General features: G+C 68.6%; 41 protein-coding genes and 19 pseudogenes (1 of these 60 running past the window's edge). 40 read left to right on the top strand and 20 right to left on the bottom strand.

All coding sequences use genetic code 11. The annotated features are described in order from the left end of the window. Positions 1–1,187 carry the 3' portion of a ThuA domain-containing protein gene (locus ACWZEH_RS00300; protein ID WP_456194936.1) on the top strand. The gene continues 595 nt to the left of window position 1, outside the view, so the window shows 1,187 of its 1,782 coding nt (coding positions 596–1,782); the start codon falls outside the window, past its left edge; the stop codon is at positions 1,185–1,187. Positions 1,188–1,366: 179 nt separating this feature from the next. On the opposite strand, the pseudogene ACWZEH_RS00295 reads toward ACWZEH_RS00300, so the two are convergent. Next, positions 1,367–1,588, bottom strand: a pseudogene (locus tag ACWZEH_RS00295) (IS110 family transposase); the annotation flags it as partial. Here ACWZEH_RS00295 and ACWZEH_RS00290 point away from each other — a divergent pair. Further along, a pseudogene (locus ACWZEH_RS00290) lies at positions 1,581–1,800 on the top strand (hypothetical protein); the annotation flags it as partial. The pseudogenes ACWZEH_RS00295 and ACWZEH_RS00290 overlap by 8 nt on opposite strands. Here ACWZEH_RS00290 and ACWZEH_RS00285 read toward each other — a convergent pair. After that, positions 1,782–2,162 (bottom strand): annotated as a pseudogene (locus ACWZEH_RS00285) (ester cyclase); the annotation flags it as partial. The pseudogenes ACWZEH_RS00290 and ACWZEH_RS00285 sit on opposite strands and share 19 nt — an antisense overlap. 282 nt (positions 2,163–2,444) lie before the next feature. Between ACWZEH_RS00285 and ACWZEH_RS00280 the strand changes: the two are divergent. Further along, positions 2,445–3,545 carry a LacI family DNA-binding transcriptional regulator gene (locus tag ACWZEH_RS00280; protein ID WP_456194935.1) on the top strand — a complete coding sequence of 367 codons (1,101 nt, stop codon included), beginning with the start codon at positions 2,445–2,447 and terminating at the stop codon, positions 3,543–3,545. 929 nt (positions 3,546–4,474) lie between these two features. Here the strand turns inward: ACWZEH_RS00280 and ACWZEH_RS00275 are convergent. Beyond that, on the bottom strand, positions 4,475–5,056 hold the full coding sequence (locus ACWZEH_RS00275; RefSeq protein ID WP_456194934.1) for a sigma-70 family RNA polymerase sigma factor: 582 nt from the start codon (positions 5,054–5,056) through the stop codon (positions 4,475–4,477). A gap of 1,029 nt (positions 5,057–6,085) precedes the next feature. On the opposite strand from ACWZEH_RS00275, the gene ACWZEH_RS00270 reads away from it, so the two are divergent. From ACWZEH_RS00270 to ACWZEH_RS00250, 5 genes and pseudogenes are all read left to right on the top strand, one after another. Continuing rightward, a complete protein-coding gene (locus ACWZEH_RS00270; RefSeq protein WP_266075960.1) occupies positions 6,086–6,415 on the top strand; it encodes a beta/gamma crystallin domain-containing protein in 330 nt (109 codons plus the stop codon). Positions 6,416–6,879: 464 nt separating this feature from the next. After that, positions 6,880–7,236 carry a peptidase inhibitor family I36 protein gene (locus ACWZEH_RS00265; RefSeq protein WP_456194933.1) on the top strand — a complete coding sequence of 119 codons (357 nt, stop codon included), beginning with the start codon at positions 6,880–6,882 and terminating at the stop codon, positions 7,234–7,236. A gap of 51 nt (positions 7,237–7,287) precedes the next feature. Next, a pseudogene (locus tag ACWZEH_RS00260) lies at positions 7,288–7,528 on the top strand (TetR/AcrR family transcriptional regulator); the annotation flags it as partial. A 322-nt stretch (positions 7,529–7,850) separates the two neighbouring features. Continuing rightward, positions 7,851–8,690: an alpha/beta fold hydrolase gene (locus tag ACWZEH_RS00255; protein ID WP_456194932.1), complete on the top strand. Its 840-nt coding sequence runs from the start codon at positions 7,851–7,853 to the stop codon at positions 8,688–8,690. Positions 8,691–8,813: 123 nt separating this feature from the next. Further along, positions 8,814–9,647, top strand: a complete 834-nt coding sequence (locus tag ACWZEH_RS00250) for an alpha/beta fold hydrolase (protein WP_456194931.1) — start codon at positions 8,814–8,816, stop codon at positions 9,645–9,647. A gap of 132 nt (positions 9,648–9,779) precedes the next feature. Here ACWZEH_RS00250 and ACWZEH_RS00245 read toward each other — a convergent pair whose 3' ends face one another. Together ACWZEH_RS00245 and ACWZEH_RS00240 are read right to left on the bottom strand one after the other, a co-directional pair. Then, positions 9,780–12,998 carry an AfsR/SARP family transcriptional regulator gene (locus tag ACWZEH_RS00245; protein WP_456194930.1) on the bottom strand — a complete coding sequence of 1,073 codons (3,219 nt, stop codon included), beginning with the start codon at positions 12,996–12,998 and terminating at the stop codon, positions 9,780–9,782. A gap of 1,007 nt (positions 12,999–14,005) precedes the next feature. Continuing rightward, positions 14,006–14,455: a DUF5707 domain-containing protein gene (locus ACWZEH_RS00240; protein ID WP_456194929.1), complete on the bottom strand. Its 450-nt coding sequence runs from the start codon at positions 14,453–14,455 to the stop codon at positions 14,006–14,008. Between the two features lie 498 nt (positions 14,456–14,953). On the opposite strand from ACWZEH_RS00240, the gene ACWZEH_RS00235 reads away from it, so the two are divergent. From ACWZEH_RS00235 to ACWZEH_RS00205, 7 genes and pseudogenes are all read left to right on the top strand, one after another. After that, positions 14,954–15,274 carry an SCO4225 family membrane protein gene (locus ACWZEH_RS00235; protein ID WP_456194928.1) on the top strand — a complete coding sequence of 107 codons (321 nt, stop codon included), beginning with the start codon at positions 14,954–14,956 and terminating at the stop codon, positions 15,272–15,274. 265 nt (positions 15,275–15,539) lie between these two features. Next, positions 15,540–16,688, top strand: a complete 1,149-nt coding sequence (locus ACWZEH_RS00230; protein WP_456194927.1) for a serine hydrolase domain-containing protein — start codon at positions 15,540–15,542, stop codon at positions 16,686–16,688. Positions 16,689–17,116: 428 nt separating this feature from the next. Continuing rightward, positions 17,117–17,314 carry a hypothetical protein gene (locus ACWZEH_RS00225; protein ID WP_456194926.1) on the top strand — a complete coding sequence of 66 codons (198 nt, stop codon included), beginning with the start codon at positions 17,117–17,119 and terminating at the stop codon, positions 17,312–17,314. Positions 17,315–17,414: 100 nt separating this feature from the next. After that, positions 17,415–17,506, top strand: a pseudogene (locus tag ACWZEH_RS00220) (response regulator transcription factor); the annotation flags it as partial. 215 nt (positions 17,507–17,721) lie between these two features. Continuing rightward, positions 17,722–18,161: pseudogene (locus ACWZEH_RS00215) on the top strand (SDR family oxidoreductase); the annotation flags it as partial. 46 nt (positions 18,162–18,207) lie between these two features. Beyond that, positions 18,208–18,498, top strand: coding sequence for a nuclear transport factor 2 family protein (locus tag ACWZEH_RS00210; protein ID WP_456194925.1), 291 nt, complete (start codon positions 18,208–18,210; stop codon positions 18,496–18,498). 174 nt (positions 18,499–18,672) lie between these two features. After that, entirely contained in the window at positions 18,673–18,915 is a 243-nt protein-coding gene (locus ACWZEH_RS00205) for a DUF5302 domain-containing protein (RefSeq protein ID WP_456194924.1), read from the top strand. A gap of 310 nt (positions 18,916–19,225) precedes the next feature. Here the strand turns inward: ACWZEH_RS00205 and ACWZEH_RS00200 are convergent. Beyond that, positions 19,226–19,980, bottom strand: a pseudogene (locus tag ACWZEH_RS00200) (IS6 family transposase). Between the two features lie 44 nt (positions 19,981–20,024). Continuing rightward, the gene (locus ACWZEH_RS00195) at positions 20,025–20,525 is read right to left on the bottom strand and encodes a GNAT family N-acetyltransferase (protein WP_456194923.1); all 501 of its coding nucleotides are present in this window, start codon (positions 20,523–20,525) and stop codon (positions 20,025–20,027) included. A 646-nt stretch (positions 20,526–21,171) separates the two neighbouring features. Here ACWZEH_RS00195 and ACWZEH_RS00190 point away from each other — a divergent pair. The 8 genes and pseudogenes from ACWZEH_RS00190 to ACWZEH_RS00155 form a co-directional block, all read left to right on the top strand. Further along, positions 21,172–21,390 carry a DUF6417 family protein gene (locus tag ACWZEH_RS00190; RefSeq protein ID WP_456194922.1) on the top strand — a complete coding sequence of 73 codons (219 nt, stop codon included), beginning with the start codon at positions 21,172–21,174 and terminating at the stop codon, positions 21,388–21,390. Positions 21,391–22,005: 615 nt separating this feature from the next. Further along, positions 22,006–22,686, top strand: a pseudogene (locus ACWZEH_RS00185) (glycosyltransferase family 2 protein); the annotation flags it as partial. A gap of 67 nt (positions 22,687–22,753) precedes the next feature. Further along, positions 22,754–24,221, top strand: a pseudogene (locus ACWZEH_RS00180) (DUF6056 family protein). Positions 24,222–24,501: 280 nt separating this feature from the next. Further along, positions 24,502–24,846 (top strand): hypothetical protein, encoded by a 345-nt coding sequence (locus ACWZEH_RS00175; RefSeq protein ID WP_456194921.1) that lies wholly within the window; start codon positions 24,502–24,504, stop codon positions 24,844–24,846. Then, positions 24,843–25,217, top strand: a complete 375-nt coding sequence (locus tag ACWZEH_RS00170; RefSeq protein WP_456194920.1) for a hypothetical protein — start codon at positions 24,843–24,845, stop codon at positions 25,215–25,217. Before ACWZEH_RS00175 ends, ACWZEH_RS00170 begins: the two co-directional genes overlap by 4 nt. Before the next feature lie 12 nt (positions 25,218–25,229). Further along, positions 25,230–25,433 (top strand): annotated as a pseudogene (locus tag ACWZEH_RS00165) (IS3-like element ISMyma3 family transposase); the annotation flags it as partial. Further along, a pseudogene (locus tag ACWZEH_RS00160) lies at positions 25,416–25,776 on the top strand (IS30 family transposase). The pseudogenes ACWZEH_RS00165 and ACWZEH_RS00160, both read left to right, overlap by 18 nt. Continuing rightward, positions 25,772–26,581: pseudogene (locus ACWZEH_RS00155) on the top strand (IS701 family transposase); the annotation flags it as partial. The pseudogenes ACWZEH_RS00160 and ACWZEH_RS00155, both read left to right, overlap by 5 nt. 281 nt (positions 26,582–26,862) lie before the next feature. Here the strand turns inward: ACWZEH_RS00155 and ACWZEH_RS00150 are convergent. After that, positions 26,863–28,332 carry an oxygenase MpaB family protein gene (locus ACWZEH_RS00150; RefSeq protein ID WP_456194919.1) on the bottom strand — a complete coding sequence of 490 codons (1,470 nt, stop codon included), beginning with the start codon at positions 28,330–28,332 and terminating at the stop codon, positions 26,863–26,865. After that, positions 28,329–29,039, bottom strand: coding sequence for a polyprenyl diphosphate synthase (uppS, locus tag ACWZEH_RS00145; protein WP_456199978.1), 711 nt, complete (start codon positions 29,037–29,039; stop codon positions 28,329–28,331). Before uppS ends, ACWZEH_RS00150 begins: the two co-directional genes overlap by 4 nt. Positions 29,040–29,621: 582 nt before the next feature. On the opposite strand from uppS, the pseudogene ACWZEH_RS00140 reads away from it, so the two are divergent. Further along, a pseudogene (locus ACWZEH_RS00140) lies at positions 29,622–30,798 on the top strand (IS256 family transposase). A gap of 51 nt (positions 30,799–30,849) precedes the next feature. Here the strand turns inward: ACWZEH_RS00140 and ACWZEH_RS00135 are convergent. Further along, positions 30,850–31,755, bottom strand: coding sequence for an alpha/beta hydrolase (locus ACWZEH_RS00135; RefSeq protein WP_456194918.1), 906 nt, complete (start codon positions 31,753–31,755; stop codon positions 30,850–30,852). A gap of 106 nt (positions 31,756–31,861) precedes the next feature. Here ACWZEH_RS00135 and ACWZEH_RS00130 point away from each other — a divergent pair, with 106 nt between their 5' ends. Continuing rightward, entirely contained in the window at positions 31,862–32,296 is a 435-nt protein-coding gene (locus ACWZEH_RS00130; RefSeq protein WP_456194917.1) for a MarR family winged helix-turn-helix transcriptional regulator, read from the top strand. A 75-nt stretch (positions 32,297–32,371) separates the two neighbouring features. Here the strand turns inward: ACWZEH_RS00130 and ACWZEH_RS00125 are convergent. The 3 genes and pseudogenes from ACWZEH_RS00125 to ACWZEH_RS00115 form a co-directional block, all read right to left on the bottom strand. Then, positions 32,372–33,478: pseudogene (locus ACWZEH_RS00125) on the bottom strand (IS630 family transposase); the annotation flags it as partial. An 82-nt stretch (positions 33,479–33,560) separates the two neighbouring features. Next, complete coding sequence (gene nhaA, locus ACWZEH_RS00120; RefSeq protein WP_456194916.1) at positions 33,561–34,799, bottom strand: Na+/H+ antiporter NhaA; 1,239 nt, start codon at positions 34,797–34,799, stop codon at positions 33,561–33,563. Between the two features lie 90 nt (positions 34,800–34,889). Next, positions 34,890–35,039, bottom strand: a complete 150-nt coding sequence (locus ACWZEH_RS00115) for a hypothetical protein (RefSeq protein WP_456194915.1) — start codon at positions 35,037–35,039, stop codon at positions 34,890–34,892. Between the two features lie 411 nt (positions 35,040–35,450). Between ACWZEH_RS00115 and ACWZEH_RS00110 the strand changes: the two are divergent. Then, positions 35,451–35,954: pseudogene (locus ACWZEH_RS00110) on the top strand (Tn3 family transposase); the annotation flags it as partial. Between the two features lie 197 nt (positions 35,955–36,151). On the opposite strand, the gene ACWZEH_RS00105 reads toward ACWZEH_RS00110, so the two are convergent. Then, on the bottom strand, positions 36,152–36,643 hold the full coding sequence (locus tag ACWZEH_RS00105) for an Lrp/AsnC family transcriptional regulator (RefSeq protein WP_456194914.1): 492 nt from the start codon (positions 36,641–36,643) through the stop codon (positions 36,152–36,154). A 93-nt stretch (positions 36,644–36,736) separates the two neighbouring features. On the opposite strand from ACWZEH_RS00105, the gene ACWZEH_RS00100 reads away from it, so the two are divergent. Together ACWZEH_RS00100 and ACWZEH_RS00095 are read left to right on the top strand one after the other, a co-directional pair. After that, the gene (locus tag ACWZEH_RS00100; protein WP_456194913.1) at positions 36,737–37,210 is read left to right on the top strand and encodes a rhodanese-like domain-containing protein; all 474 of its coding nucleotides are present in this window, start codon (positions 36,737–36,739) and stop codon (positions 37,208–37,210) included. Positions 37,211–37,533: 323 nt separating this feature from the next. Beyond that, positions 37,534–38,910, top strand: coding sequence for an IS1380 family transposase (locus ACWZEH_RS00095; protein WP_456194912.1), 1,377 nt, complete (start codon positions 37,534–37,536; stop codon positions 38,908–38,910). A gap of 431 nt (positions 38,911–39,341) precedes the next feature. On the opposite strand, the gene ACWZEH_RS00090 is transcribed toward ACWZEH_RS00095, so the two are convergent. Beyond that, positions 39,342–39,965, bottom strand: coding sequence for a hypothetical protein (locus ACWZEH_RS00090; protein ID WP_456194911.1), 624 nt, complete (start codon positions 39,963–39,965; stop codon positions 39,342–39,344). Between the two features lie 298 nt (positions 39,966–40,263). Between ACWZEH_RS00090 and ACWZEH_RS00085 the strand changes: the two are divergent. Next, positions 40,264–40,362, top strand: a pseudogene (locus ACWZEH_RS00085) (GNAT family N-acetyltransferase); the annotation flags it as partial. 69 nt (positions 40,363–40,431) lie between these two features. Here ACWZEH_RS00085 and ACWZEH_RS00080 read toward each other — a convergent pair. Further along, positions 40,432–41,760: a hypothetical protein gene (locus ACWZEH_RS00080; protein ID WP_456194910.1), complete on the bottom strand. Its 1,329-nt coding sequence runs from the start codon at positions 41,758–41,760 to the stop codon at positions 40,432–40,434. 115 nt (positions 41,761–41,875) lie between these two features. Between ACWZEH_RS00080 and ACWZEH_RS00075 the strand changes: the two genes are divergently transcribed. The 3 genes from ACWZEH_RS00075 (at position 41,876) to ACWZEH_RS00065 (ending at position 44,154) form a co-directional block, all read left to right on the top strand. Continuing rightward, the gene (locus ACWZEH_RS00075; RefSeq protein WP_456194909.1) at positions 41,876–42,358 is read left to right on the top strand and encodes a hypothetical protein; all 483 of its coding nucleotides are present in this window, start codon (positions 41,876–41,878) and stop codon (positions 42,356–42,358) included. A gap of 55 nt (positions 42,359–42,413) precedes the next feature. Continuing rightward, positions 42,414–42,791 (top strand): VOC family protein, encoded by a 378-nt coding sequence (locus ACWZEH_RS00070; RefSeq protein ID WP_456194908.1) that lies wholly within the window; start codon positions 42,414–42,416, stop codon positions 42,789–42,791. Between the two features lie 124 nt (positions 42,792–42,915). After that, positions 42,916–44,154, top strand: coding sequence for an IS701 family transposase (locus ACWZEH_RS00065; RefSeq protein ID WP_456194907.1), 1,239 nt, complete (start codon positions 42,916–42,918; stop codon positions 44,152–44,154). Positions 44,155–45,271: 1,117 nt separating this feature from the next. Here the strand turns inward: ACWZEH_RS00065 and ACWZEH_RS00060 are convergent. Then, a complete protein-coding gene (locus ACWZEH_RS00060) occupies positions 45,272–46,144 on the bottom strand; it encodes a helicase associated domain-containing protein (protein ID WP_456199976.1) in 873 nt (290 codons plus the stop codon). Between the two features lie 450 nt (positions 46,145–46,594). Between ACWZEH_RS00060 and ACWZEH_RS00055 the strand changes: the two are divergent. The 3 genes and pseudogenes from ACWZEH_RS00055 to ACWZEH_RS00045 form a co-directional block, all read left to right on the top strand. Then, a pseudogene (locus ACWZEH_RS00055) lies at positions 46,595–46,726 on the top strand (hypothetical protein); the annotation flags it as partial. A gap of 319 nt (positions 46,727–47,045) precedes the next feature. Beyond that, positions 47,046–48,290, top strand: coding sequence for a tyrosine-type recombinase/integrase (locus ACWZEH_RS00050; protein ID WP_456194906.1), 1,245 nt, complete (start codon positions 47,046–47,048; stop codon positions 48,288–48,290). Next, positions 48,287–50,770, top strand: coding sequence for a tyrosine-type recombinase/integrase (locus ACWZEH_RS00045; RefSeq protein WP_456194905.1), 2,484 nt, complete (start codon positions 48,287–48,289; stop codon positions 50,768–50,770). Before ACWZEH_RS00050 ends, ACWZEH_RS00045 begins: the two co-directional genes overlap by 4 nt. A 10-nt stretch (positions 50,771–50,780) precedes the next feature. Here the strand turns inward: ACWZEH_RS00045 and ACWZEH_RS00040 are convergent, their stop codons facing one another. Continuing rightward, a complete protein-coding gene (locus ACWZEH_RS00040; protein WP_456194904.1) occupies positions 50,781–51,380 on the bottom strand; it encodes a DUF3885 domain-containing protein in 600 nt (199 codons plus the stop codon). 115 nt (positions 51,381–51,495) lie between these two features. Between ACWZEH_RS00040 and ACWZEH_RS00035 the strand changes: the two genes are divergently transcribed. The 3 genes and pseudogenes from ACWZEH_RS00035 to ACWZEH_RS00025 all read left to right on the top strand — a co-directional run bounded on the left by ACWZEH_RS00035 (position 51,496) and on the right by ACWZEH_RS00025 (position 52,892). Beyond that, positions 51,496–51,705, top strand: coding sequence for a recombinase (locus tag ACWZEH_RS00035; protein WP_456194903.1), 210 nt, complete (start codon positions 51,496–51,498; stop codon positions 51,703–51,705). Positions 51,706–51,715: 10 nt separating this feature from the next. Beyond that, positions 51,716–52,555, top strand: a pseudogene (locus ACWZEH_RS00030) (IS30 family transposase); the annotation flags it as partial. Between the two features lie 115 nt (positions 52,556–52,670). Next, on the top strand, positions 52,671–52,892 hold the full coding sequence (locus tag ACWZEH_RS00025; protein ID WP_456199975.1) for an IS3 family transposase: 222 nt from the start codon (positions 52,671–52,673) through the stop codon (positions 52,890–52,892). 28 nt (positions 52,893–52,920) lie between these two features. Here ACWZEH_RS00025 and ACWZEH_RS00020 read toward each other — a convergent pair whose 3' ends face one another. Beyond that, positions 52,921–53,736 carry a helicase associated domain-containing protein gene (locus ACWZEH_RS00020; RefSeq protein ID WP_456194902.1) on the bottom strand — a complete coding sequence of 272 codons (816 nt, stop codon included), beginning with the start codon at positions 53,734–53,736 and terminating at the stop codon, positions 52,921–52,923. Between the two features lie 81 nt (positions 53,737–53,817). Then, positions 53,818–54,123: a hypothetical protein gene (locus ACWZEH_RS00015; RefSeq protein ID WP_456194901.1), complete on the bottom strand. Its 306-nt coding sequence runs from the start codon at positions 54,121–54,123 to the stop codon at positions 53,818–53,820. A gap of 32 nt (positions 54,124–54,155) precedes the next feature. On the opposite strand from ACWZEH_RS00015, the pseudogene ACWZEH_RS00010 reads away from it, so the two are divergent. Then, positions 54,156–56,045, top strand: a pseudogene (locus ACWZEH_RS00010) (helicase associated domain-containing protein); the annotation flags it as partial. A gap of 181 nt (positions 56,046–56,226) precedes the next feature. Further along, the gene (locus tag ACWZEH_RS00005) at positions 56,227–56,550 is read left to right on the top strand and encodes a hypothetical protein (protein ID WP_456194900.1); all 324 of its coding nucleotides are present in this window, start codon (positions 56,227–56,229) and stop codon (positions 56,548–56,550) included. The last annotated feature ends 482 nt before the right edge of the window (positions 56,551–57,032 follow it).

Here is a 57,032-nt window from a genome sequence, read left to right as displayed (position 1 = left end):
ACCGCACCAACCCCCGCACCACCGCCCATGTGCTGGCCTCCCTCGACGAGTCCAGTTACTCGGGCGGGAACATGTCCGGCGACCACCCGATCGCCTGGTGCAAGGACTACCAGGGCGGCCGGGCCTTCTACACCGGCGGCGGCCACACCGACGAGTCCTACGCCGACCCCGCGTTCCGCCGGCATCTCCTCGGCGGCATCCGCTGGGCGGCCGGCATGACCGAGGCGGACTGCCGCCCCGAGACCGGCTACACGCCCCTGTTCGACGGCTCCGCCACGACCGGCTGGAAACAGGCCGGTCCCGGCGGGTTCACCCTCGCCGACAGCACCCTCACCTCGCACGGCGGGCTCGGAATGCTCTGGTACTCCGCCAAGGAGTTCACCGGCGACTACTCCCTCAAGCTCGACTGGAAAGCCGCCGGCGATGACAACTCGGGCGTCTTCATCGGCTTTCCCGCCTCCGACGATCCCTGGTCTGCGGTGGACAACGGCTACGAGATTCAGATCGACGCGACCGATGCGGCCGACCGCACCACGGGTGCCGTGTACGGGTTCAAGTCCGCCGACATCACCGCACGTGACGCCGCACTGAACCCGCCCGGCGAGTGGAACACCTACGAGCTCCGCGTCACCGGTGAGCGACTGGAGATCTTCCTCAACGGACGCAAGATCAACGATTTCACCAGTACCGAGCCCGCGCGCAGCCTCCAGCAGGGCCACATCGGTATCCAGAACCACGGCGACGGAGACGACGTCGCGTTCCGCAACATCCGGATCAGGGCGTCGGGCGACACGCAGCCGGGCCCCCGGTCGGGCTCGGTCAAGGGAGTCAACGGCAAGTGCCTGGACGTGGACGGTGGCGGCAGCGCGGACGGTACCAAGGTCCAGCTGTGGACCTGTAACGGAACCGCCGCCCAGACGTGGACCCTGGCCGGCGACGGTACGTTCCGGGCCCTGGGTAAGTGCCTCGACGTCTCCGGTGGCGCGAGCGCCGATGGCACCAAGGTCCAGCTGTGGACCTGCAACGGAACCGGCGCGCAGAGATGGGCGCCCCAGCCCGACGGCACTGTCCGCAACCTCCAGTCCGCCAGATGCCTCGACGCATCCGGCGGCACCTGGAACGACGGAACCCCCGTACACCTGTGGACCTGCCACACCGGACCCAACCAGAGATGGACCCTGCCGTGACGGTCTGAGCGACCCATAGACCGTTGTGGCACGCACATGCTGGTGAGGGTCGGCGTGCATGCCGACCCTCACCCATAGTCACCGACACGGGCGCTGTCACGTTTGTTGACCGGGTGGGATGATCTTCTGGTTGATCGTGCTGGAGGGCTCCTCTATGCCCTTCGTCAAGTCCGGGCTGGTCATGCGGCGGCTGCTTCGGGAGCGCGTGATTCGTGGAAGGTGCCGTCGCGGAGCATGGCGAACGGGACGCTGATGCGGTGGCGGGCGAGGCGGAGGAGCGCCCGGGTGTGGGTCTTGCCGCGGTCCCGGCACCGGTCGTAGTAGCTGCGGGAGGCGGGGTCGTGGAGGGCTGCGAACGCGGAGAGGAACATCGCGCGTTCGAGCTGTCGGTTCCCGCTCCTGGAGCGCGAACGAGCGATGAAAGGCTTCCCGCTCCGTGGGCGGAGCACAACGGTTTCTGTCCGCGTTCAGCGGCGTCTCGCCCCACTTCCGCCCCAGCTGCCATCTGACCCCCTCGTCCGGCTGTCGAGCCGGGAGGACCGTCCGCTTCGCGACCTCGGGGCCGTCCCCGCGCCCCGCGTTGATCTGCGCGCGCAGCGAGATCTCGTCGTAGACGCGGACCTCCTTCACGATGCGGCCCTCCTGGATCAGGAACTGCGAGACGCCGAGCACCGTGACCGGCCGCCCGGTGAGAGGGCCGAAGGCCGGGATGCCGCGGTAGGTGCCGTGCATGGTCCACAGGACGGCCACGCGCAGGCCCGCGTACCGCGGGGAGTGGTTCGCCTGGATGTCGCGGACGGCGAACCGCGCGTCGGGGAAGGGCCCGACCATGGTGAGGAGGTCACTCTGATAGCGCTCGGGGCGGATGACGGTGTGGTCGCCGATCGTGTGCAGGAACAGGTCGCGATCCATGAAGTCCTTGACCTTGTTCAGTTGGCGCTGTGTCCACACCTCCTCGATGAACTCGAGCACCATCTCGCACCCGGGGCGGAACTGGTCCGGACGTGTACCGCTGACCCCGGCCTGCAGCACGTCGTTCGGCGGCTCCTCGAGCATGGAGCCGCTGTACCCCTGGAAGGTCAACTCGCGGGCCGCCTCGGCCGGGTCCAGGCCGCTTTGCAGGCAGCCGGCCAGATCATCGCGCACCACCCACTCCTCGACCATCCGGCCGCGTCGGTACAGACAGTTGGCCACGGTGCGCTTGCGGATGCGGACGAGGCGACCGTCCACGAGGTGCTCGTCGGCGGAGAAGACCAGGTGGGAGCTGAGGAAGGCGTCATCGCCGCGCTCCTCCCACACCACGTCCTCGGCCTGGCCGATGTCGCCCAGCGGGCCGGAGTGTCTCCCTCGACCGTCTCGCGCACCCTGCGCGGTCTGTCAACGGTGTCCCCCGCGACCCGGGCGCGCGTGGAAGAGGCGGCGCACGAGTTGTCGTTCGCGATCTCGCGCAGCGCGTCCAGCCTGGTCACGGGGCGCACGGGCCGGGTCGCCGTGCTCGTACCCAACCTCGACTCCTGGTTCCTGGGCGCGGCGCTCGCCGGTATGGCTCCCGCGCTCAACGCGGTCGGCCTGGACATGCTGGTCTACAGCGTCACCACCGCCGAGCAACGCGCCCAGTTCTTCGACCGTCTGCCGGCCCGCCGCAACGCCGACGCCCTGCTCGTCGTCAGCTTCGCGCTCTCTCCCGAGGAACGAGCGCGCCTGGACGACCTGGGCATGCCCCTGATCTTCGTCAGCCAGCACGAACAGGGCAGGGCCGGCGTCTACGTGGACGACGTGGAGGCCGCTCAGCGCGGCACCCGTTACCTGCTCAACCTCGGTCACCGGCGCATCGCCTACCTGGAGCCCGCGGACGCCTCGGGTTTCCGCTGGAGCAGCAGAGCCCGCCTCGACGGGTACCGCACGGCCCTGGCCGAGGCGGGCATCGACCGGGACGACGACCTCGTCTGCCAGGTCGCCCACTGGCAGGGGCCGAGCCTGGAAGTGGCGATGGGGCGGCTGCTCAGTCTCGCGGAGCCCCCCACGGCGATCTTCGCCGAGACGGACGACATCGCCTTCGGGCTTCTCACGATGCTGCGCGGCGTCAACGTCCCGGTCCCGCACCGGATGTCGATCCTCGGCTTCGACGGCCACGCGATGGCTGAGCCGTGGGACCTGTCCACGATGGCCCAGCCGGCCCGCCGACTGGGCGAGGCGGCAGCGGAGCTGGCCCACCGCGTGATCCAGGACCCCGAGGCGCACCGGGAGCGACACGTGGTCCTGCCGGTGGAACTCGTCCCGCGGGGCAGCACGGGCCCGGCGCCAGCCCCGCGCCCGCGCCCGCGACCCGGGGACGGGGCTGAGAGCATCTGGCCGTGAAGCGGCGCTCGGCGCGGTGGGACGGCATTCGTCACTGGTCGCGTCGAGGCCGCATCGTCGTTCCCGAGGTCACGGACAATCACCTGAGGTCGCCCAGCCCGTGTGCGCCGGGTACCGCGCCACCGACGCCGTGCTCGCTCCCGATCGCCGAGACTTCCGCGCCGTGCGGCCGCCGGGGCGTTCCGGGTGCTGCACCGGACGCAGAACCTAACGAAGCACTACCAGCGGCAGTCCGGGGCCCCCGGCGGGCCGTGCTGTGCCGGGTGTGTCACGTCCGCGGGCACGTACAGTCCCGGGCATCGAGGGCCGCCTCGGGGGGCTCCGGTGTTCTTCGTGGCGCGGTCCGGGCGTCGGCTGGCCGAAGCCCTTCGAACGCGAGTAGACCGACGTTCGAGAGCACTCGGGTCACATCGGTGAGCCGCCGCCGTTCGGCCGAGCACTCCGCGCAGCGGCCGAGGTGCGCGGAGTGCTCGGCGTCCAGCCCGCCGTGCCGGTCCCCGGTCAGGGCCTGGACAGCCAGCTCTTCCCTGGTCTGCTCGCAATTCACGATGTCTCCTTCGATCTCGGCTCCGGCTGTCATGACTGGAACGCCCCCATTTCCGAAGCGGTTCACCCCATCACGCCCCGGAGAGGAACACCACCCCCGGGCCGGGGAAGGACAACCCGGTGGGGAGCCCCAGGCGCGCGAAACGCGGCAGGCGGGCGGGATGAGCCTGCGAGCCGACGGGCGGCGGGCGCCGGAAGGCAGGGACCGTCGGCGAAACCCGGCCCGGACCCGGGTGGGCACCGGGCGACGACACGGCCCGCCCGGTGAGGGCTGCGGAGCTGCCCCACACGACCCGGCGAACGTCACGAGCCGGCTGGTGACGTGGCGTGGGTGGAGGGGGTTCGGGCCGGCCCCCACCGTCTGTGTTCTGGTCGTGTTGTGGCTATTCGCCGAGTACGCCTCGTGCTTCCAGTGCTTTGCGCAGGGCCCGCATGGCGTAGAAGGCGCGGCTTTTGACGGTGCCGGGTGGGATGCCGAGGTGTTCGGCGGCCTGGGCCACGCTGCATTCCAGGTAGTACATGAGCTGGATGACGGTCCGTTGCTGCTCGTTCAGTTCCCGTAGCGCTTCGAGCACTATGTGGGAGGTGAGGGTGGAGTCCGTGCTGTCCCAGGCGGCGTCCGGTTCCTCGACCGGCATCAGCTCCAGGGGCCGGATCTGGCGGGCCCGGTGGTGGTCGATGACCAGGTTCCTGACCACGGTGAACAGCCATGGCCGGATGTGTTCGCCGCGGGTGCCCAGGAACCGGGCGTGTTTCCAGGCGCGGGCCACTGTCTCCTGGAGGATGTCCTCCGCCCTGTGCCAGTCGCCGTCCAGCAGCCGTGCGGCGTACCGGACGAGCAAGGGCCCGTACTGCTCGTAGATGTCTTTGATGAAGGCGTCGCAGTCGGCGTTTGACGCGACGAGCCGGGCATGCACCCGGGTTGGAGCGGAGGTGGCGATCCTCGCGTCCAAGGTCCCGTTCATAGGTGGCGCTCGATCCTGTTCAAGTGTTCTGTGGCGTGTCTCCCATACGGGCGGGAGAGTTGGGCCAACACTCTTCGGATTACCTTGGCCAAACCTTGTCGTCTTCTTGTCGCGCGGGGACGGTGCCTCTTGTCGCCGTCCTTGCCGCATCGTCGTGGTGCTCGTGGTGTCGTCGCGTCCGGTGTTTCGAGCCGTGTCCGGGGCGGATCCGGAAGGGACCGGCCGGTCGTGGGCGGTAACGCGTCGGAGGTGTGAACGGTTCACCGCGGATCCACTCCGGAGAACTTCCGTGAGCTGTGAACCGGTCGCAGCCCGGCGCCGTTCTTGGCAGTGAGTGCTCCGCTTCGTACACGGGGCGCCTCGTCGCGGTCGGCCCGAAACCCCCTGACGGCCGGGCGCATAACCCGTGCTGCCGCCCACTCGGCGGCGGCACGGGCTTTCCGTATGTCCGAAAAGCCGGTGGGGCGCGCCTTGGGAATGGTTATGCGCCGACTGTACGGAAAAAATTCGTTCCTGACAGTGGGCATTCGGTTTATGACTGGCCGTCACGTCGGGGGGAGGGCTCTTTGTCGGGGGAAATGCGTCGGCACGTTCGGCGGGTGCTCGGATGAGCAATGAAAAGGCATTTGCGGCGCGCGCCTTCCCCTGGCATCCCGCTCGGCGGTGTCACCGACGCCGCTGACCGGAGCGGTGAGGACACCGTCGTCCACCTCCCGCGTACCAAGTGTCCCCGGGGGGAGGCGGACGGCGCCCGCGGTGGGGGAGAAAGGCGATCGCACGGTGAACCGGAGACCGTTGCGCCACGTTGAACCGACCGGATGCACATGCGTCCGGTCGACGGGCGAGAGGGCAACTCTTCGTCCCGCCGCCTCCGTGCCTCGGCGCGCGACGGTCGGCCATGGACCGGGTCGCCCATCCGTTCACCTCATGCATCATCCGGCTGTCCTCCGTGCGAAGAGCGAGGGGGATGTCGGTCGTCAACCGTGCTGCTCCGCAGTACCGCACCACCACGGAAGGAAAGTTCCACCAATGAAGCGTTCCATCTCGCGTATCGCGCTCGTCGTGGCGGCGGGAGCCATGACGGCTCTTGTGCCCGCCTTTCCGGCTGCCGCGATCAATCAGACCGGCTGCGGCGATCGGACGGACTTCGTCAAGGTCTGGTACAACGGCGGCCAGACCGCGTGCTTCGCCAACGCGGGTGTCATGGCCCCCCAGCTTCCCAACGTCTCGAGGATCACCTCCGGCAACAACAACGTCGAGGTGATGCTGGGCGACAAGGTGAAGACCATGTCCAAGTGGTCGAGCATCGTGGATGTCGAAGGGCTCAACGCGACGCTGTACATCCTGCAGATCCGCTGACCCGTCGAGTCCGGAACGACGTCGTGCGCCGGGGCCACCGAGCCCCGGTGCACGGGCGGCTCCCCGCTCCCGCCCGCGGCACCTGCGCCGCGGGCGGGAGCGGGTGACGCCGTCATCCGCGCGCTCAGCGGCAGCCCGCCCTGCGAAGTCACGGTTCATCGACCGTGACTTCATTCGGCACCCGGGGACAGGAGGCCCCGGCACGCCGAACACGGGTCCGGGATGAAACGAGACGGCCAACCCCCTCTGCCCGAAAGCCCGTCGGCAGTCCGCCGCACGAGACGCAGGGCCGCGGGGTGAACCACTGCGTTGTCCCGGGCGTCCATGGAAAGCGGACGCCCATCCGGAGATCACGGCGCGCGGTTTCCGCGACGGATGCCCCGCCGCCTCCTTCCGGAGAAGTGCTTTCTTCACCCATACTGCCCGGCGCTCCCGCCGGTGTCGGATTCTGAAGAGGAACATCTGTGATCGGTTCACGACTTCGCCGTGTCCTGCTGTCCGGGGCAGTGCTGGCCGGCGCCCTGGTGGTGGTCAACGCCCCGGCGGCACAGGCCCACTACAGTCAGTGCCCCTCCGGGCACTTCTGCGTCTGGCAGAACAACGGCTACGAGGGCCGCTTCTTCTCGAGCGCCAACAGCACACCCAACATCGGTAGTTACATGAACGACCGCACGACCTCGGTCTGGAACCGGACCGACCGCACCGTCTGCATGTACCGGCACGAGAACTACGGTTACTCCATGGGGTGCTACGCGCCCGGTGGCTCGGTCTCCGCTCTGCCGATCCACAACGACGAGCTGACCAGCTTCCGGTTCGTGTAACCCGACCTGCCGGGGCAGGCGCTGTACCGGCCTGCTCCGGGGCGAAAACAGATGCCGCTGCCGGGCGGTCCCCGCTCGGCAGCGGGGACCGCCCGGGCCGAACCGCGCCAGGCCCTGCCGGCGAGCGCACCCTGCGCCCACTGGCCGAGATCGGCGTCGCCGCTCTGGTACGCCGGGCGGGAGTGGCCGCGCCGCCTTCCACCTCCACCACGTCGACCCGGAGGCGCTCGCCGTGGACGCCTGCGCCGATGTCGTCCGCGACGCCGTGGACGCCCCGCTCGTCCGGCGCGGCACCCTGGCCGGAGCCAGGTCTCACCGGCCCCGGCGCATCACTGGTCGCGGAACGTGCCGGACAACACGGGTGAACCGGACCTGGCTTTCGAACGTAGGACATGAAGAAGGCGCCGTCACCGTGGCCGCCGGGCCGAGCGGTGTCCTCTCGCCCGGCGTCAACCGCGACACGCGGCCCGGCCTCCCCCCCCACGAGGCGACATGACGGTCGAAGCCATTTAGTTGTATGAAATTAAATTGCGTACTTCTTTTCTCGGTGACGCCTCACCCGCCTCGTCAGTCCCCCGATCGGGCCCAACATCCCAAGGAAAAGGACGTTCACGATGCGCATCACCCGCCCGCCCCGTCCGAGCCGCAGGCTCGCCCTGCTAGGTGTCACCGTGGCCGCCGGCCTGTCCGTCACGGCCGTCACCCTCCCCGGTGTGGCCGGAGCCGCGGCCCGCCACCAGGAGCGGCCGACGATCGTGCTGGAGCACGGGGCGTTCGCCGACGCCGCGAGCTGGGACGGCGTCGTCAAGCGACTGCAGCGCGCCGGCTACCCGGTGGTGGCCGCCGCCAACCCGCTGCGCGGCCCGGCGAACGACGCCGCCTACCTGCGCAGTGTCGTCGGCCACGTCGACGGACCCGTGGTCCTGGTCGGCCACTCCTACGGCGGCACCGTCATCAGCCAGGCCGCCGCCGGCCTGGAGGACAAGGTCAAGGCGCTCGTCTACATCGCGGCGTTCCTGCCCGACTCCGGCGAGAGCTCGCTCGGGCTGACGAACAAGTTCCCCGGCAGCACCCTCGGCCAGGCGATCGAACCGGTGAACTACACGCTGCCGGACGGCAGCCAGGGCGCCGACGTCTACATCAAGCCGGACAAGTTCCACCAGCAGTTCGCCGCGGACGTGCCGGCGGACAAGGCGCGGCTCATGGCCACCGGGCAGCGTCCGATCGCCGCCGCCGCGCTGGAGGAGAAGTCCACGCGGGCCGCCTGGAAGACGATCCCCTCCTGGTCGCTGGTCACCACCGAGGACCGGAACATCCCCGTGGCCGCCCAGCGCTTCATGTCGGCCCGGGCGCACGCGCGCACGACCGAGATCGACGCGTCACACGCGGTGTCCGTCTCGAACCCCGACGCAGTGGCCCGCATCGTGGAGAGGGCGGCCCGGACGGTTCGCTGACCAGCGCGACCAACAGCCCGCCTCGTCCCCGTTCCCGCCCCGCCATCTCACGTAACCCGTGACGTGACCGTCACCCACCACTGTCACCATCAGACGCGTACCTACCGAAAGGCGGCGACCACCATGCCGTTCATCACCGTCGGCCAGGAGAACTCCACCTCCATCGACCTCTACTACGAGGACCACGGCACCGGGCAGCCGGTCGTGCTGATCCACGGCTACCCGCTCGACGGCCACTCCTGGGAGAAGCAGTCCGCCGCCCTGCTGTCGGCCGGCTACCGCGTCATCACCTACGACCGGCGCGGCTTCGGCCGCTCCAGCCAGCCCACCACCGGCTACGACTACGACACCTTCGCCGCCGACCTGAACACCGTCCTGGAGAGCCTCGACCTCAACGACGCCGTCCTGGTCGGCTTCTCCATGGGCACCGGCGAGGTCGGCCGCTACCTGGGCACCCACGGCTCCGCCCGGATCGCCAAGGCCGCCTTCCTCGCCTCCCTGGAACCGTTCCTGCTCAAGACCGACGACAACCCGGGCGGCGTCGACGGCGCCGTCTTCGAGGGCATCGGGCAGGCCGTCACCGCCGACCGCTACGCCTACTTCAGCGCGTTCTTCAACGACTTCTACAACCTGGACGAGAACCTCAACACCCGGATCAGCGAGGAGGCCGTCCGCAACAGCTGGAACGTCGCCGCCGGCGCCTCCTGGCACGCCTCGCTGGCCTGCGTGTCGACCTGGACCACCGACTTCCGCGCCGACATCGCCAAGATCGACGTCCCGTCGCTGATCCTGCACGGCACCGCCGACCGCATCCTGCCGATCGAGGCCACCGGGGAACTCTTCCACCGGGCCCTCCCGCAGGCCGAGTACGTCGTCATCGACGGCGCCCCGCACGGACTGCTGTGGACCCACGCCCAGGAGGTCACCGACGCCCTGCTCGCCTTCCTGGCCAAGTGAGCGGCGGCGGCCGGTCGCTCTCCGCCGGTGACGGATGCGGCGGGCCCGGCATGCGCACCGGGGGCGGGGAAAGGCGGAGACGGTCACCGGCGGGAACGCCCGGCCGGTGACTCGGCGCGGCCCGAGGACGCGCTAACCCCGCCCCGAGGTACGGAGCTTGCACGCGGAATCACCGCTCGTCGGAGTGGGGAGCCGATGGTTGCCGATGGCCCGCTCCGGCACGATGGGGGCGGGGTCCGCTTCGGCGTCCAGGGCGGCAAGCCGGTCCCGGGCATCCTGGGCGCTGCGGGACAGCGCCCGTTGTTCGGCGTCGGCGAGCGCGCGGACCCAGTCGGCTCGGGCGGCCTCCCGGTCGCCCATGGCCAGGCGGGTGTCACCCAGTCGCATCAGCGCGCCGGCGGCGTTCCTGTGGTCCCCCAGTTCCTCGAACGCATGCATCGCCCGCTGGTAGGTGGCCACCGACTCCTCGTACCGGCCGAGCATACGGAGGTTGTAGCCCAGGACGTCCCGGCCCTGAGCCTGCTGCCATGGGGCGTCCAGGCGCTGGAACAGGGCGAGGGCCTCCTCGCTGTACACGAGGCTCTTCTCCAACTGTCCCAGGTTGGAATGGAACCAGGCGAGCTCGACGAGGCACTCTGCCGTCCACAGCTCGTCTCCTGTCGCCCGGGACAGTGCGAGTCCTCGCTCGGAGGACGCCACGGCCTCCTGGATCCGGCCGAACAGATACAGCGCACACGCCGTGCCGTAGTGGGCGCGGGCCTGTTCGCCCACTGCGTCGAGTTCCTCGAAGAGCGTGGCGGCGCCTTCCAGGTGGCCCAGGGCCTGTTCCTGGTGGCCGAGGTAGCCGTAGACGCTGCCGATGTGGCGCAGGCAGCGGCCTTCTTCCAGGCGGTCGCCCCGGCGTCGGGCCACTTCCAGGGCGGGGGTTAGTGCGGTGATCGCCTCCGGCCAGTACTCCCGGCGGTTCAGGTGCTCCTTCAGGGCCCAGGCCAGTCCGGTGATCCGGCGGTCCAGTTTTTGGCCGACGGCGGTGTGCAGCAGGCCGCTCAGCACCCGGTGCTCGGCGGTGAGCCACCGGTCCGCCTGTTCCACGGTGGTGAGGTCTTCCGGGGTGACGCCCGCACTCGGGGGGCCGAAGTCGAGTTCGGGCTCTGAGTCCTGTTTGAGCAGCCGGTTGGCTTCGTAGGCCGTGAACATGTAGTGGTCCAGGACCCGCAGGGTGGCGCGGTGGCGTTCGTCGGCGTCGTCGTGGGTGTGGGTGAGTTCGGTGGCGTAGACGCGCAGCAGGTCGTGAAGGGTGAACCGGCCGGGCAGAGGCTGCTCGACGAGGCATGAGCGGGTCAGTCCGGCGAGCAGGTGGCGGGTTTGGGGGAGGGGGAGCCCGGCGAGGCCGGCGGCGGCCGGGGCGGTGATGTCGGGTCCGGGGTGGAGGGCGAGGAACCGGAAGAGGCGGGCGGCGGGCTCGTCCAGGGAGTTGTAGGACCAGGAGAACACGGTCCGGACGTCGGTGGTGGTGTCGAAGCCGGTGAACGCGTCCAGGCCGTCGTGGGCATGCCGCAAATCGTCGGCGATGGCGTGGAGGGGGAAGGCGGGTTCGAGTTCGGCGCGGGCGGCGACCACTGCCAGTGCCAGGGGCAGCCGATCGCACAGTCGGATGATGTCGGCCGCGGCGGCGGGCTCGGCCGTCAGGCGCTCCCGTCCCAGCCGCCGCGCCAGCGTCTCGTGAGCTTCGGCCTGTGAGGGCAGCGGGAGTGAGAGCGGCCTGGCCCCGTCCGCCGCGATCAGGCCCGGCAGCTGGTTTCGGCTGGTGACCAGGGTGAGGCAGCCGGTGCCCGCGGGCAGCAGGGGACGGACCTGTTGCTCGTCGCGGGCGTTGTCCAGGACGAGGAGCACGCGTCGGTCGGCCAGGAGGCTGCGGAACAGTGTGCTGCGGGCGGTGGTGTCCTCGGGGATGTGCTGGGCGGGGACGCCGAGAGCGGTGAGGAAGCCGTGCAGGGCGTCGCCGGGTTCCACGGCGGGCGCGTGCGGGTGGTATCCGCACAGGTTGACGAAGAGCTGTCCGTCGGGGAAGGAGGTCGCGATGCGGTGGGCGTGGTGGATGGCGAAGGTGGTCTTGCCGACACCGGGAGCGCCGCTGATGACGACGACGGGAGCACCGGCCGGCCCCGGCCGGCCCGGCGCACCGCTCGCGGCGGACAGCCACGCACCTTCGGCCGCCCGCCCCGCGAACACCGGCAGATCACCCGGCAGTTGTGCCGGGCGCGTCATCCATGGCCACCCGCTTCCGCCACCGCCCACAGCAGGATCGTCGCTCACACCTGACGGGTCCGCCGAGCCGGCGAATACCCCGGCGGTCGTGCCGGCCGACGTCGAGCCGGTGGTCGACTCGCGGGACGCGGCACCGGGGGCCGCGATGACAGGACGCACGCCGTCGGGTGCGGTTTCGTCCCGATCCTCCAGGACCTCGGATTGGTCTTCCAGCTCGGACCCTGCCGGTCGGCCCGGATCACGGCTGTCCGCGGTGCCGGCCGCGGAGCCCGCAGCCTTGGGTGTGCCCGGCAGGGACAGTGGCGGCAGGTCGTGGCGGAGGATGCCGTCGTGCAGGGCACGCAGTTGGGGGCCGGGTTCGAGGCCGAGTTCGTCGGCGAGGTGCCGGCGCAGGTCCGCGTAGCGCTGCAGTGCCTCGGGGTGCCGACCGGCCAGATACAGGGCGCGCAGCAGCAGGGCCCAACCGGCCTCCCGCAGCGGGTGCTCCACCGTCAGTTCCTGCGCCGACGCCACGGCTTGCGCAACCCGTCCGCTCAGGAGCAGGGCGGTGATGCGGATCTCCCGTGTGGTCTGCCGCAGTTCCTCCAGGCGCGCGGCTTCGTGGGCGGCGAACAGGTGGCGCGCGGCGTCGGCGAGCGCGTCACCGCGCCACATGCCCAGGGCCCGCTCGGCCTCCTGCAGAACGTGTCCGGGCAGCCCCTGGTCAAGCAGTCGGTGCGCCTGGGCGACGGCCCGCTCGAAGCGCACGGTGTCCCGGCTCTCGGACGGGACACGCAGGGAGTAGCCGGCGGGCTCGGTAACCAGTACCTCGAACGTGCCCCGCGCGCGCAGGTGCTGGGGTTCCAGGACCGCGCGGACCTTGCTGACGTGGGCGTGCAGGGAGGCAATAGCCCCGCCCGGTGTCCGTCCCGGCTGCTCGGACCACAGCTCCTCGCACAGCGTCTCGGCAGCGACCGCCCGACCGCCGGCGAGCAGCAGCCGGATCAACAGCAAACGCTGCTTGCGCGGCCCCGGATCCAGCACCGCGCCCGCCCGCCGCACCACCAGCGGACCCAACAACTCGAAGTCGAACTCATGCCCCACAACCGTCACCGTTTCCACCCGGCACCCCACTCAACGGTGTCACCACCCGCACACACACGGCCCATCGCACGTGAGCGACCTGCTCCGGCCGTAGGCCGCCGGTCTGCCAGGGTGCGGACGGTCGCGCCAAGGGGGTGACGACGAACACCGGGCGCCGCCCCGCCCGGACAACCGCGCGGCCCCTGTCACGATGACGTGTTGGCCCAGGACGGGGAGCGGCGCAGGTGGATCGGAGCGGTGAGGACCCCGTCGTCCGCTTCCCGCATACCAGGGGGAACATTAGCAGGGCGTCACCCGGCGTAAGGGTTCCGCGGGCGGCACGATCCGCCGCCGCGGCAGGGACAGCTCCTCGGCCGGCCGCAGCGCCTACAGGCCCACCGGGCCCCACTCGTCCCGGGAGGAGTGCGCTTGCCGGCGGCCGGGTGCGGGGCGGCCTCCCTGTCCGGTTCGGCGGCTCGGACCCAGGCGCGCTCGTGGCGTTCCCGCGGCAGCCGGGGTGGATCATCTGCGCCCCGCTTCCCCGCTGCTGCCCGCGCCGCCCGGTGCGGATCCCCTCGAGGTCGGTGAGCACGGCATGCCTCGGGTGGCCAGGAACGAGCCCGCCCTGGGCGACCGCTGAGGTCGCGACCATGCTGACCCGCACTCCCGTCTTCGGCATGTCCTGGGCCGAGTGCTCGCAGACGGGAAGGCGGTCGCGTCGCACATCGGCGTCGAAGCCGCTCCGGCAATCGGGCGTCCGGGCGGTGATCTCGCCGCGCGCCCGTACCGGCCCGGCGCATCCGATCCAAGCGGCTTCTTCGTGCGTCCAGCCGGGGTGTACGCCGTCGTGACCGGGCTCGCACCTTGCCCTCCCTGAATTGGGCTGGGTTGTCGGCTGCATCATGGGACCCTCGATCCGGGACTCGTGGAGCGCTGCTCGGTCGGCTACGCCTGGAGGGCTCCTGGGGTTTCGTCGTCGCTGCGCTGCCGGCCGGGCGCCTTGGAGGTGTCCGACCGGCAGCGGCGGGTCAGCCCCTGACGTCGAAGGTGGCGGCGCGGGGAACGAACACCGTGTCCCCGTCCTTGGCCACCGCCAGTGCCGAGACGTACCAGGTGCCCTGGTCCAGCTCGCCCGCCTCCTTCTTCGTGACCTTCAGCGTGTAGGTGCAGCGGAAGGTGTCGTCCGAGGCACTGCGGCACGTGGCGTCGTCCGTGTGCCGCAGCTCCGCCTCGGTCGGTTCGAGCTTCGAACTCGTGGGCCACGCGACGACCTTGAGGCCCCGGACGCCCGATTCATCCCGTACGTCCGCGGTGAAGGTGAGAGAGCCGGTGCTGCCACCGGACGGCGCGAGGTAGCGGGCCGAGCCGTTCTCCAAGGTCGGCTCCGTGGCGGTCGAGGCCATGGCGGGACCACCCGCGGCCACTCCGCCGAGGACGGCGACACCGATGAGCGACGAAACGAGAACGCGCTTGGCCATGGGAGATCCCCCGGATTCTTGTGGAAGCAGGCGTGGTGCGCCTGGGGACTGGAGCGGGAGGGCGAAGCACGGCCCAGAGTGGAAGAACCACTGGTGGAACCGTTGACCGGTCGCTTCCCGATGTGTTCGAGACTATGGCCGGGGTACGGCGCGGTTCTCGGGCGGCCGGATGATTGCCACGTCTAACCAGAGGTGGAGAACGCCTCAGGGCGTCCACCGGCCGGGCACCGCCGCCTGCGCAACCCGGATAAGAGAACGGAATCCGCCCCCGGCCGGAGCAGGCCGCTCACCTGCGGCCATAGCCTTGGCTCGGCATGAAGCGAACCGACGACCGGCCGCCCCCGGTCCCGCCGATCCGCGCGAGCGCGAACTATGCGATCGGGAACGGGAGACGGACCTCACGTACGACCTGGAGGCCTCTCCCGCCCGAGACCACCCGACCTCCTCCTCCCCCCTCCGCGTCACGACCACCACCCCGACCTGGGAACCCACCCCGCCATGACCGATTCCAGCCGAGCCCTTTCCCACCGTCTGCGCCATACCTTCGGCAACGTCTTCGTCCTCATCTACCTCGCGCTCTGTGCCGCCCTGTTCGTGTGGGCGATCGTGGTGAGCGTCGGCGACGACTCGGGGGAGTCCATGGCGATCATCTTCCCGCTGCTCGCCACCGCCCCGACCAGCCTCGTGCTGCTCGTACTGCCGAGTGGCTTCGCGATGGTCGCCGTCGTCGTCGTCCTCGCGGCACTGGTCAACGCCGCGATCATCGGCTGGTGCGCCCGCGCACTGCGTCGCGGCGGCCGTCCGGACCCGGCGTCCTGAGCCCCGGCCAGACCGGACAACCGGTCACTCGGCGGCCTCCGCGAGCGGCCCGTGCCGGATGGCCCGGGAAGAAGACGTCCGGCACGCGCCCCTTCCGGTCGGAGCGTGACGCAGGCGGCCCGGACCGCACAAATGATCACTGTGGGCGACCCGGCGCAGGGAGGATCCTCCCTGGAGCAGCCCTTTGAGCTGCCACGGACGTGAACCAAGGCGCCGGCCGTCCCGTTGAGTGATCGAGTGAATATCATCCACAGTGGGGAGTGACATGGTCACCGTCGAAGGAACGAGTACCGCCCGGTTCGAACCGGTCCGTGCAGCACTGGCAGCGCACCTCGAATGCGGTGAGGAGTTGGGGGCGTCGATCGCCATCGATGTCGACGGCGTCATGGAAGTCGACATATGGGGTGGGCATGCCGACGAGGCACGTACCGTTCCGTGGCACCAGGACACGTTGGTCAACCTGTGGTCGACGACCAAGACCCTCAGCAGTCTGGCGGCCCTCGTCCTCGTCGACCGGGGAGCGCTGGATCTCCACCGCCCGGTCGCGCAGTACTGGCCCGAATTCGCCGCCCGGGGCAAGCAGGACATCGAGGTGCGGCACCTCCTGGCACACACCTCGGGGCTCTCCGGCTGGCAGCAACCCTTCACCATGGACGACCTGTGCGACTGGACGACAGCGAGCGCCCGACTGGCCGGGCAGGCGCCCTGGTGGGAGCCGGGGAGCGCCTCGGGCTACCACATGCAGACCCAGGGACAACTTGTGGGCGAGCTCGTCCGGCGGGTCAGCGGCCGAACCCTGACCGAGTTCGTCGACACCGAGATCGCCAAGCCGTTGGAAGCCGACATCCAGATCGGCGCGCGGGAAGCCGACTGGCCGCGTATCGCCCCGTTGGTGCCGCCGTCGCAGATCTTCGCAGTACCGGCCGGTCTCGAGCCCGAGGCGGTCTTCACCAAGACGCTGCTCGGGAGCCCCGCCCGGGACGAGCACGTCGACACCCCGCAATGGCGCCGCGCCGAACTCGGAGCCGTCAACGGACACGGCAACGCACGAGGCATGGCCCGTGCCCTCTCCGTGATCTCACGACGCGGCGAGGTGAACGGCCTCCGGCTGCTCTCTCCGGACACGGTTGACAAGATCTTCGACGTACAGGCCGACGGAGTCGACCTGTTCCTGGGCGTTCCCGTGCGCTGGGGCATCGGCTATGCACTCGCCGACCCGAGGACGATGCCGCACATGCCCACCGGAACGATCTGCTTCTGGGTCGGCCGGGGCGGCTCGATCGTCATGATGGACCTCGACCGGCGCATCACGTTCGCGTACACGATGAACCGGCTGGGCGACGGGATCCTCGGCTCGGAGCGCACGCACAGCTACGTCAGGCACGTCTACGAAGCTCTCGACGCCGCGAATTGAAACCCGCCCCCCGAAGGCCCCGTCCATCTCGCGGAACGACGGGCAGTGAGGACCCGCGCAGAGCTCAGCCTCCGGGGACAGACCGTCATTCGCCCCGAGGGGCCCTGGGCCGGACGGGGAGGGTGCCGTGGGCCTGCCCCGGTGCGCCACCGGCTCTTCCTTCCCCTCCCCGCATCGAGCTTCGGCAACACCTGCGGGCGCATACGGCACGTCGGCCCGGTGTCAAGCCCTGGTCGAGGCGCTCGACCGGGGTGCCTCGTCGCCCGACGGGATGAACCACGCAGTGCCGGATCCCGTTCACGGAGTAGCGAACACCCTGGAACGGAGGCTGAGACGGCATGCGCGTCATCGTGGAAAGCGGAGTGCGGGTGGCCCTGTCACGAGAGGGGGAAATGACGCTGCTGTCCCCCCGGAGCAGGGAACGGCGCGTGTATACCCCCGCGGCCACCGCGATATGGATGGTCCTGCGCGAGTACGACGGGGACCTCGGGGCCGCCGCCGAGCGGCTGGCTCACGAGTGGTCATCCGACGTGGCGGCGGTTCGTGCCGCGATGGAGGCACGAGTGGCAGACTGGCAGAACGCCGGACTGGTGACCATGCAACATGAGGACGGACCTCCCGCGTGAGGGCGGATACGCGCTCGTGCGTCACGCGGCGAGCCCGGACGCATGGTGTGGGCGTTCGTATGCGGGGGCCGTTGCCGCGGGACATGGGGTCGGTCATGCCGTCATGATTCACGCCCGCCGGCTGTTCATGAGTTCGGCGCCTCGGACCGCGCGCACGCCGCGGTGCTCGGCTTCCGGTGGGGACTGGTCCGCTGGGTGGATCATGGCTTCGGAGCGGGCAGGGGAGGACATCATGCAGAACACCCGCGCCCACGCAGCGGTGGGTGCGGGACAGCTCCAGCAGCCCGGGGCATCGCCCTGCCGACCGGGCCCCGCTCCGCCGGGTCGGCGTGGTCTTGCGATCCGGCGGGGCGAGAGAACGGTGACTGCTTGCCGAGCCGCTCGTACACCTCGTGAGCCATCATCAGGCTGCGGTCCGCCTGGACCGCACGGCTGCCGGCGACGCGCCAGGCCGGCTGCGGCGCCGTCATCCACGTCTCGTTCATCCAGCGCCGGCACCGCTCTTTGACGACACGCTCGGCCACGCCGCCGCCAAGGCAGCGCTGACCACCTACAGCAAGGGTCCCGCCCGTGAGCTGGCCCCTCACGGAGTACGAGTCGACGTCGTCTCCCCGGGCGCAATCGAGACCGAAGCGGCTACGGTCCTCGTCGCCCGCATCGCCAATCCCAGGCCATCAACCACGCCGCAGCCCGGGAGCAGATCCTGGCGCTCCTCGGCAAAATTCCCCTCGGCCGCCCCGCGCGCCCCGAGGAGGCGGCCGAGTTCGTCGCCTTCCTCGTCCCCGACCGGGCCAGTGCCATCACCGGCGCCGAGCACACGATCGACGGCGGCACCGTCCCCACTGTCCAGGCCCGCCCACACCGACGGCAATCCTACGGTTATAAGGAGAAAGATGACCGCGACTTCGACCAGTCTCCGCCACCTGCCAGGCGTTGTCCGGGCCTACCTCGACGCGCACGCCCGGGGCGACGTCCCAGCAGCGGCCGAGTGCTTCACCCCGGCCGTGGTGGTCGTGGACGACGGCAGCACATACCGCGGCCGCGAGAAGATCCGCGGCTGGCTCAGCCACTCCTCGGCCGAGTACCCAGCGCGGGCATGCGACCCGCGCCATGACGCTGACTCTCGCTGGGGGCACCCGGTGGGAGAGAACCCGCCGACTTGTCCAGCCGTCCGCGCACGATAACGATCTGCGCGCCCTGGCTCACCCACTGATGGACGCCGCCGGGCTGCAGCGCGGCCGACTGTCCGCGCTCACGCTTCGCGGGGAGGCCGTGGCCGGCGCCGCCGGAGGCGGGCGGCCCGCGCGGTGCCCGGCATGACAAGCTGTGCTTCCACTGCCCGACCTCAGGAGGTCACCATGACTGCAGAGTCTCCATCGCAAGAAGGCTCGGAGACGGCTGACATCGAGAGCCGCGCCCTGGTGCCTGACGATGACGGCCAGTACGACCTGAAGGGCAAGTTCCGGGAGGCCTTGGCGCGCAAGCGGGGTAAGCAGGCGCAGGCCGCAGCCCTCGCTGCGAACACCGACGCGTCGAAGGTCCGCGGCGCGCACGGCCCGGCTGCGAGCCAGCGGTCGTTCCGACGAAAGAGCGGCGGCTGAGTTCAAACCGTCGCCGACAGGGACTCGGCGAGACACCGCCCGGCCGCCTTGCCGATGATGTTGAACCGGGTCCCGCCGGGCGACAGAGGCGACCGTTTCCTTCGGTTCCTCTGGTGAAGGTCGTAAGACCAGACAGTTCAGCTTATAGGCCCAGCATCCCGGTCACACAGGGCCGAAAGGGCCGACGGTCGAGAATATTCCGCCCCGTTGGATGTCGTCCAGCGGGGCGGAGGGCGCTGTCACGTTGTTGAGTGTGTGAATGCCTGACGGTGTGTCGGGGGTGGGGTGGGACCGGGTTCCGGCTCCGTGCTCAGGCCGCGGCAGGCAGACCGGCGACGCCGGTGACCTGGTCCCAGATCGCGAAGCACGTGGTCATCTCGGCGCGGCAGTGGTCGGCGGTCGTCAGATGGCGGCGCGGTCGGAAACGGGGTGAGATGCCGCTGAACGCGGACAGGAACTGCTGGGCTCCGCCGACAGAGCAAAAGCCTTTCATGGCGTGTTCGCGCTGCCGGGCTGGTGGGAGTTCTCGGTCCGATTGTTCAGGCCCTTGTGGGCACGGTGCTCGATGGAGGGCATGACCTCCCGGTGGGCCGCGCCGTAGGAGCACAGCTTGTCGGTGACCATCCCCCGCGGCACCGAGCAGGTCTTCTTGAGCAGTTTACGGAGGAAGCGCCGGGCCGCGGCCTTGTCCCGGCGGCCCTGGACAAGGATGCCGAGCACGGTGCCGTCGGCGTCCACGGTGCGCCACAGGTATTTCAGCTCACCGTTGATCTTGATGAAGACCTCGTCCAGGTGTCATCTGTCCCCGGGTCGGGGCCGCCTTCGGTGCAGGCTGCTGGCGTAGACCTGCCCGAACTGCGCACACCAGCGGGGGACCGTCTCGTGGGAGACGAGCACGTCGCGCTCGAGCATCATCTCCCGGAACGACAGCGGGAAGCGGGAGTGCAGCCACACGCAGTGGGAAATGATCTCCACCGGGCACCGGTGCCCCTTGTACGACGGCGCCGCGCTCCCCGCGGACGATCCACCTCCACCATGATCGACTCGGAGATCCTCCCACGCCATCCGCCAACGCGACAGTGCCCGCGGCACGTGGGCCTGGTCGGCGGTTACGGGATCAAAAACTCCAGCTCGGGCCGGTCCCACGCCACCGCGGGCGGGTTCGCGGAGACGGTTCCGGTGAGCAGCGCGCCCACGCTGCGGTAGAACCCCTTGGCCGGAGGGTGCGACACGACGCGGACACGGTCCAGCCCCGCCGCGCGCGCCTCGGACTTCATGTGCTCGACGAGTAGCCGCCCGATACCGCGGCGCTGCGACCCGTCGGCGACGAAGAGCAGGTCCAGCTCCGGCGGCGCGAGGACCAACGAATAGAAACCGAGCACCCTGCCCGCGGGATCGTCGGTGTCGACGGCCACGAAGACCCGGTGGGCCTCGATGTAGTCGGGACCGACGCGGTAGCCCGCGACCATCGCCGCGTAGGGGCCCTCGTAGGCGCGTGAGCGGCGCACGAGCCGCGTGAGCCGCTTGGCGTCCCGGGCGACGGCCTGTCGTACGGCGCTCACGCCAGGCGCGGGTGTAACGCTCGGCTTCATACAGAGAGTATTACGCATCCGGAAGAGGGCTTGCACGGGGGCAGGAGCGATGAAGCCGCCGTGGGTGTACCGGGCGGGGTGACGGCCTTCCAGTCACGTAGACGGGCGGACTGTGTCCGTTGATCCCGTGCTCGAGGAGCCGGTCCGGCGGGACCGGCCGGGCGTCGACGCCACGCCGACGTTCGGTTTCCCGGCGTTCCTCGTCGGCGATCCACCGCCGGGTGCGCTCCGGGTCACACAGTTGCACGCGCTCCAAGGGGCGCAGCAACAGCAGGCGCGTTGGACCCGATTCGTTCGCACGTTCGATCTTTGTCGACGAAGAGACCGGCACCGTGGTGAGGACGTGGCCGGACCAGACGTGATCGCCTGCCCATCCTGGACGCGGTCGCGAGCGGGCCGCACCCGTGCCAGGCGGGTCGGGAATGCTGGCGCGGCCCGTCGTGTCGGGATGAGCGTGGTTGCGGAGGGGACAGTGGCCCCGGGCCTCACCTATTGCCTGCAGGGACGATCGTTCGGCCGAAGCCCTGCAGGGCCTTTCGCCGCGTAGGCGACCGCCCTTCACAACCGCATCTCTTCCGACCGGCCCCGTCCCGCGCTCGCTGGACGGGGCCGACATCTCTCCGGCTCCGCGTGACCGTGGCAGGCCCGGGTACGTTGCCCGGTCATGGACGACTACGAGCACATCGACCTCGACGAGAACGACCTGGACGAGATCCTCTCCGTGTGGATGGGGACGGCGGAACGCCTGGCGCTGCTGACGTTGGAGGAGGCTTACAGCGTGTTGCGCCTGCTGGTGACCGTTTCGCAGGAGGGTGGGCCGATCTCGCGGGATGCGGACCGGCCGGCAAAGACCATCGTTGTCCGCATCCTGTCGGAGAACTGACTCCGGCCGATGACCCGGCCGGCCCGGACGTCGCAGGTCAGCCCTCGTCGTGCGGGCACTGCCACCGGTCAGCCGCGCTGGTGGAACTCAGTGGAGCTCAAAGGCGCCCTGCGCTACCACGACACCGATATCTGCCGCCCGAGGGAAATACTGCGGGTACGCACTCTGCCGAGATCAGCCTCGAAGAGGCGAGCGAGCACGGCTGGTGGCCGAGACGGCAGTCGAGCGGAATCGGCGTGGGAGCGGACAGTGCCGCTACTTCCGCAGGTCATCGAAAGCGGGCTTCGGGGTATGCCTGAGCCCAACCCGCTGTTCACCCGAGCGCGTCTTGCCGCCGTGGGCACCTGAGTGAGGGCACCTCGGCGGTACTCACGTACACCGCCGCCTTGGCGCTGTCGCCCCCGCCCACTCTCTGACGCGCCTGACCGAGGATCGGCGACCTGGCGCTCTGCCGATTCTGGCACTTACTGTGCACCGTTCGTGCGAAAGAGGGCGACAGATCGTGCGGCGGAGCGCGAAAAGGAGGGCCTTGCCGTTGGACGGACCACTGTTGTGTTGTGAAACGAAGCGATCCGAGATCACAGGTCCGAGTCCGAGAACATCCGGAGGTGTCGCGTGACCGGCCTTCAACCGTCGGTCGTCGTGCCCTGCTTCAACGAAGCCGAGGGCATCAGGTCTTTCCACACGGCTCTGATCACTGTTCTGGAAGGTCTCGGAGACACCTTCGAGATCTGTTACGTGGACGACGGCAGTCTCGACCGCACAAGGCTGCTGCCCAACTCCTTCGCCGCACAGGACGAGCGGATCCACTACACGGCGTTCAGCCGGAACTTCGGCAAGGAGGCCGCCATGCTTGCCGGTCTTCGTATGTCGCGGGGCGCCGCTGTGGTGATCATGGACGCCGACCTACAGCACCCGCCCGAACTCATCCCCCGCATGCTCGAACTGCACCGGCACGGATACGACCAGGTCATCCCGAGTCGCGACCGCTCGGGCGAAGGCGTGGTCCGCAGCGCCCTCAGCCACGCCTACTACACAGTCGTGCGCCGTTGTGTGGACGTGGAGTTCATCGACGGATCGGGCGACTTCCGGCTGCTGTCCCGGCGGGCGGTGGAAAGCGTCCTGTCCCTGCCGGAGAGCCACCGTTCCTCGAAGGGGATCTTCTCCTGGATCGGCTTCGACACGGTCAATTTCCGCTACCGGAACAGCGAACGCGTCGCCGGCCGGTCCAAATGGGGGAACAGACGGCTGCTGAACTACGGCATTGACGGGCTTCTCTCCTTCAACAACCGTCCGCCGTACATAGTGCGGGAGACCGACAAGAACTGCCCAGCGCTGTCGGACCGCCCTCCGCCCGCACGACGTGCTGGGCGTGCCGGGGCAGCCGGAGCGCGGGTCCCGGCGGCACACGCGGACCTCGCTCTGGGTGACCGCCCTCTCCCTCCCTCCCCTCGCCCTGCTCGCCGCGGCCGCGTGGTTCGGGCGGTCGGTCCGGCCCGGTGCGGACGACTGGTGTTTCCTGCCGGCGGTGCGGGACGAGGGCATCACGGGCCTCATCCGCCGGTTCTACTTCGACGACAACGGACGGGTCGCCAACGCGGTGCTGGTCGGCGCCTACGCGAAGTTCCAGGTCGCGGGCCATCAATGGTTCGGCCTGGTCAGCGGCGTGTTGACGCTCGCAGTGCTGTGGGCGGTGACGGCCCTCGCACTGCGACGGGCCAGGATCGCCGCGCCGTGTGGACTGCCGCGGCTGGTCGCGGCCATGGTCACTGCTCTTTTCCTGTTCTTCACACCCAACACGTACAAGACGTTCTACTGGCCCGCAGCGTCGGTCTCGCACACGATGCCACCGGTACTGGCCTGCGCCGCGCTGCTCCTGTTCTTGGTGGGGCGCTCGCGTCGCGGCAGGGGCGCGGCCCCCGCCGTCGCCCTGTTTGCCGGTCTGGCCATCGGTACTCTGTCGGAGGAGACCGCGATCGTCGTGACGGTGCTGCTGGTCACCGTCCTCCTCCTCAGCGGCCGTGTCGCTGCCGGTTCCTCCCGGTCCTCCCTTCGCTTCTGGTGCGCAGGGGGTATCACCTGGATCGCGGCGGGGACTTTTGTCCTGATCACCTCACCCGGTTCGAACGCCCGGCGGGATCGGTTCGGCGCGAGTACGGCACCCTTGCTCGCGCCGGAGTCGCTCACTGCCTCGCTGCGCGGGTTCACGGAGATCACCCACACCATTGTCACCACCCGGCAGTACGTCGGGGCGGTCGCGGTGGGGATACTCCTGGGCCTACTGTGCCGACGCCTGGACGGAAGCTCGCCAGGCCCGCCCGCTGACCTCTGATGGTCTGTGCCGGAGTGGCCGCACTTCTCGTGTCCGGCTATCTCTGCACAGCCGTCACCTACTCGGCCTTTCAGGTCGGGTGAGTGATCCCAGCGCCAACCGGCTCTGGAACGACTACCTCTTGGTGTATGTGGCTCTGCTCGTCGGCGCCGGGTCGCTGCTGGGCATGGAGGCCCGGCAGCACGCGCGGCAGACCGGCGCCCTGCAGGCCGTGTGCGCGGTGCTCTGCCTCCTGGTCTGCTTCGGCCCGGCGGTCACCCTGCTCAACTTCGACGCGAACATGCGCGCGCGGGCGGTGAAATGGGATGCCCAGGAGCGGCGGCTGCGCGAGGGTGCAAGCTCCGGTGCCCGGGTCCTCCCGTACGAGTGACTCGTGATCAGCCAGATGCTGGAGCCGTTCAGTCGGCAGGGACGCTCCTATCGGCCCGGAGGGTGCGTCGCCGACTACTACCGGATCGACCGCGTCACCGATGCCACTCGGCCCTCGGGCCGAACGTAGGAGGGCAGGACGGTGCGCCGACTGCGCGGATTCTCCCAGCTGGCGGCAACCACCCGGACGAGTCCGCTTGCAGCGTCAGTCGTTGACGGTGGTGTATGAGTTCCGGAAGGCCTATACGGGCGCACCACACCGAAGCGCTTAGCTGTCGGGGTAGCCCGGTGCGGTGCCGGGCCGGCACCGCGAGCACGGCTTCACTCCGTCGGCCAGAATCCGCCGTGGCTCACCTCCCGCGATGTCGTTTGGCTGTTTCCCTGTCAGTGATGACCGCCATCATGGGGACATGACCAACCTCAACCTGACCACTGGCAGTACCTGGCGCCTCCACCACGACGACCAGGAGATTGCCCAGCTGACCGTGACCGGCGCCGATTGGCCCTGGACTCACGCCGAAGTCGAGACGCTTCCTGGCTTTGAGGAGTTCCGTCCCCTCTTCACTGATCAGGAACGGGCTGCCGACGAGGAGGACTGGAAGCAGGCCGACGCCTGCTACACCCAGATCCGCAGTGCGCTCACCATGACGTTTCCCGATGGCAGCCCGGTCGCGGAGTTCATGCTGCACATCCACGACGACGGCACCGCCGGCTGGCGCTGGCACGACGAGCCCTTCGACGCGGTGAACCAGTGACGCGCTGGCTTCGCTGCTTCTGGGACGAGGAAGCCGTCTGGTTCTACTTCGAGCTGGACACCGATGGGTACGTGATCCGGCAAGTCGAGTTGCAGGAGCCCGGAAGCAAGGCTTTGGCCGCTGCCTCGCTGGTCGAGTGGCAAGAAGCTCAAAGAGACGGTCGGTTGGCTGAATACGAGAGTGCCTACGGTCTGACCGCGGAACCGTCTATCTCTGAGTGGGAGGGGCACGACCCGCGGTGGTTGTCGGCCGATGAGTTCGAGGTCGTTTGGTTGACCGCCCGTCGGCAGCTTCAGGATCGTCTGAACCGCTCCGGGTCTGATGGCTCTGATGTGCACCGGCTTGCGTGGAGTCGGGTTGCTGGGGTCTAGGCGATCGAGGGGGCCTCGATGAAGGCGGTCGCCGCGAAGTTCGGGATCGGTGCCGCTGAGACGGTGCGCACCTGGGTCCGCAAAGCCGAAGTCGATGCCGGCCAGCGCCCGGGCGTGACTTCGGACGAGGCTGCAGAGATCAAGCGCCTGAAGGCGGAGAACGCCGAACTGCGGCGGGCGAACGAGATCCTCACGGTCGTGAAACTCGCCAGCCGCCACACCACCGTAGTTGTTCCCGCTCTGGCCGAGACCTCCGAACGCATGGGCCCGCGACTACGCGGCACGCTGACTTGGGATCGCGGCATGGAACTGGCAGCCCACAAGCGGTTCACCGCCGACACCGGCGTCGACGTGTTCTTCGCAGCCCCGCGCAGCCCCTGGCAACGTGGCACCAACGAGAACACCAACAAGCTGCTCCGGCAGTACCTGCCCAAAGGCACGAACCTGTCGACGTTTCAGTCAAGACGATCTTGACGCCATCGCGATGAAGCTCAACAACCGTCCGCGCAAGTGCCTGGGATTCCGCACACCAGCCGAGAGTGTTGCCTTGACCGGTTGAATCTGAGACTACCTCCGCCGGTGTCCGTCCGGCAGTACTCCGGCACTGCCGGACGGACCGGGAATTACCAGATCGGCGTCTTCGCCGCCTACGCCACTACCCGCGGCCACGCTCTGGTCGACCGCGAGCTCTACCTGCCCCAGTCCTGGGTGGCCGACCGGGAACGCTGCCGAGCAGCCGGTATCCCCGACGAGCGCACCTTCGCCACCAAGGGTGACCTCGCCCGCGACATGATCCGCCGCACTCTGGCCTCCCCATTGCCCATCGCCTGGGTCACTGCGGATTCCGCCTACGGACAAGACTCGCACTCCCGGCGCTTCATCGAGGACCACGGCCTGTCCTACGTCGTCGCCGTGCCCAAGTCCCAGCTCGTGCACGGTCCGCGCATCGACCACGTCCTCGCCCAGGCGCCGCCTGAGGCATGGCAGCGTCTGTCGGCGAGCCGGGGGCCAAGGGTGAACGGTTCTACGACTGGGCCGCCGCCCGCCTGCCCGCAGTGACCGAATCCGACGGTGACGAGCCGACCAGGCAGCGGTGGATGCTGGCCCACCGCAACATCAGCAGGCCCGCCGAGATCGCCTACTGCCTCGCCTGCGCCCCGCTGGAAGCCACCGTCGCCGACCTGGTCCGCGTCGCCGGATGCCGCCGGAAGATCGAGGAGTGCTTCCAGAGCGCGAAGAACGAGTGCGGCCTGGACCAGTACGAGGTCCGCCGTTATGCGGGCTGGTATCGGCACATCACGCTCGCCATGCTCGCCCACGCCTTCCTCGCGGCGATGACCGTGCAGAAGCGCGAAAGGGGGTGACGAGGCCGACACACCCGACCTCGTGACCCTCACGCCAGCCGAAATCCGTCGTCTGCTGGCAGCTGAACCCTGCCGCCATCCTGCACGCCGCGACCACGCGGTGAACTGGTCCCGATGGCGGCGCCGCCACCAAGCCCGTGCCCGGCGCTGTCATTGCATGCGGCGCGGGCACTCGTTCGCGGGACGGTCGGCCCAAGACCGTCCCGCACATGCCGAACCTCCGCTACACTCCCCACCGCCAGGCCGTTGACCAGGGTAAATACAGAAGTCCGGCTGGAGTACTAGGCGTCGGCGAGAAGAGAGTCGTACGGGGTGCTGGTGCGGCGGCCCGACATGAAGGAAAGGAAGTCGCCCACGAAGGTGCTCCGGCCGTACGCGCCGTCGGTGGGGTTGAGGTCGCGGTGGAAGGCAGTGCGAAAGAGGGTCCGGTACTCGTCGGCATCGATGCTCCCGCTGCCATTCTTGTCAGTGGCGTCGAAGAGCACCTCGGCGACGCGGATGAGCGCGGGTCCGGCGAGGGAGGGGATGGCGGCGGCGTACTCGTCGGCGCTGACGCGGCCGTCGCCGTCCGTGTCGAGGGCGGCCTGGAGTTCGCGCCACCAGACGGCGAAAGCGTCGTAGAGCCGGGTCTCCGCGGGCTCGTCCAGGTCCAGGCGGGTGGACAGTTCGCGGGCCATGGCGGCGAGGTCAGGCCAGTCGAGGTAGCCGTCGCCGGTCTGGTCCAGCACCTGGCGGAAGAACTCCCCCGCCGAGCGTCGGCCCTCTCCTGTGCCTGCGGAAGGCGCCGGGTCCGGGCCGGGGCCAGCGTCGCCGCCCAGCGGTGTGAGGAGACGAAGCAGGGCCGACGCCCGCTTCATGCGGGCGCGCAGGGCGGTCAGGGTCCGGGCGCGGGGGTCGTCGCTGCCAGGTGAGAGGGAGAGGACTTCGATGATGCTTTCGGCGTTGATCCAGCCCTCGGGCAGGAAGCGGGCGAGCCCGGCGGCGAGGTAGGCGCCCTGCATGAGGGTCTGGGCACCGGGCATCTCCGGCAGCCCGGCCCTGCGCCGGTATGGTTCGGGGAGCGAGGCAACGGTGATCGCGCCGAGGAGCGGGCCGGCGACGGCCCGGCCGGCCGCCCACAGCGTCGGCGCGCCCTCGAGCAGCGCCGGGGCGGGCAGGTGGTCGAAGAGCCGGTAGAGGATGACGCGGGCCGCTTCGGTGTTCTCCAGCTCGTTTTCGACGACCCGGTCGAAGTACCGCCAGAAGTCGTTCAGGTCCTCGGGGAGTTCTGCGGCGTCGCCGTCAAGCGCGGCGAGAAACGCGCGGTATTCGGCGTACATCCGCTCCATCGTGTCCAGCTCGAGCGGCTGGCCGCTCAGCCGGCACATGGTGACGGCGCTTTCGAAGAGGGTGGCGACCACCCAGGCGCGGGTCGTGCGGTCCATCGCGTCGTAGGCGCGGCCGCGGGAGTCGGAGCCGCTCATGCGGGCGTGCAGCCGGTTGAGCCGAGCGGCCTCCCGTTCGCGCACCGCCAAGTCGGTGCCGAACATGCGCCGCATGCTGAGGAAGGTGTTGCGAAGCCTGCGCCAGGGGTGGGCGACAAAGGTGGAGTTGTCGACGAGGGCGGCGCCGATCTGCGGGTGAGCGGCCTCCAACACGGTGGCGCGGATCATGGCCAGTGCCCAGCGCGGGTCGTCGAAGAAGGCGCTGAACTGCGATTCCGGGCCGAACAGGGGTGCCTCGTCGGCCGTGTCCGTGGTTTCGGTGGTCATGATGGGCCTCCGTTCATCCGGGGCGGCACGCCGCCGAAGCGGCGGTCGCGGCGCCGGTAGGTATGTAGACACGCGAGGAACTCGGGGGCCCGGAAGTCCGGCCAGAGCACCTCGGGGAAGACCCACTCGGCGTAGGCAACCTGCCAGAGCATGAAGTTGGAGATGCGCTGCTCGCCTGAGGTGCGGATAACGAGGTCCACGTCGGGGGTATCGGGGAACGGCAGGTGGTCCGCGAAGAGCCGCTCGGTCACCTCATCAGCGGGCGTCCTGCTGCGGATCAGCGACCTTGCGGCCTCCACGATGTCCCGGCGCCCGCCGTGGTCGAAGGCCACGGTCAGTGTCATCCCCCGGTTGTCGGCGGTCAAAGCCGCCAGATCGTCGAAATCTCGGGCCAGTTCACGGGGGATACGCGGGTCGGCGACCCCGAGAAAGCGACAGCGGATGCCACGGGCCAGCAGCAACGGCGCATGCTTACGAACGACCCGGCGGACCAAGCGCATCAGGTAGTCGACCTCAGGGCCAGGGCGGTTCCAGTTCTCGGTAGAGAAGGCGTACAGGCTGAGCCACTCGACACCAGCGGCCCGGGCCGCCTCGATGACGGTAGCCTCCGCAGCCCGGTGGCCCGCCGTCCGGGGAAGCGAACGCCGCTGCGCCCAGCGGCCGTTGCCGTCCATGACGCAGGCTACGTGCCGCGGCACCACACGCACCGGCCCGTCGTCCTGCCGTGGCTCGTCGCAGTACTGTCGCCCACCCGGCCGGTCCCTCGTCACCGGGCGTGCGTGCGGGACGCCGTGGTCCGTCACGCCCAGCCCCCTCTCACCCGGAACGGCACGGTCGGCCCTACCGCGCTCGGTCACGCCCACCCCGTCTCGCCCATACCCACGCCCCACCGGAGCGTTCCCTCCCAGGAGTCTGACGGCGCGAAAGAGTTCAGACCGGCCAAACAGGTGACCGCCACCCTTAGCTCATACGTCCGATTCCCTTCGGTGTCTGGCGGACCGTTTCGACCCGCCAGGCACGGTTGGGCCGGGGGCCGGTTAGGGGCAGGCGGCCAGGACGATGGAGAGGACGGTGCAGGTCGCGCTCGCGGTGTTGTTGGCGGGGTTGGGGTCGGTGGGTGCGGAGGCGGTGCGGGTGCGGGTGCGGGAGTGTAAATCTAACGGCGGATCCGACGATCATGGGAGAGACGTCAAGTGACCGACATCACCGTGCAGTTGGAGACCGTGGAGCCTGTCGAGAAGGACTTGTCCGGGCCGCCTGTGCCCGTGTCGGACGAGCAGCTGGTGGCGATGCTGGTGGAGCGGGCCCGGTCAGAGGGACTGCAGCTGACCAAGCGGGTCCTGGAGTCCGTCCTGGAAGGTGAGATCACTGATCACCTCGGCTATGAGAAGCACGACTCAGCCGGCCGGGGCAGTGGCAACTCCCGCAACGGGGGGCCGGACCAAGACCGTGCTGACCGACGTCGGGCCGGTCGAGATCAAGGTCCCGCGTGACGCGTCGGGCACGTTCGAGCCGCAGATCATCAAGAAGCGGCAGCGCCGGCTGACCGGGGTCGACGAGATGGTTCTGTCGTTGTCCGCGAAGGGGTTCACGCACGGCGAGATCGCCGCCCACCTGGCCGAGGTCTACGGGGCCGAGGTGTCCAAGCAGACCATCTCCTCCATCACCGACAAGGTGATGGAGGGCATGGCCGAATGGCAGAACCGGCCGCTCGACCGCGTTTACCCCGTTTTGTTCGTTGATGCGATCAACGTCAAGATCAGAGACGGGAAGGTCGCGAACTGTCCCATCTACGTGGTGATGGCCGTGACCGTGGATGGCATCCGCGACATCCTCGGCATCTGGGCCGGCGACGGCGGCGAGGGAGCGAAGTACTGGCTGTACGTGTTCACCGAGCTCAAGAACCGTGGCCTGGGCGACGTGCTCATGCTGGTCTGTGACGGGCTCAAGGGTCTGCCCGAGGCCGTGGAAGCCATCTGGCCTCGCACGATCGTCCAGACGTGTGTGGTGCATCTGCTGCGGAACTCGTTCCGTTACGCCGCCCGTCAGGACTGGGACAAGGTCGCCAAGGCTCTCAAGCCCGTCTACACCGCACCCGGCGAGGACGCGGCCACGGAACGCTTCCTGGAGTTCCAGGAAGCGTGGGGCCGGAAGTATCCGGCGATCGTGAAGCTGTGGTCCGACGCCTGGGCCGAGTTCGTGCCCTTCCTCTCCTTCGACGTCGAGATCCGCAAGGTCATCTGCAGCACGAACGCGATCGAGAGCGTCAACGCACGCATCCGCCGAGCTGTTCGCGCCCGCGGGCACTTCCCCAACGAGGCTGCCGCCCTCAAGTGCATCTACATGGCGCTGATGAGCCTGGACCCGACCGGGAAGGGCCGCAGGCGGTGGACCATGCGCTGGAAAGCACCCCTCAACGCGTTCCAGATCGCCTTCGAGGGACGCCTGACCCCGAGCAACAACTGACCATCAACAACCAAGATCAGCCGTTAAATTGACACAACCGGTTCGGATGCCTTACAGGTTGTTCGCATAGAAGCTGGTGAGTCGTTCGACGGCAGCATCGACGTATTCGGGTTCGTCGTACATCTCGTAGTGGCCGGCGCCGTCGATCACCATGAGGTCGACGGGGTTGGAGGCCAGCTTCCACAGGTGCATGCCGGTGTCGTATGAGCCGGTGTTGCCGATGCGCCCGGCGAGGATGACCTGGAGTGGCTGGGTCATCAGCCGATCGGCCAAGTGGAACGCGTCATAGCCCAGCAGGAGGGAGTCACTGCGCAAGAGGCGCCGATTCGTGGAGTGTTCGTTACCGCCGCGCTCGGTGCGGTAGTAGGTGACGGCCTGAGTGGTGTCGATGTCGGTCAGGCCCGCTGCCGTGGCGTCCTCAAGGGTATCGGGCAGCCAGTTCACGCGGGTCGTCTCGCCGGAGCGGGCCTCTTCGGTACGCGCGTCCGCGAGGGTGTCGAGTGCTGCGACCGGACCGTCGGGCTGGAAGCCGCGGAACGAGGCGCCCACGTTGACCGGAACGACCGTGCCGACCGCTTTGATGCGGTGGTCCGTGCGGGCGGTGTGCACGGCGTAGCCCCCACCGGCGCAGATGCCGAGGACGCCGATGCGCTGTGGGTCGATGCCGGGATTCGTGGTGAGCACGTCGATGGCGTAGGAGATGTCCTCACCTCGGCGGTAGGGGTCTTCGAGGTCGCGGGGCTCGCCCTGGCTCTGGCCCTGATGGGCGGGGTCGAAGACGAGCGCCGCGATGCCGCGGGCGGCGAGACGGGAGGCGTAGTTGGCGCCGATCTGCTCCTTCACGCTGCTGCCTGGAGTGGAGAGCACCACGGCGCGCAGCGGTGCGCCGCTGTCGGGCAGGTGGAGGTCTGCGGCGAGGTTGATGGGGCCGCGCGGGATCGTGAGGTGCTGAAGCATGCGTGACTTCCTTCGTGAGATCGTTATTCCACAGGAGTCCAGTACAAAACATTATCTTGTACGATCTAGAAATAATACGAAACTGTACCACTGGATGGAGGCTCGCATGTCAGTCGACGGGGCGCGGCTGTGGACGCTGAACCAGCGGTTGCTGGGCGTCGTGATGGATGCCTGCACGCGGGAACTGGCCGAGCTCGGGTTGGAGACGAAGGAGTTTTTCGTCCTGGCCGAGGTGGAGGCATCGCCGTACCCGGCCGAGATCGCGACTGCGCTGCTGCTGCCCAAGGCGAGCGTGACGGTCTACGTTCGCAACCTCGTCGCCAAGGGCTTTGTCCGCCGCGAGATCGACGGGGCGGACCTGCGGCGTCATCGGCTCGTACTGACCGCCGAGGGCACGCAAGTACGCGATCGAGCACTTGCAGCCCTCGCGGCGGAGTACGACCGCAGGTTGGCGAGGGTTACCCCTCAGGACCGCGTTGAGCTGCAACGCATCCTCAAAGCGATGCTCGCCTCGCCCGCGTCAGCCCGTATGCGCGAGTGATTCGTCTGTCCGGCGCTCTGCTGCACCTTCGGCCTGCGACCGCATGGATTCGTCAGACCGTTCAGGTTGCGACGGCAAGGGACGTCCGCCCCACCGGATGCCCTTCTCGCTTCGGATGCGGACGCGTTCGCGACGCTCCGCCGCGAGGACGTCGGGGTGGCGGGCGTTGGCGTTACGCCAGCGCAGGTAGGCATGCAGGGCCCGGGTCTGGACGTTGTGGTTGGGGAGGTGGGAGTTGGCGATGGTGAACTGCCGCAGCGGTCCGAAGTGGGCTTCGATCGGGTTCGCCCAGGATGCATAGGTCGGGGTGAAGCACAGCTTGACCTTGTTCTTCTTCGCCCAGCGATGGATGTCGGCGCCTTTGTGGGCGGACAGGTTGTCCAGGATCACGTAGATCGGGGCGCCGTCTGGCCGGGCGGCACGGATCGACTTCAGCGCGGCCAGCGTGTTGACGGCACCCTTTCTGCGGCGGTTGACACCCCACAGTGTGTCGTCGCCGGCCGAGTAGCAGCCGTGAAAGTACCGCACGCCGTGGGTGCGGTGGTAGGTGGCGGGCAGCCGGTCGGGGCGCTTCTGCTCGGCCCAGCCCGAACCTGCGGTGGGACGGATCCCGAGCGGGCCGAACTCGTCGAAGGCGAAGACCCGGTCGGGGAAGCGGTCAAGGACCTCCTCGATCCGGTCCAGCTTCGCCTCGCGGTCGGGGTCCGGGGATTCCTTCCACATCTTGGTGCGCTGGAAGGTCACGCCGCGGCGGGCGAGCAGGCAGCGTAACGCCTCGCGGCCGATCCGGATCACGCGGCCGTGCACCTTCCGCAGGTAGGCGGCGAGTTTGCGGATTGACCACCGCGTGAAGGGCTGTCCGAGCTTGGTCGGGCGGGTGGTGGCCGTCTGGACGACGAAGTCCTCGTCGTCCAGACGGAGAAGGCGGGGACGCCCTCCCGCCCACCGAGGGTCCAGGCAGGCCAGACCGATCTCGTCGAACCGGTGGATCGTGTCGCGGACAGTGTCCTCATCGGCCTGCACCACCTTCGCGATCATCGGGATCCGGTTTCCGCCGGCCGAGGCCAGCAGCATCATCGCGCGCCGGTACCGCACCGAACTGGTGCTGCCCCGGCGCACGATCTGCTCCAGCTTCTGCCCCTCGTGGTCGGTCAACCTGCGCACACGGACAGGCTCAGCCACCACACTCCCAACGGTCGGATCGGACGTCTCCGGACATCCAACCGCTGGAACTGCCGACCCGGCGAACCTTCCCGGTCAGAGCCTAGCTGCGGATTCCCGTGTTCTCGTCCTGGTGTTGGGTGAGGCGGTGGTAGTGGCGGCTGCGGCGTCCGAGGATCACGGCGGCGAGGAGGCAGGCGAGGGCGGAGGCGAGGAGGATGGCGCCCTTGGCGTCGGTGAGGTGGGCGTCGGTGCTGTAGGAGAGTTCGGCGATCAGCAGGGAGACGGTGAAGCCGATCGCGGCGAGGATGCCGATACCGGCGACGTCGGCCCAGGCGATCTTGGGGTTGAGGTGGGCGCTGGTGAAGCGGCTGGTGAGCCAGGAGACGCCGAAGATGCCGAGGAACTTGCCCGCGAGGAGTCCGGCGAGGACGCCCCAGGTGATGGTGGAGGTCCAGAAGCCGCCCGCGCCGGACAGCGAGACCCCGGCCGCCATGAGGGCGAAGACCGGCAGGGCGATCCCGGCGGAGAACGGGCGCAGCATCTCCTCCGCCCGGTGCGAGGGTGAGGAGGTTTCGCCGTCGCGGGTGCGGGTGTGCATGAGCAGGCCCATCGCGACGCCGGCGATGGTCGCGTGGACGCCGGAGGCGTGCATCAGTGCCCAGATCACCACGGCGAGCGGGGCGAACAGCAGCCAGCCCGGCACCCGGGTGCGCAGGCGGGTGACGGCGCGGCCGGAGCCGTTCTGGAGGTAGCCGAACACGGCCAGGCCCAGGGCGGCCAGGGCGAGTGCGGCCAGGTTGAGGCCAGTGGTGTAGGCGACGGCGATGACCAGGACGGCGACCATGTCGTCGACGGTGGCCAGGGTGAGCAGGAAGGTGCGCAGCGGGGTGGGCAGGTGCCGGCCGACGACGGCCAGGACGGCGAGGGCGAAGGCGATGTCGGTGGCCATCGGGATGCCCCAGCCGCCCATCGCCTCTCCGCCGGAGGTGGCGGTGATCGCGAGGAAGATCAGGGCGGGGATCGCGACGCCGCCGATCGCGGCGGCGATCGGGAGGGCGGCGCGGCGCGGGTCGCGCAGCTCGCCGTGGACGAGTTCCTGCTTCAGCTCGTTGCCGACGATGAAGAAGAACACCGCCAGCAGCCCGTCCGCGGCCCACGCCTCGACGGAGAGGTTCAGGTGGAGGGCGGCGGGCCCGAAGGTGAAGGAGCGCAGGGACTCGTAGGAGTCGGCGAGGGGCGAGTTCGCCCAGACCAGCGCCAGGACAGCGGCACCGATCAGGAGCGAGCCGCCGACCGCGTCCAGGCGCAGGGCAGCGGTGATCCGTGAAACAGCAGACATGGAAGAGACGTCTCCAACGGTACGAAGGGGGCGCATGACAGTGCACCGGCCGACGGCCGGTGATGTGCCTCCGCGAGATACGCGGTGGGCTCAGCTGCTCTTCGGTGGACAGACGCTCGTTATCGCGCCCCATGTACTGACGTAGCCGTTCGTACCGATCGGCCGTCGCTCCAACGGCACCAGAACAAGAGCGCGGGAGGTCAGACACGCCAGGGACAGCAAAGCGAGACGGTCACGCATCGAACGTCTCCTTCTCTCACCGCGGCGGTCCTGACGCAATCCTAACAATGCCGACCTTCGCCAGCGGAGCAGCAAACAGCCTCCGAGGGAGCGACGCCGACCGCAAGATCCGGGGTTTTTCTCAGGGCCTGACACGGACCTGTTCGTGACCGGCCCAGTACGGCGGCATCCGGTGCTGTCGCAGCTCGCGAACATTTCCCATGCCGCTTCGCTGCGCGCTGGGTCCAGCTGCGGATCGCCGTGTTCGGGTGGGGCTGGGCCTGGAGGCGTTCGCGGAGGTCGATCTCCTCGGCGGTGAGCGGGTCCTCGGGCCGGCGGATCCGCCAGCAGTACGACCAGCTCGTGAAGTACACCACCGCCCTGCGCCTGGGCACCGCCGAGGCCGAGCAGGTTCTGTGACGCTTCACCCGCGCCGGGCCCAAGCACCCCACCTACCGGGCGATCGAGGAACTCGGACGGGCAGTGCGTACGGCGTTCATCTGCGACTACCTCGCCGACGCCGACCTGCGGCGCGAGATCAATGACGGGCTCCAGGTCGTGGAGGACTGGAACTCCGCCAACCACGATCTGTTCTACGGCAAGGACGGCGACCTGACCGGCTCTGACAAAGACTCCCAGGAGGTCTCGATGCTGGCGCTGCACCTGCTCCAGTCGGCATTGGTGTACGTCAACACCCTGCTCCTCCAGGACATCCTGAGCGAGGAGAAGTGGCAGAAGCGGCTCACCGACGCCGACCGACGGGCCCTGTCCCCGCTGTTCTGGACGCACGTGAACCCCTACGGCCGGTTCGAGCTGGACATGAACTCCCACCTCGCCCTCGCCGCCGCGGCGGCCATGGTGCCCGGCCCCCGCGCCGCGTCCGATACACGGACTCCCGAAGCGGCGGCGGAGGGTGCGGCCGGGTCGGCACCCTGAAGACCCGGTACCCCGGCGTCGCCGGCGGGCGGCTCGATCGTTGACCGGGGTACCGGCTCGGGTTCGCGGTGTTGTCGGTGCGGATGCGCGGGGTGTTTCCCACTGAGGACCTGGCGGTGGTGCCCGCCGTGGTAGTGCGGTTCGCGGACGAGCGCAGGCATGGGTCAGCTCGTCAGCCTCGATGGGCCACAAGATCGTCATGCGGGCCGATGCGCCCGATCTTGCCGCTCCGGCGATGAGGCCGTCGTCGTGATCGCGCGGTCGGAGAGGGGGCTGGAGTAGACGACGCTGGTCGTGACGGAGCCAAGTCCGGCGATCCGGCCCGCCGTTGCTTCGAGGTGGCGCATGGAACGGGCGAGGACCTTGAGCACGAAGCAGTCTTCACCTGTGACGTGGTGGGCCTCCATGATCTCAGGCGTGGTGGCAACCAGATCGTGAAACGGTTTGTAGTTGCCCGTGGGGTAGCGGAGGCGGACGAAGGCCAGGATGCCGAATCCAAGTCGTTGTGGATCCACTACTGCCACGTAGCCGCGGATCACACCGCTCTCTTCCAGCCGCCGCACCCGTTCGGTGACAGCACTGGCCGACATGGACACGGTCCGTGCCAGCTCGGCGTAACTGGCCCGCCCATCCCGCTGCAGGGCTTCCAGGATGCGTATGTCGGTCTCATCAAAGGAATCGGCGGCCATGAACAAGGAATACCATGGCATCCCCGGTCACAGCCCGAAACGACCGGGGATCATCCGTTCCAGCGTGTGGCTACACTTCGTAGTGTTTCACCCATGAATAGCCCTGCTGCAAGCCCTGCACTGCATATGCCGCCCGCGCCTCCCATCGAAGCCGCCGCCTTCTTTACCGCACGCCTTACCTTCCAGGCGGACGTCTCCGACGTCCGCGCCTCATTCGACTCGGGCGACCCGGGCTTCGTTCTGGTCGATTCACGTGGGAGCGCCGGCTGGCAGCAAGGTCATGTGCCGGGCGCGGTCCATCTACCCACCGCCGACATCCCGACCCGAGCCGCAAGCCTGCTCGACCCGAAGGTCCCGGTCATTACCTACTGCTGGGGGCCTGGCTGCGACGGCGCCACCCGCGCGGCGCTCGCCCTCAGCCAGCTCGGCTACCGGGTCAAGGAGATGATCGGTGGTATCGAGTACTGGATCCGCGAGGGCTTCCCTGTTGCATCTCTGACCGGTACCGGGCAGCGCGAGGCGGACCCGTTGACCGCTCCGATCGGCTCCATCACCTGCGCATGCTGACGGACACCACACGGCTGGGCGGCACGGTCCGCCCAGCCGCGCTGGCCGACCTGCCTACGGTGGCGAGACTGTGCGCTGCCCATGCCACGTTCGAGCGCGCCGAACCTCTCCCTGACGATCTCGCGGCTCGCCTGGAGTCCGTCTTGTCCTTGGCGCATCCGAAGGCACGGTGTTGCGTAGCCGATCACAAGGGAGAACTAACCTCGCGCTTTCACGAGGCGGGGTGTCCGAGGCTTGATCAAATAAGCGGAGAGTGCTCCTGACCTGCAACGATGGGACTTGTCTAGGGTCCTGTTGGTTGCACGGAAAGAAGCACTCTCCAGGTGAAGAAGCGTATCGGGTCCTACCCGCGTGTCCGCATCGAGGGCGGCGGCCGGACGGTGGTCTCGCAGGCCGGCGGCGTGCTGCTGGTCGAGACCGTGCGCAAGGCCGGCCTGGACACCGCGATATCAGCGGCGCTGGCGCCGTGGCGGAAGGCCCGGGCGGTGCACGATCCGGGCAAGATCCTGCTGGACGTGGCACTGGCGGTCGCGCTGGGCGGGGACTGCCTCGCCGATGTCGCCATGCTGCGGGCCGAGCCGGCCGTGTTCGGGCCGGTGGCCTCCGACCCGACGGTCTCCCGCCTCATCGACACCCTCGCCGCCTCCGGAGAGAAGACACTGCGGGCCATCCGTTCTGCGCGGGCCGAAGTCCGCGAGCGAGTCTGGCGGTTGGCCGGTGACAGGGCGGCTGATGCGGGCGGGACGGTGACCGTCGATCTGGACGGGGTGCTGGTGATCGCGCACTCGGACAAGGAGGACGCGGCCCCGACCTGGAAGCGAACCTACGGCCACCATCCGCTGATGGGGTTCGTCGACCACGGGCCGGGCGGCACCGGTGAACCGGTCGCGGCCCTGCTCAGGCCGGGGAACGCGGGCTCGAACACCGCGGCCGACCACATCACCGCCGCCCAACTGGCCCTGGCCCAGCTTCCGAAGAGGTACCGGCGCGGGCGCCGGACCCTGATCCGCACCGACTCCGCGGGCGGCACCCACGACTTCGTCGCCTGGCTCGCCCGGCGAGGACGATGGCTGTCCTACTCGGTCGGCATGGTGATCACCGAGCAGATCCACCAGTATGTACTGCAGGTCCCGGCATCGGCCTGGACGCCCGCCGTCGAGACGGACGGCGAGATCCGCGACGGCGCCTGGGTCGCCGAACTCACCGGCGACATACTGGACGGCTGGCCCAAGGGCATGCGGCTGATCGTCCGCAAGGAACGGCCGCACCCCGGGGCACAGTTGCGGTTCACGGACGCGGACGGCATGCGGCTGACCTGTTTCGCCACCAACACCTCGGGCCGGCCGATCGCTGAACTCGAGCTCCGTCACCGGCTGCGGGCCCGGGCCGAGGACCGGATCTGGTCCGCCCGCGCCACCGGCCTGCGCAACCTCCCCCTACACCGCACCGCCCAGAACCGGATCTGGCTGGAGATTGTGCAGATCGCACTGGAACTGCTGGCTTGGATGCCGATGCTCGCGCTGACCGGCAAGGCCCGCCTCTGGGAGCCCCGCCGACTACGGCTGCGTCTGTTCACCGCGGCCGGACAACTCGTCACCACCGGCCGCAGGCAGATCCTCCGCCTGGCCCGGCACTGGCCCTGGACCAGCCACATCACCACCGCACTCAACCAGCTCGCACTCCTACCGAACCCCGGCTGACCAGCACATTCCCCGCCCCTACGACAGCACCTCAACACCCGGAGCAGTGGAACCCGGCGCCACCCCGAGACGACACTCGGGCCCTCGGCCTGCCCACGGCACGAAAACGGTCCACCGACTCCGTCGGCGGACCGTCATGAAACTTCGAGGTTAGGGGAGTTGGCATGCTCATGGATGTCTGGGGTGGGTGTCGAGGGGTGTGCCGCAACAGGCATGGGCCACGGCCTGCTATGCCCATCCGATGCCCAGTTCGCGTAGTGCGTTTGTCCAGGGGCGGTTTTTCTGATCAGTGGGTGGTGGGCTGGCCTGGGCTGATCAGTTTGATGGTGTTCCGGGTCGAGCTCTCACCGCTTGGTGATGGGGGACCGGGTTTCAGTTCTCTGAGCTGAGCTGCTGTTTCATCAGGTGGAGCGGGTGCTGGTCAGATGTGGTCATGTTCCGGGTGTGTCGATCAGATTCGTTGAGTGCTGGTATGCGGTCATCCAGTACAGGGCGGTGTCGATGTCGCGGGCGGTCCAGCTGCCAATGGGGTCTGGAGCGGCGGTCAGAAGCTGGTCGATCGCTTCTATGTAGCGGCTGTAGCGTCCGGGTGCGTGGCTGAGGGGGATGCCGAGGGCGTGCAGTCCGTTGTGGGCTCGGCGGTCGTAGATGGCCATGCGGTCCGGCGCGGCTGCTGTGAGGACGGCGGAGGCGAGGGCGTCACCATTACGGAAACCGGGTAGTGAGGCCAGGGCTGCTCGTCCGGCTTGCGCTGCCGAGCGGCGGCTGAGAGAGGTGTCCCGGGCGGCGGCCGCGGCCGCGGCGGTTGCGCGGCGTACGTCAGCGTCCGCGAGCGCCATGAGTTCAGAGACCCAGGGCGTATCGGCCCTGAGCCGTTTCCACATCAGCAGTGCTCCGATGTCGGCTTTGCCGATGCTTCCGCTGGTGCACGCACGGCGTGTCACTTCCTGCAGGGTCTCGTCGTAGTAAGGGCTGACGGTCTCGGTGTAGGCCTGGTGGGCGGCGGCGAGGCGCTGCCATCGATCGGGCGCGAGGGCGAGTGGTTGGTCTGTCACGGCTTGCTGCTCCGTCTTGTCCGGAGGGATGAGGCAGGGGGTGGTCAGCCGCTGACTGGGGGGTGCCGCAGTGTTCCCGGTGTGCTTGGAGGATGCGCGCAGGGTGTTCGTTCTGGGGTTGTCGGGGTTTGCGGCTGGGGCGGTGAGGAGTGGGCCGAGGCGGCTGTGCAGCGTGTCGAGGCCGAATGAGCGCGTCAAGGCTATGCAGGGTGTCGCTGTCGCTGTCGCTGTCGCTGTCGCTGTCGATGGCGGGGAGCGGTGGCCGGTCGGGCGGGAGGAGCACGGCGAGGACGCCAGCCTCCACGAGCGCGCCGGGTTCCGCGTCATCGGCCATCGTGAGCGCATCGGCCGCCATCACCGCCACTGGCGCGACGTCGTCCTCCCGGAACGCCGCAGTTACCGTCACCTGACGCGCAACACGGCTTCCGGCACATCTGGCTACCGGTACGGCGGCCCGGTGAGCCGGTCAGCCCGGGACGGCGGTGCCGTCTTCGGGGGTGCGGTTCCACGCCTGCCGGTAGAGCTGAAGTTCGTCGTCGGAGAGGTCCAGGTGGCCTTCGACGCGGATGCTGGTGGTGTCCCACGGTGAGTTCCCGCCGCGGCGGGGGGTGAGCAGGACACCGAGCGTGGCGGTCTGCTCAGCCAGTCCGGTACGCGTGGTGACCTCGTGATGCCGCAGCAGCACGTAAGCCTGAAAAGCGGCTTTGACGCGGGAGTCGAGAAGGGTGGCCGCTCCGAAGATGAGCTGGCGGGTGTCGTCCTCGTGGAGCATGCGCCGAAAGCGCCATTTGCAGTGTTCCTCGGGAACCTCGGGTACGTCGCGGAGCATGTCGGCGGCGAGCAGGTGACCCCATTCGGTGCGGGCGCCGACGGGCAGCCGGTCGAGGTCGTACAGGACAGCGAAACGATTGGCTTCGGTCAGCGGGGGCTTCAGGGGACTGAGGGCTATGTCCTCGAACAGCAGGCGGATCACGAGGTGGGCCTGGGTGCCGTCGTCCCCAGCCGGGGCCTGAGGCAGCAGCGGGGTGGAGTAGGCAACGCCTCCGGGGCCCACGAGCTCCGTGTCGAACTGCGCCGGCGAGGCGTCGGCGTCCGCGGCGGCGAACTCGTAGTAGCGCACCGGTTCCTCGCCGAGTGGGACAGAGGGCTCCTTCGCGGCGCGGAAGAGGTATTCCAGCACTGCAGTGGTGGAGCGCAGCTGGTCGAAGAGGAAGTCCCAGTCGCGGCGGGTCAGCGCGATCCCCGGCATGCCGATCTCCTGCCAGGTGACCACCGTGCCCGCGGGGACACCGGGGTGGTCGAGCAGGAACACGGCTATCCACTCGTAGGCGTTGCCGTCGACATTCAGGATTCGCTCACGGCCGTTGACCATGTCGGCTGGCATCATCCGCAGTTGCCGGACGGTCCCTTTCGCCTGGCTCATCGCCTTGGTGGCCGCCTTCTTGATCCAGGCGGCTTCTGCGGTGTCGTCCTTGGGCGCGATGGTGCGGGCCTTGACCTGCACGATCGCACCTCGATGGCCGGCCAGCAGCAGGCGGTCACCGAGTTCACGGAGGCCTGATCCTTTCTGGGCGTGAGCGGCCTGGCGGAAGACGAAGTCGGGCAGACCCCAGGCCGCCGCAGCATGATGGGCCGCCTGTTCCGCCGCACGGCCGTGCTCGACGCCCGGGGCCAGAGGCAGCGCCGGCGGGACACGGCGGGTGTAGACCCCGGCCGGAGTGTCGACGACGAGCGTCAGCGCGGTGGCATCGTCCTCGTCGACGAAGCGCCACAAGGCAGAAGGTGATGGGGGCATGGGCGCCATTAGACGCGCCGGCCGCCCCGGGCGCCCAGGTTTTTCCTACGTGAAGACCCCTCCCGCCGGCCGCGCCCGATCCACCTGGGAACCGTTCTGGGTCAGCCTGGCCGCAGTGCCCCCAGTCCGTGGCGACCGAGCCCTGACCACCCAGCAGGATCGAACCGCCGCCCTCGACCGCTTCGCTGAACTGGCCAAGCAGGCGGTGACCAGCTACATGCAGCCGACCCGCCCCGCCCTGGTCGGGCGCCGGCAGGTCCGTTTTGAGGGAGACCCGACCGGCCAGCTCCACCGGGACGGCTCCCTCTATGCCGCCCTGATCCTCGAACTCGCGGACCAGCTGCCCAGTAGCAGCGACAAGCGTCTGTACCAGCGCGGCCTCGAGCTATATCTGGTAACGCAGGTCCACGCTGCGGCAGCATGGGCGGTGGACACGGGAGCCGGAGGCGACCTCATGCTCTCCGCGAAGCTCCGCTTCGACGACGGCATCACTCCCGTGCGTCTTGTCGTCTCCGAGCGCCAGTTCCAGCACGGCTCCGTCGGACCAATCCCGAGAACCCCGGCACAGAACCCCGCGAACTTAATACTCCAGCTGTAGATCGTGATCAGGCTCGCTTGAGGCCGGTGCGCGGTGCTGCTCTACGCTGCCCTTCATGATCGCCAAGCTGCAGTGTGTGGTGTTGGACTGTGCCGATGTCGATGAGCTGTCCCGGTTCTACCAGTCGCTTCTCGGCGGCGTGGTGAACCAGCCGGATCCGCGGTGGTCGCTCGGCGACAGCTGGGCGACGCTCCACACCGATGGTGGGCTCGTGCTGGCCTTCCAGCGGGTAGAGGACCATCAGCCACCGCAGTGGCCGCATCCCGCTCGGCCCCAGCAGTTCCACCTCGACCTGGGGGTTGAGGACCTGGACCAAGCTCAGGAAGACGTCCTCAATCTGGGCGCCACACTGCTCGATGAGGGTGATGGAAAGTGGAGCTGGCGCATCTTCGCGGACCCGGCAGGGCACCCGTTCTGTCTCGTCCGGCGCTGACAGGCGACACCGCAAAGGGTGCGGCCACCGATGATCATCGTGAGTTGTGTGGACTGACGAAGAGACGGTGGCCGCAGGTCACAGCATAGATCCCGTGCGTTGGCGGGAGACGTTTGAGGTGGCCATGGGCCGGATTGCGGCCCGGTTCGCCCGGTACGAGCCCCGTTTGCGGGCCGGGCGGCTGGTGCTGGGCCTGCTGTCGGACCTGCCGCGCAAAAACTGCTGGACGATCGCCGAGTGGGCCGGGGAGGTCGGCCCGCACGGGATGCAGCACCTGCTGTGCCGGGCCTCCTGGGACGCGGACGCGGTCCGTGACGACGTGCGCGAGTACGTCGTCGAGCACCTCCACGACGAGGCCGCTGTGCTGGTCGTCGACGAGACCGGTGACGTGAAGAAGGGCACGCACACCGTCGGGGTCCAGCGCCAGTACACCGGCACCGCCGGGCGGATCGAGAACTCCCAGGTCGCCGTCTACCTCGTCTACGCCGGCGAGCGCGGACACGCGGCGGTGGACCGGGAACTGTACATCCCGCGCTCCTGGACAGGCGATCCGGACCGCTGCCGGGCCGCGGGGCTCGGTGAGGACACTGTCTTCGCGACCAAGCCGGAACTGGCCCGGGTGATGATCGAACGGTTTCTGGACGCCGGGCACCGCGTCGGCTGGGTCACAGGTGATGAGGTCTACGGTGGCAACCCGAAACTGCGGGCGGCTCTGGAGAAACGCGGCATCGGTTATGTGCTCGCGGTGGCTTGCTCGGCCGAAGTACCCACCGCTGCAGGCACGTTCCGAGCCGATGCCCTGGCGAAGAAGGTGCCGAAGCGGGCCTGGCAGAAGCTCTCGGCCGGACGCGGCGCAAAGGGACAGCGGTTCTACGACTGGGCCGTCATCGACCTCGCCGAAGAGGCGCAGGGCCACCACCAGCTGCTGATCCGCCGCAACCGCACCACCGGTGAACTCGCTTACTACCGCTGTCACTCCACCACGCCGGCACCCCTGGCCACCCTGGTCAAGGTCGCAGGTTCCAGATGGCGAGTGGAAGAGACCTTCCAGAGCGAGAAGGGCTTGGCCGGACTGGATGAGCACCAGGTCCGCCGCTACCCCTCCTGGACCCGCTGGGTCACCCTCGCCATGCTCGCCCACGCGTTCCTCGCTGTCGTCCGCGCCGAGGAACACGCACACCGCTCCACATCCGACGACCTGATCCCGCTGACCTGCAACGAGATTCAGCGCCTGTTCATCAGTGTCGCTGTCCGACCCGATCACGGCCCGGCCCACCGGCTCAGTTGGTCCGCCTGGCGACGCCGCCACCAGGCACGATCACGAGCCAGTCATTACCGAACCCAAGCCACATCCCAGGCATGAAGATCACGATCTACAGCTGGAGTATTAACCGCCCTCGCCACTGACAAGCGTGAGGCCGTTGTCACGGCCTATGCCCTCGCCGGCGCCCTGCTCGCCGACATGGGCGCCCACCAGCCCTACCTGCTGACCCCCGAGGGCGACATCCAGCTGGACCGTCTCGACGGCCACCACGACAGTCTCACCGGCTGGTAAACAGATCGGCCTCGGTCATGAAGCCAGCGTAGAAGGCTACTCCTTATCGTCTATGCGGGTTCTGGTGATTGGCTGCCGCTGTCAGGGTTGGTGGGTGGTAGTGCTCCTGGTGGCGGGTCGGGTGGTGGCTGGGGAGTAGTGGCGAGGGCTGTGGCTTGGCGGTAGTTGATGATGGCTTGAATTCTTTTTTCGGGGTCTGTTATCTGGTCGAGTGTGGCTGCGAATTTCTCATTGACCAGTGTTCCTTTTCGTTGTCGTGAGTGTTCGAGGATCAGGCTGGTGAGGGGGACGGCGAGGTATGCCGCGATGACGATCACTCCGACGGCCCACCAGGGTGCGCCGCCCAGGGCGCCGGCGAGGACGGCAGGGAGTCCGGCCAGGAGGCCGGAGACAGGGGCGAGGGAGGACGAGTTCATCGCGTGGATGCCCTTCCAGCACGCGACGGCTGGGCCGCCTCATGCCTGAACGAGCCGTGCGGGGACGGCTGGGACGGGGAGAGGCGGCACAGGTGTGCCGTGGCGTGAGGGCATGCCGAGGGCCGACGTCGCCGTAGGGCGGGCCGGTGGTGTTTTACGGCAGGCCTGTCAGCCCCCTGGAAGACCGGTTCTTCGATCTCGTGGGGTGCTTTAGATGTTTCGTGTGGCGGTTTCTGCGGAAGAGGTTTTTTCGGCTTTTTGGGCAGGCTCCAGCTATGTAGCGCAGCTAACGAAAAGGCTGCTAATAAAGCCCTTAAGCCGGTTCATTTACCTTTTCCGTTCCGCCTTTCTTTGCTCGTTGGCCTCGTGCAACCTCGTGCGGGCACGCCGGACTTGCCCACCAGTATCGCTCATCGTGGCGTCGCTCAGGAGCTGTTCGGCCAGATCGGTACCACGTTCTCGCCCACAACTGGTTGAGCGAGCAACCGCGGTCCGCACCGGCCCGGTGTTCACATGCTGATGAGGCTGATTGCGGTGAGGAGGAGCCAGCCGCGTTGCTGGTTGTGGATCCAGTTGCGGGTTGCCGGGTGGCGGGGGTGGGTGTGGGCCTGGTGGTAGGCGCGTTGCCACAGGATGGGCCAGGGCGGGTTCCACCAGGGGTCGATCATGGCGAGGGCCTGCAGGGTGGGGGAGGGGCTGCTGCGTTTCTTCGCGAGTTCGCGTTGCCGGTTGAGCCATTCGCCGAGAGGAAAGCCGTCGTGAACGGTCTTGATCGGCGGGCAGAGGTGGCCGTGTTGACCGGCCCAGGCACGGGCGTGCAGGAGGGCTTCGGCGTGAGGCCGGGGGCGAGGGCTGGGCGGCCACTGTCCGGCAGTCCGAGCAGTGACGCCGAGGGCGTTCAACAGGTGCTGCTGCTCGGGGTGGAGCTGGTCGTACTGGAGGCAGGCTCGGGCTATCCAGCTGCCCAGGAGGGTGCTCGGTGCGGGGATGCGGGCGACGGGATCGAACGGTTCGCCTGCTTCGACGTGGTTGCGGGCGCGGTAGTAGTTGCGCTGCCACTCGGTCTTCCAGGGTGGGTTCCACCAAGGGTCGATCGCGGTGAGCTCGGTGAGGTGGGGTGAGGGCGGCAGGCCGTCACGCGCGCGTTGTTTGGCGCGGTTGCGCTGGCTGAACAGCCACCACCCCAGCGGATACCCGTCATGCCGGGTATCACGGGGGGCTACGAGGTGCCCGTGTTCGGCTGCGTAGGCACGGGCGTGTGCCAGGGCTGTTTCGAAGCCCGTTCTCAGGTCGGGGCGGTGCCCCAGGCGGCTGCGGGGCTCGCGGCGCTTCGGTTCGCCGGCGCGTCGTGTGCGGGACACACCGCTGGTAATTGCGGGCATGGTAACCCTTCCGGCTTGGCCGGCCTTGCCTTCTGTCTCCGGCGCCGGGGCGACAGCCGGTAATTCTGGGGTCGCACGTTCGAGTTCCAGGACCGTGCGTGTTACCTCGGTGGTGATGCCGATACCGGTGAGGAGCTGCCGCTGCTCCGGGTGGAGTTCGTCGTGCATAGCGCATTGGCGCCACAGCCAGTCGGCGGTCCCAGAATCGCCTATGTCGGCGAAGCCGTCTTCGGCCTGGAAAACACGGCCTGCCGCGGCGCCACGGGCCCGGTAGTAGTGGCGCTGCCATGACAGGCCCTCCTCCGGCGTCATCTGCGCACCGAGCCGGCGGTCCCGCCGATCCGACGCTACGACGTGCACGAGAAGGTGTGGAGCGACCCACTTCCCTTCTTGTTCCAGCGCAAGCTGGGAACCAGAAGGACAGTCCTGGCCTTCGTCACGATCAACCGCATGATCCGGACCCGGTGCAAAGAGCTGGCCGCCGTCCACCCCGCGTTCCAAGAGCTGAGCTTCGCCCCGCACGACTTCCGCAGACTCTTCGCCACCGAGATCGTGAACAACGGCCTGCCGATTCACATCGGCGCGGCCCTCCTCGGGCATCTCGACACACGAACCACCCGCGGTTACGTCGCCGTTTTCGAAGAGGACCTCGTCCGCCACTACCAGGGCTACCTGGCCCGACGCCGCGCACAACGGCCGACCGACGAATACCGGCCCGCAACCGATCAGGAATGGACCGAATTCGAGGAGCACTTCGACAAGCGCAAGGTCGAGCTGGGCGCGTGCGCACGACCCTACGGAACCCCCTGCCAGCACGAACATGCCCCGTTGACTGAACGAACCCTGGAAGTTTTCCAGTTCAGAGGGAAGGTGGAGTCAGTAGTCGTTACGGTCACCGGTCGTGACGAACGATGCGAGAGAACACGATCTGGCCGCCTTGGCGGTTCCTCGGTGGGGTCGGCTGGTGGAGACCGGCGACCGGTACGAGCCCTATCGGCTCCTCGATGCCGATGGTGCGACCGTGGACCCGGTCGCGGTCTACTTCCGGGAACTGCTGGCGGCCGGCAAGGCTTCGTCGACGGTGCGTTCCTACGGGATGGATCTGCTTCGGTGGTGGCGGTTCCTGCAGGCCGTGGGCGTCTCCTGGGACCGAGCGAGTCGGGTCGAGGCCCGGGACTTCAGCCGCTGGATTCAGTTGACGGCCAAGCCCGGAAGGGGCAGGACTCCGAAGCGCCGGTCGGTGCCGAGCGGAACCGGCCCGAACGCCGTGACCGGCAAGCCGACGGTCGGGCCCGGCTATGCCCCGACCACCGTCGCGCACAGTGAGACGGTGCTGCGGCGCTTCTACGACATCCACCGCGACGCTGGCACGGGGCCTCTGCTCAACCCGTTCCCGCTGGACCTGTCGCGCCGCTCCGGCCGCGCGCACGCACACCACAATCCGATGGACGTGTGGAAGCCCGAGCACGTGGGCCGCTACCGGCCCAGCCTGCCGCGGCGGATCCCGCGCTCCATTCCCGAGGAGTGGTTCAACAAACTGTTCGCCGCCCTGGCCTCGCATCGCGACCGGGCCCTGGTCGCGTTCTGGATCTCCACCGGGGCCCGGGCCTCGGAGCTGCTCGGTATCCGACAGCGCGATGTCGACCCCGGCCAGCAGCTGGTCAGCGTGGTGCGCAAGGGCTCGCGGGCAGTCCAGCAGGTGCCGGCGTCAGCGGACGCGTTCGTCTGGCTGCGGCTGTATCAGCAGGAGATATACGAGCAGGTCCCGCGCGGTCGTACGCAGCCGGTGTGGTGGACACGGCGACGCCCGATCCGGCCGCTGACCTACCACGGTGCCCACCGGATGTTCGAGCGGGTGAACGCCTCGCTCGGCGCGGACTGGACGCTGCATGATCTGCGGCACAGCGCGGCCGCCCGGATGGTGCGCGACCCGAAGCTGACGCTGGCCGACGTGCAGTGGGTGCTCGGTCACGCGCACCTGTCCGCAACGGAGGTGTATCTGACGCCGCACAGGGACGAGGTCGTGTCAGGCGTGCTGGCCTACCATGCGCGCCGGGCGCGGGAGGACGTGCAGCCGGTGCCGCCACCGCCGGCACCGGGGTACGACCAGGCGTCGCTGGATGTGCTGTTCGGACGTTCGTCATGACCAACCTCGTCAAGCACTCCACGCGCACCCCGCTGAAGATCGCGAACGCGACAGCGGAGCAGACTCAGGCGCGGAATGGCCAGTTGCGGGGACGGTTTCCGCCCCGGCCACCGAGGTCGCCGTGGCTACACACCACACAACCACTGGATGAGATCCTGCGGAGGCTGACGGCACCGCCGTTCCTCCCGGCGGCCAACGGCACCCGAGCCGGACGTCGCCGCGGGGTGACCAAGGTGCTGCGCTGGCTGTCCAGCCTGCCCGGAGATACCTGGCAGGAGCGATGGAAGGCGTCCGGGGCGGAAGACCGTCCCGGGGCCGCCTGGGTGGAGATCCCGTTGCAGTGGCTGCGCGAGCACGGATCCTCGCCGTCCCATGACCGCGAGGACCTGCCTTCCGGGCTCCTCATGCTCATCTGCGGTGACGTCATCCGTCCGGGCCTGCCGTGGATGCTCACCCGAACCCACCGGTATCTCGCCTCCGCGATGGCCGACACCCGGGATACGGACGGGTTCGCGCGCCTGCACCAACTCGCCGCGGCAGGACCGGCCAGCTCACGCAAGGACGCCCGGATCGCCGCGACAAGGATCGCCACCATCCTGGCCTGCAAGGGCGGAACGATCGACGAGATCACGGTCGGCGACTGCGTGGAACTCGTCGACACCCAGCGTCAGGTGCACGCCCGCGGCGGACAGAAGAAGGTCGACTTCTACCTTCGGCTGCGGGACCTCAAGGTGTTCCCTGAAGATGCCCCAGCCACGATCCGAGCCTTCGGGCTCGCCCTGGGCCAGCTGAGCATCGAGCAACTCGTGGACCGCTACCGGATCCGGTGCCGGCCAGTACGTGACCTGCTGGTTGACTATCTGCGCGAGCGTCAGTCGTCGCTGGACTTCGCCAGCCTGGACGCGATCTCGCGCACGCTCGCCGGCCTGTTCTGGGCCCGGATCGAAGCCCTGGACCCGGGCATCGACACGCTCCGTCTGCCGTCGGCAGTGGCCCGCGCCTGGAAGGAGGATCTGAAGGTCAAAAAGCGTACGGTCACCGGCCCTGACGGCAAGACCGTCGAGGTGTCCAGCCCGCGACTGAATGCCAAGGACGAGCTCATGCGCGTCCGCGCTTTCTACCTGGACATCGCGCAATGGGCCGCCGAGGAACCGGCCCGTTGGGGACTCTGGGCCGCGCCCTGCCCGATCAGCGACGACGAGATCCATAAGGGGAAGGAACGCAAGCGGCGCAAAGCCCGGATGGACCAGCGCACCCGCGAGCGGCTGCCCGTCCTGCCCATCCTCATCAGCGCTGCCGACCGGCGGCGACGCACCGCCGCCGACCTGCTCCAGGCGGCACGGAGCACCGAGCCGGGGGCCGTCATCCCCGGCACCGATCCTGCACTGCGAAGAGCCCTCGCGCCCAAGGCCGCAGGCCACCTCGTCTGGGCCGAGGAAACGTACGGCGGATGCCGGCGGAACCTGACCTACGAAGAAGAGGAGGCGTTCTGGGCCTTCGCCGCGATCGAGGTCTTGCGCCTGACCGGCGTGCGGAACGAGGAACTCTTGGAGCTGACGCACCACAGCATCACCCAGTACCGGCTCCCGTCCACCGGCGAGGTCGTCCCACTGCTGCAGATCGCTCCGTCCAAGACCGACACCGAGCGGCTCCTGCTGGTCAGTCCCGAACTCGCCGACGTCCTCAGCGCCATCATCAGCCGACTGCGCGGCCCCACCGGGACCGTTCCGCTGGTGGCCGCCTACGACGTCCGCGAGAAGGTCTGGAACCCGCCGATGCCGCTGCTTTTCCAACGCGGCATCGGCTCCGAACACCGCGTCTTCACGCCGACCGCGCTCCGGAAGCTGCTGATCAACGCGCTGGCCGCCACCGGCCTGACGAATGCCGAAGGCGAGACGCTCACTTTCTCGCCCCACGACTTCCGGCGCATCTTCGTCACCGACGCCATCATGAACGGCCTGCCTCCGCACATCGCCCAGGTGATCTGCGGGCACAAGAGCATCGACACCACGATCGGTTACAAGGCGGTTTATCCCGCCGAAACGATCGAGGCGCACCGGGCCTTCATCGCCCGTCGGCGGTCCACCCGTCCAAGCGAGGAGTACCGGACCCCGACCGAGGAGGAGTGGGACGCTTTCCTCGCGCATTTCGAGAAGCGCAAGGTATCCATCGGCACCTGCGCTCGTGCCTTTTCAAGCCCTTGTGTTCATGAACACGCTTGCGTTCGTTGCTCGCTTCTCCGGCCGGACCCGGCCCAACGCGGCCGGTTGGAGGAGATCCGCGATAACCTCGTCGGCCGCATCTCGGAGGCCGAGCGCGAAGGCTGGCTCGGCGAGGTCGAAGGACTCCGCGTCAGCCTCGCCGGCGCCGAGGACAAACTTGCCCAGCTCGACCGACGCGGCCGGACCAGCACCGCTGTTGATCTCGGTATCCCTCACTTCGCCCAGCCTCAGGGAGGGAGCTACCGTAATCACGTTTGAAGACGTGGCATCACATGCCGCTGGGATGCGTGGACAGCCAGTCGGGGTGCGCGGCTTTGAGTTCGTCCCTGACCGCGGCGCTGGGCGCGAATACGTCCCCACCACCGTCATAGGGGTGATAGAGCCAGCGAAGATCGAACGGGGCCAGGGTGACTCCTGCGATCACCTCGTCGGCCACGAGCCGCAAAAGCGGATCGAGAGCTTGCTTGTTACGCGGACGACGACTGATGTATTCGTGCTGGTAGAGGATGTCATCAGGGAAGTCGTCGTCATGAACGCAACTGCTCCAGTGCTGGGCATGCGGGTCGACTCTCTGGAGGTCGGCCATGCGCGTGACAGCCTCAGGGTCTCCGTTCCACTCCCGGGTGACCACATACAGCTCGTCGTCGTTCGGCCCCAGCTCGGCGAGCAGCGTGTGATGGCGTTCGAGGAGGATGCCGTACTCAGTCTCGCCGTCCGGGTATCGCTTTGATCCGGGGAGACTGTGAAAGCGCACCCATCGGTCGGGATAGGCCCGACGCATCGGGATGTCCTGCTGCGGTGCAGGCCATTGCCGTTCCCACAAGGCAGAGAGTGCTTCGAGATCAAGGCCGGGAGTACTTCTGTTCACCACTCCATGATCGGGCATTGCTGCTTCGGCGGACCTGGCACCCCCGTCAACGAGTGGCAGTGACCAGCTTGGATGGAACAGGAACAAGTTCAGAGAAGCCTGCATCCGATGCCCCATGCTGCACATCGATCCGAAGATGCTGGCCAGACTCGACGAACTCGAAAGCGACCTCATCACCCGTCGCCAACGCGCGGAATCCGAAGGCTGGCTCGGCGAGATCGAAGGGATCGATCTCACGCTGTCCTTCCTGCGCGACAAGCAGACCCGAGCCAAGAAGCTGAGCGGCACCACGAACCTTGGCATGCCCGGCTCGCGCCCAAAGTGAAGTGCAGAGAATGAACAAGCCGCATCGGCAGGACAGACGATGGGCGACTGCATGGAGCCCGGAGCAGATCTCACACCGTCTCCATGCCGACTTCCCCGATGATGAGTCCATGCGCATCAGCCACGAAGCCATCTACCAGGCGCTGTTCATCGAGGGCCGTGGCGCGCTCAAGCGGGAGCTGGTCACGTGTCTGCGTACCGGCCGGGCGCTGCGGACTCCCCGTGCACGGTCACAGAACAAGCCGCAGGGGCATGTCACCGCGGACGTCGTCCTCAGCGAACGCCCCGCCGAGGCCGGGGACCGCGCGGTCCCCGGACACTGGGAAGGCGATTTGATCATCGGAACGGGCCGATCCGCGATCGGCACGCTCGTCGAGCGCAGCAGCCGTTCCACGCTCCTGGTGCACCTGCCTCGGCTCGAGGGCTGGGGCGAGATTCCGCCTGTGAAGAACGGCACCTCACTCGGGGGCTATGGCGCGATCGCGATGAACGCGGCGCTCACGACGTCGATGACGCAACTGCCCGAGCAGCTGCGCAAGACCCTCACCTGGGACCGTGGGAAGGAACTCTCCGGTCATGCCCGGTTCGCTCTCGATACCGGGACGAAGGTGTTCTTCGCCGATCCGCACTCGCCCTGGCAACGACCGACGAACGAGAACACGAACGGGCTGCTGCGTCAGTACTTCCCGAAGGGCACCGATCTCTCCCGGTGGTCGTCCACGGACCTCGAAGCCGTCGCCATGGCGATCAACAACCGGCCCCGCAAGATCCTCGGTTGGCGGACGCCGGCCGAGGTCTTCGAAGAGCAGCTACGCTCGCTGCAACAGCCCGGTGTTGCAACGACCAATTGAACTCGCCAAGTACACGTCCGTGAAGCTCACCACGCGCCTGGTCAGGGCCGGTATCCAGGCGTCCATGGGCTCGGTCGGCGACTCGTTCGACAACGCCCTGGCGGAGAACCTGTGGATGGTCATCAAGACCGAATGCATCCGCGGCCGCGTCCTCGCTACCCGGGCCGAAGCGAACCTCGCACTCTTCGAGTACATCGACGGCTTCTACAACCCCCGCCGCATCCAGAAGCGGCTCGGCTACCTCAGCCCGATCGAGTACGAGGAGAAGCACTACGCCAACCAGGCAGCGGCCGAACCGGTGAACCTGAAACCACATCAACCCGCTCTGACCAGCTAGTCAGCCACTCCCGCACTGCGGGGGAACCTCAGTTGTGGCTGGTACGCAGGTTGGCGATCCATTGGCCCAGTGGGTAGCCGTTGGGGACGTCTTCCTTCGGCACGGCCAGATGACTGTGCTGCTGGTGGTAGGCGTGGGCCTGGTCCAGGCCTGTCTGGAAGGCATGCTCGGCCTGGAGACTGTGGCCACGCAGCCGCTTGGCGGGTGGTCCGGGTGCAGGCGGGGCGCCGTCGGCGGCCGGAGCGTGGGGGAGGAGGTCGCTGAGGGGGCGGGGCCGGTGGGCCGAGTGCACCTTCCACAGCGCCCTTTGCGCGGCGGACTCACCAGAGGCGCGGGTCCTCACGCAGGAGTGGGCCCAGGTGAACAGCGGCCCGTGGGTGACGGTGGCGAGGTGGAGGGGCAGCCATGGCCTTGCGAGCTGTTCGGCGAGCTCGGCCAGCAGCCCGGGTAGCTCGCCCAGCCGGTAGGGCAGATGGCCGTCCGATTCGGTGATCGTGCGCTCCTGCAAGGGATGGCCGGCCAGCAGGCATGCGAGGGCAACGGTCTCGGGGTAAGTGATCAGGTCGCGGGCGGCCACCTTCCACCAGCTGGGATCGGCGTCTTTCGGCCGCGTGACCTCAAGACGAGCTGGCCAACGCTGTTCCTCGCTCGGCCAGGGTTGCTCCCACCAGGCGCCGGTGACGGCACGGGCGACCTCGAAAGCTTGTGCCCCGGTGAGGGAGCGGTGCAGCAGCCGGGCATGCCGCCGCTGGGCCTCGGTCACCTCCCGGCAGCGGCCCAGGAACACAGGAAGCCCACTGGTCCCGGGCAGGTACGACAGCCAGTAGCGGTGGCGTGCGCACACACGGTCCTCGGGTGCCAGGTACCGGCGGGCGGGCACCTCTCGTCCGGTACGGGCGGCGGTGCATGCGGGGCAAGCCGGCCCTCATGCGGCAACGACCTCCTTACCGCGCATCAGGCGCCCGACCGGGCCGCTTCCGTACTTGCCGCACGGCTCTTCCCTCCTCCATGCGGGCAGCGCCTGCTCGAGCACATGCTGCGGAACACGGCAGAGTACAGAAACGCGTTCGCGGGCCTGTGCGTTGAGGTGGATCTCGCTGTCCGGGTACAGCATCCCGGTGAGGTTCTGATGGCCGCCGACATCGGTGACGGCGGTCAACACGTCACGGATGCCGAGGTGGTACCGGGCGGCGATTCTGGCCAGGAACGACAGCGTCAGCTCCCCGCTCAACGGAGCGATGCGTCCTGCTGCGCCACCCCTACCCCTCGCCCGTCCTCGGGGAGTCGGAGGAGGCGCAGCGGGGCCGGCGCCTGGCGCTGCTGCAGACCGCACTTCTGGAGCACGCGGCGGCGTACAACCTCCGTACGGTGATGACGTTCCACCAGAAGGTGGAGGAGGCAGCCGCGTTCGCGGAGAAGATGCCCCAGACGGCTGCCGAGCTGTACGCCAGTGACGCCTCCGATGACGACCTGGCGGCCGCGGACCGGCTCCCCGCGTCGTCGATCGACGCGAGCTTCTACGAGCTGGAGGCCGGCCGCCACGTCCCCCCGGGCCGGGTGTGGTCGGCGTGGCTGTGCGGCGGCCATTTGGTGTCCGAGCGGCGGGAGGTGCTGCGGCAGTTCGCGAACGGGATCGATGCCGCGGGCCGGCGCGTCCACCGGGCGTTCCTGGCAAGCTGTCGCGTCCTCGGGGAAGGCGTGGACATCACCGGCGAACGGGGCGTGGAAGCGGCGTGCTTCGCCGACACCCGCACCTCCCAGGTGGAGATCGTGCAGAACATCGGCCGGGCACTCCGGCTCAACCGGGACGGCACCACGAAGGTCGCGCGGATCATCGTGCCCGTGTTCCTTCAGCCCGGCGAGGACCCCACCGACATGATCGCCTCCGCCTCGTATGCGGGACTGGTCGCTGTGCTCCAAGGCCTGCGCTCGCACGATGAGCGCCTGGTGGAGCAACTCGCCTCCCGCGCCCTCACCAGCGGACAGCGCACCGTGCACGTCCGGCGCGACGAGGACGGGCGGATCATCGGTGCCGACGGCGAGAGCAACGGCGAGGACCAGGAACAGGACGACACCCAGGCGGCCGCCGAGGCGGCGCTGCTGCACTTCTCCTCCCCTAAGGACGCAGCAACCATCGCGGCGTTCCTGCGCACCCGGGTCTACCGGCCCGAGTCCCTGGTATGGCTGGAGGGCTACCAGGCCCTTATCCGCTGGCGGGCCCAGAACGGCATCACCGGCCTGCACGCCGTGCCCTATGACGTGGAGACCGAGGTCGGGGTGACGAAGGCGTTTCCGCTGGGCAGGTGGGTGCACCAGCAGAGAAAGGCGCTACGGGCCGGAGAGCTGGAGCCACGGCGCAAGGAACTGCTCGACCTGCCGGAGGTCGGCATGGTCTGGGAACCGGGCGAAGAGGCCTGGGAGAACAAGCTCGCCGCGCTGCGGTCCTACCGGCGCGCCACCGGGCACCTCGCACCCCGCCAGAACGCGGTGTGGGGTGAGGGTGAGGGCGAGGGCGAGGCGATGGTGCCCGTCGGGCAGCACATGGCCAACCTCCGCCGCAAGGGCGGCCTGGGGAAGGACCCGCAGCGGGCAGGGGAGCGGGCGAAGCAGCTGAAGGCGATCGATGAGGACTGGAACTGCCCCTGGCCGCTGGACTGGCAACGCCACTACCGCGTCCTCGCCCACCTCGCGCAGGACGAGCCCGGCGGAGTACTGCCCGCCATCCGGCCCGGCGTCCTCTACGAAGGCGATGACCTCGGCAAATGGCTTCAGCGGCAACGCCGCAGCTGGGTGGAGCTGTCCGCCGAGCAGCAGGAACGGCTGACCGGGCTGGGCGTGAAACCCGTCGAACGGCTCGCCCCGGCCTCGGCGGCCAAGGGCACCGGGAAGGCGTCAGCCTTCCAGCGCGGGCTTGCGGCCCTCGCCCAGTGGGTCGAACGGGAAGGTCAACGGCCGGTACCACGCGGCCACAGCGAACAGATCGCCGTCGACGGCGAGGCGGAGCCGGTGATCGTAAAGCTGGGCGTATGGGTTTCGAACAACAAATCGAGAAGGGACCGGCTGGACGCCGACCAGCTCGCCGCCCTCGCGGAGCTGGGCGTGGACTGGGCAAGGCCGGTGACGGTCTCCCGGGCCGCCCCGGACAGCCTCTGACCGCTTCCTGTGTCGTGACCGGGCCCCGGGCCTCTTGAGGCCCGGGGTTTCGTGCTGTCATCCGGGACCCGCGGAAGCGGCCAGAAGTCTTGTCACATACTGTAATAGAACTGTTACCTTGCGTATTCCTTGGGTAGGTGTGCGGAGCGCGCCGGAACAGAAAACCCAGGGAGAGATTCACTTGAGCGAGGTCGTTGTCGGTCGGCGCACTACGGGCCGCGCACTCTTGAAGACTCCGCAAGGGCGTGCCCTGCTCAGTGAAAGTTCACGGGGGCAGGTCCAGGGGCTGTTCGACTTCGGCACAGTGGTCGGCATCATCGACCTGGTGGCGGGGCTCGTGGGGGCCGGCACCGGTCCGGATATGGACATCGAGGACCTGCTGGCGAACCATTCCGAGATGCTGGGGGCCATCCTGGCCGGGCAGGGCGACCTGCTCACGGGCATTGGGGGGTCTCCGGGCAAATCGGCGGAGTCTCCGATCAGGTGGACCAGGTCTCCGACCTGATCGCCCAGATCGAGCAGTCCAGCGGGGAGCACCAGGTCGAACTGAAGCAGCAGCTCGCGGCCATGATGGCCCAGCAGCAGCTGGCGGCGGAGATCAACGCGAACATCGCCAAGCTGTCGAATCAGGTCGCCGGCCTGTGGTCGGACATGAACGCCTGGTTCACCACCACTTTGCAGCAGGTCGCGGCTCTGGCCCAGGGGCTGGAAGAGGTCCAGGCACAGCTGGCGCACATCGAGTCGCTTCTGCAGGACGTGTTGGCCGAGCTGGCCGAACTCCACGACCGGGTCGACTGGAGTTCGGTGATCACGCTGATGTCGGAGCACGAGTACCGCGTCGCCTACAGCAGCACCATGGCCCTGGAAGTGCCGGTCGGTATCACCGGCGGGGAAGGCGCGGTCGCCGGGACGGTGGCCGTCGATCCCGCCGGCCTGCGCAGCTGGGCTCTCAGCACTGCTGACGAGGTCAGCGGGCTGCCGTTCTCG

The sequence above is a fragment of the Streptomyces yamdrokensis genome, assembly GCF_053890455.1.
This window is presented reverse-complemented; position numbering and strand designations above follow the sequence as displayed.

Coding starts and splice junctions, on each gene's coding strand:
- ACWZEH_RS00270 (WP_266075960.1), top strand. CDS start 6,086: ATGAAGCGTTCCATCTCGCGTATCGCGCTCGTCGTGGCGGCGGGAGCC.
- ACWZEH_RS00150 (WP_456194919.1), bottom strand. CDS start 28,332: ATGACCACCGAAACCACGGACACGGCCGACGAGGCACCCCTGTTCGGC.
- ACWZEH_RS00250 (WP_456194931.1), top strand. CDS start 8,814: ATGCCGTTCATCACCGTCGGCCAGGAGAACTCCACCTCCATCGACCTC.
- ACWZEH_RS00175 (WP_456194921.1), top strand. CDS start 24,502: ATGACCAACCTCAACCTGACCACTGGCAGTACCTGGCGCCTCCACCAC.
- ACWZEH_RS00070 (WP_456194908.1), top strand. CDS start 42,414: ATGATCGCCAAGCTGCAGTGTGTGGTGTTGGACTGTGCCGATGTCGAT.
- ACWZEH_RS00275 (WP_456194934.1), bottom strand. CDS start 5,056: ATGAACGGGACCTTGGACGCGAGGATCGCCACCTCCGCTCCAACCCGG.
- ACWZEH_RS00060 (WP_456199976.1), bottom strand. CDS start 46,144: ATGCCCGCAATTACCAGCGGTGTGTCCCGCACACGACGCGCCGGCGAA.
- ACWZEH_RS00235 (WP_456194928.1), top strand. CDS start 14,954: ATGACCGATTCCAGCCGAGCCCTTTCCCACCGTCTGCGCCATACCTTC.
- ACWZEH_RS00065 (WP_456194907.1), top strand. CDS start 42,916: ATGGGCCGGATTGCGGCCCGGTTCGCCCGGTACGAGCCCCGTTTGCGG.
- ACWZEH_RS00135 (WP_456194918.1), bottom strand. CDS start 31,755: ATGCTTCAGCACCTCACGATCCCGCGCGGCCCCATCAACCTCGCCGCA.
- ACWZEH_RS00230 (WP_456194927.1), top strand. CDS start 15,540: ATGGTCACCGTCGAAGGAACGAGTACCGCCCGGTTCGAACCGGTCCGT.
- nhaA (WP_456194916.1), bottom strand. CDS start 34,799: ATGTCTGCTGTTTCACGGATCACCGCTGCCCTGCGCCTGGACGCGGTC.
- ACWZEH_RS00195 (WP_456194923.1), bottom strand. CDS start 20,525: ATGCGTAATACTCTCTGTATGAAGCCGAGCGTTACACCCGCGCCTGGC.
- ACWZEH_RS00130 (WP_456194917.1), top strand. CDS start 31,862: ATGTCAGTCGACGGGGCGCGGCTGTGGACGCTGAACCAGCGGTTGCTG.
- ACWZEH_RS00080 (WP_456194910.1), bottom strand. CDS start 41,760: ATGCCCCCATCACCTTCTGCCTTGTGGCGCTTCGTCGACGAGGACGAT.
- ACWZEH_RS00100 (WP_456194913.1), top strand. CDS start 36,737: ATGAATAGCCCTGCTGCAAGCCCTGCACTGCATATGCCGCCCGCGCCT.
- ACWZEH_RS00240 (WP_456194929.1), bottom strand. CDS start 14,455: ATGGCCAAGCGCGTTCTCGTTTCGTCGCTCATCGGTGTCGCCGTCCTC.
- ACWZEH_RS00035 (WP_456194903.1), top strand. CDS start 51,496: ATGCTGCACATCGATCCGAAGATGCTGGCCAGACTCGACGAACTCGAA.
- ACWZEH_RS00255 (WP_456194932.1), top strand. CDS start 7,851: ATGCGCATCACCCGCCCGCCCCGTCCGAGCCGCAGGCTCGCCCTGCTA.
- ACWZEH_RS00105 (WP_456194914.1), bottom strand. CDS start 36,643: ATGGCCGCCGATTCCTTTGATGAGACCGACATACGCATCCTGGAAGCC.
- ACWZEH_RS00210 (WP_456194925.1), top strand. CDS start 18,208: ATGACCGCGACTTCGACCAGTCTCCGCCACCTGCCAGGCGTTGTCCGG.
- ACWZEH_RS00025 (WP_456199975.1), top strand. CDS start 52,671: ATGGTCATCAAGACCGAATGCATCCGCGGCCGCGTCCTCGCTACCCGG.
- ACWZEH_RS00115 (WP_456194915.1), bottom strand. CDS start 35,039: ATGCGTGACCGTCTCGCTTTGCTGTCCCTGGCGTGTCTGACCTCCCGC.
- ACWZEH_RS00045 (WP_456194905.1), top strand. CDS start 48,287: ATGACCAACCTCGTCAAGCACTCCACGCGCACCCCGCTGAAGATCGCG.
- ACWZEH_RS00205 (WP_456194924.1), top strand. CDS start 18,673: ATGACTGCAGAGTCTCCATCGCAAGAAGGCTCGGAGACGGCTGACATC.
- ACWZEH_RS00190 (WP_456194922.1), top strand. CDS start 21,172: ATGGACGACTACGAGCACATCGACCTCGACGAGAACGACCTGGACGAG.